The following is a 57,671-nucleotide window of genomic DNA, read 5'->3' as shown; positions in this document are numbered from 1 at the left end:
GTGATCCGTCCCCGCCGCGGCCGGGCTCTGGCCCGCTAGGGACGCGACACCCCTTCCCCGTTCACACGCGTCCCCGATGCGCGCCCAGGGCCTCCGAGACCTTCCTTCACCTCGGACCCGAAAGGGCGAAAGCTGTGGCGCACTCCTTCGCGCACGGAAACCATTCACACACCCAGAGAAAGGTCAGGAACGGCGGTGGCCGCGGTGACCGCGACCGGGCCAGGCGCACCCTCTCGCAGAACTTCCTCGTCGATCCGCACGCCGTCCGGCGGATGGCGGACGCGGCCGGATCGCACGAGCTGGTCCTGGAGCCGGGCGCGGGAGAGGGCGCTCTCACCCTCGCCCTCGCGAGAAGCTGCGCCAGGGTCGTGGCGTACGAGATCGACCCGCTGTACGCGGGCAGGCTCGCCGCCCGCACCCGCGACGACGAGCGGATCGAGGTGGTCAGGGGTGACTTCCTGACCGCGCGGGTCCCGCGCGAGCCGTTCGCGGTCGCCGGGAACATCCCGTACTCGATCACCTCCAGGATCGTCGACCGGTGCCTGCGCGCGCCCGCGCTCACCTCGGCGACCCTGCTCACCCAGCTGGAGTACGCCCGCAAGCGGTCCGGTGACTTCGGCCGCTGGAGCAAGCTGACCGTGCTGACGTGGCCCGGCCACTCCTGGGAGCTGGCCGGGCGCGTCGGGCGCGAGAGCTTCCGGCCGGTGCCCGCCGTCGACTCGGCGATCCTGCGGATCGCGTCACGCCCCGTCCCGCTGCTGCCCGGCGGCCGGGACGCGGCCTGGCGGGAGTTCGTCGAGTACGGCTTCACCGGGCTGGGCGGTTCGCTGCACGCCTCGCTGCGGATGCGGTACGCCCCCCACCGGGTCGACGCCGCGTTCGCGGAGGCGCGGGTGGACCGTGACGCCGTGGTGGCGTTCGTCCACCCCGGCCGGTGGCTCACGCTCTTCGAGCTGCTCCACTGACACCGCCCGGGTCCGGCCCGCCCCATCGGCCGGACCCGGGCTCCCGCCTCGACGACGAACGGGAACTACCCCTCGGTGACGTACGGGCGGTCGCGCCGGGCGTCGCGCAGGACCGAGCCCCACCACAGAAGCTGGTCGAGCAGCACCTTCGCGGCGCGGTCGGGGCCCTCGGGGTCCTTGAGGGTGCCGTCGGGACCGAACAGCTCGTAGTAGCGGGGGAAGCTGACGTAGTCGCGGACCGTGTGGGCCTGCAACTCGCCGAAGACCTGGCGCAGGTGCTCCACCGCCAGGATGCCCCCGCTCGCCCCGCTGTAGCCGACGAAGCCGATCGCCTTGGCCCGCCACTCGGTGTAGTGCCAGTCGATGGCGGCCTTCAGCGAGGCCGGGAAGCTCCGGTTGTAGTCCGGCGTCACCACGACGATCGCGTCGGCCGCCCCGATCCGCCGGGTGAGGCCGGCCATCTCCGCCGGCCGGGCCATGTCGGGTTCGAGCGCCGGCGGCAGGGGCGGCAGTTCGAGCGGCAGCGGCGTGTCCGCCAGATCGACGAGGTCCACCGCGAACCCGCCGTGCCGCTCGGCCCGCTCGGTGAACCAGTTCGCGACCACCGGGCCGAACCTGCCCTCCCTGACGCTGCCGATGATCACTGCGAGGTTGAGGGTCTCACTGGGCATTGCTGTGCTCCCTGGTGGAGAGGGGGGATCCTGGACGACCGTGAAGGTCGCGTTCCCCAACCTGCCGGGCGGGGCGGATACCAGGAAGACCGGGCCGAGACTGGTAGTGGCAGGGCCACGACCCCGGCGGACACGGCTGTTACGTTCGGAACGTGAGCGACAACGAGCTGGGCATGTTCCTGCGCATCCGCCGCGAAGCCGTCACCCCCGCCGAGGTGGGGCTGCCCACCGGCCCCCGCCGCCGCACACCGGGCCTGCGCAGGGCCGAGCTGGCCACGCTCGCCGGGGTCAGCGTCGAGTACCTCACCCGGCTCGAACAGGGACGCGACCGCCACCCGTCCGTGCCCGTGCTCTCGGCGCTGGCCACCGCGCTGCGGCTGACCACGAGCGAGCGCGTCCACCTGCACCGGCTCGCCAAGTCGGCCGACGGCGGCTTCACCTGCATGGGCGCCACGATGCCGGCCCGCGCGGTCCGTCCCACCGTGCGGGCGCTGCTCGACCGGCTGGAGCCCGCCCCCGCCCTGCTGCTCAACCGGCTGAGCGAGATCCTCGCCTGGACGGCGGGGTACGAACGGCTCGCCCGGCCGATCGGCCTGCTGGAGGGCAGCCCGCCGAACCTCGCCCGTTTCGTGTTCACCGACAGCCGGGCACGAACCGTCTATCCCGACTGGGACCATGTCGCCGACGAGCAGGTCGCCGCCCTCAAGCAGGGGCCGTTCCGGGCGGACTGGCACATCGCCACGATGGCCGACGAGCTGGCCGTCACGGCCGGGGCGGCCTTCACCGGGCGGGTGGACACCCTGCCCGGCCTCCCGAAGTCCAGCGGCGTCACTCGGCTGGTGCACCCCGACGCGGGTGAGCTGCGCCTGGCGTACGAGACCCTCGAACTGCCCGCCGACGACGACCAGCGTCTCATCGTCCACCTTCCCGCCGACAGCGCCACCTCGGCCGCGCTCGACCGCCTCGCCGGCCGCCACCCGGGCGCCCTGCGCGCGGTCTCCAGCTGACACGGAACACCCCGTACGCCGGCACGGGCCCGGCGGTTCGCCCTCCGGTGCGGGCCGGACGGCCTCTCCGGCCACGGCGCCGGGTCCGCGCGCGTATCAGCGTGGCTCCCTCCGTTGTGCGCCCCAACCGGCATAATCGAGACGATCAGCCTGGTCAGGCCGCACATGTGACGTCCTCATCCGGGACGTTCCCGGGCAGGTCCCCCTCCACCGACACCCACGTCACGCCATATGACGGCCCCACAGCGACCCGGGCGTCCGGCAGGAGGAACGTATGCGTCTCGCCATACGAATCGGAGTGGCCACCGCTCTCTTCGCGACGCCGGGCGGCCCGAGCGGCCCGGCCGGACCAGCAGGACCGGCCGGACCGGCCGCCCCACCCGCGTCCGCGCCCACGCCCTCACCCGCGCCGGCGCCCGCCCCCAAGCCCAGGCCCGCACTCGCCCCCACGCCCAAGCCCGCGCCCGCACTCGCGCGCTCCCCCAGGCCCGCGCCCGTCGCCGCGGCCACCCCCACTCCCACCCCCACGCCCGCCGCGGCCGGCGCCACCCCCACGCCCACTCCCACCCCGGTGGTCAGCGCCAGTTCCAGTGCCGCCGCGACCGCGACCGCGACCCTCACCACCAGGACCGACCACACGGTCTCGCTGCCCCCCTTCGGGGGCAGGAACACCATCCCCCCGTGGCTGAAAAAGGTCCCGTCGCTCCGCGTCCTCCCCCTGTGGCCCCGCCAGGCCAGCCACGTCCGGATATTCGTGCACTGCCCCCCGAAGTCGAACCACGCGCTCATCGGTTCCACCGCGTTCAACCTGAAGGGGTCGAGACGCATCTACCGGGAGGTGGGACTCGGGCTCTCCGACCGGGGGCTGGGACACCGCGCCGCGTCCATCTCCTACTTCGCCTTGCCGGGATTCCACGAGGCGTGCCTGAAGTGCGTGAAGGTCACGATGAACCAGCAGACCCGCATCAGGCGGATCCGGGTGCTCGGCCGGGACTCCACCCCCCTCTACGTGCGAAGGTTCAGCATCTGGCAGTTCTTCGACTAGCGCGTGCCCGGTTCGACGCATCAGGCGGCGGTGGGTCGCGCCGGGAGCCCGGTCCCGCCCGCGGGGGCCCGCCGGTAGGGTTCCGTGAGATGAGCGAGACCGGCTGGGAACCCGAGACCGACGCGCCGGGAGCGCGGCTTCTGGACGCCGCGAGGAAGGGTGACCCCGACGCCTTCGGGCACCTGGTCGATCCGTTCCGCGGTGAGCTGCACGCGCACTGCTACCGGATGCTCGGATCGGTTCACGACGCCGAGGACGCCCTGCAGGAGACGCTGGTGCGCGCCTGGCGGGGCCTGGGGCGGTTCGAGGACCGCGGCTCCTCGATCCGGCCGTGGCTGTACAGGATCGCGACCAACAGGTGCCTGACGCTGATCGAACGCCGGGGTCGCCGGGAGCTGCCCACCGACTTCGGCCCGGGGGCCGCGCCGCTCGCCGAGACCTCGTGGATCGAGCCGTACCCCGACGAGAGGCCGGGCCCCGAGGCCCGCTACGTGGCGCGCGAGGGGATGGAGCTGGCCTTCGTCGCCGCGCTCCAGCACCTGTCGGCCCGCCAGCGGGCCGTCCTGGTCCTGCGCGAGGTGCTCGGATTCTCGGCGCGAGAGGTCGCGGACCTGCTGGAGACCACGGTCGCCTCGGTCAACAGCGCGCTGCAGCGCGCCCGCGGGCCCCTCGGCGCCCGGCTTCCCCGCACCGGCCCGCCCTCCCCGGACGGCGAAGGGTTCCGGGAGCTTGCGGACCGGTACGCGACCGCGTGGGAGGCGGGGGACGTCGAGGCCATCGTGGCGATGCTGACCGACGACGCCAGGTACGCGATGCCGCCGCTGCCGGAACGGTACGAGGGTCGCGAGGCGATCAGGGCCTTCCTGGCCGAGGGGCCGCTGACCCGCCGGTGGCGCTTCCTGCCGGCGTACGCGAACGGGCAGCTCGCGTTCGGCACCTACATGTGGGACGAGGACAGGAGGGCCCACGTCGCGGCGGGGCTCGACCTGCTCACGTCGCGGGGCACGATGATCGCCGAGGTCGTCTCGTTCCTGACGCCGGAGATCTTCCCCAGGTTCGGCCTCCCCGCCGAGATCGCGGGCTGACCCGGCCGGTCCCGCCGTCGGACGATCTCGACGCCGCCCGATGAGTTCGGCGTCCTTCGCGGGTTGTACGGGGTGAACACCACCCGATCGGCACGCAGGAGGCAGGCATGTTGCTCAAGGGCAGGAACGCGATCGTCTACGGCGGGGGCGGCTCGGTCGGAGGCGCCGTGGCCCGCGCGTTCGGCCGCGAGGGGGCACGCGTCTTCCTCGCCGGGCGAACCCTCGCGACCCTGGAGAGGGTCGCGGGCCGGATCCGCGACGCGGGAGGCGCGGCCGAGATCGCCGAGGTCGACGCGCTGGACGAGAGGTCGGTCGACGAGCACGCGGCCGCCGTCGTGGCCGGGGCGGGAAGCATCGACGTGTCCCTCAACGTGATCTCGGACAGCGACGTGCAGGGGACGCCGATGATCGACATGACACCGGAGGACTACCTGAGCCCGGTCGTGACCGCCGTGCGCTCGAAGTTCCTCACGTCGCGCGCGGCGGCCCGGCACATGGTCGGGCGGCGGTCGGGCGTGATCATGGCCTTCGGCGGGTCGGGTGACCCGAACGCGGCCCGCCGCTACGAGCTGGGAGGCCTGCAGCCCGCGTTCGACGCGGTCGAGGCCATGCGCCGCCAGCTGGCCGCCGAGCTCGGACCGTACGGGATCCGCGTCGTCACCCTGCGGACCGGTGGCCTGCCCGAGACGCTCCCCGCCGGCCTCGACCAGCGCGAGGCCATCGAGCGGGACATCGTCGGGCAGACCCTGACCGGGCGGGCCGCGTCACTGGAGGACGTCGGCAACGTGGCCGTCTTCGCCGCCTCCGACCTGGCCCGCGCCATGACGAGCACGGCGATCAACATCACCTGCGGCGCGGTCCCGGACTGACGGGCCGGGTCGCGGTGGCCGGACGACGACCGACATCACCTGCGGCACGACCCCGGACCGACGGGCCGGATCACGGTGGCCGGACAACGACCGACATCACCTCCGGCACGACCCCGGACCGACGGGCCGGATCACGACCCGTCGGTCGGCCCGGGGTCCGGCCGCCAGACCCAGTTGCGCCGTTCGTAGAGCGGCCGCAGCCCGGCCGCGAGCATGTTGTTCAGCGACGGGTTGGCCGAGCCCTCCGCCGGCACCCCGGTCTCCGCGACCAGCCACCGGCAGCCCGCGTTCGCGGCCTCCTTGGCGCGGGCCGCCAGCAGGGCCGACTGCGCGCCCCGGTTGCGGTGGCCGGGCAGCGTCGCGGCGGCGTTCAGCGAGCCGACCTCCCGGTGGACGAAGAGGTTGGCGCCGGCCACCATGTCGTCGCCGTCCCAGACCGCGAACGGCCTGAAGCCCGGATGCCCGAGGCAGGCCGCCATCATCCCGGCGAGCCCCTCCTCGGGCATGCCGAACCCTCGCAGGATGACGGAGGCCCACTCCGAGACGGCGTCGGGACCGACGGGCCCGACGCGCATCCCGGTCCGGCCCGGCCTGAAGTCGTCGACCGGGCACGCCAGCTTCACCCAGGACGATCCCTGGGTGATGCCGTGCCCGGCGCGGATGTCGTCCCAGTCCGGCGGCAGCGCGGCCGGGGCGATCTGGATCACCGCGCCCCCGCCGCCCTCCGCGCGGTAGAAGTCCACCACGCGGTCGACGAGGTCGCGGGTGACCGGCTCCTCGAAGCCGAACCCGAGCGCCTTGCTCCAGTAGCCCGTCACGTCATGGCGCATCGACAGGGCGACACCGCCGCCGATGCGCGCGGTGGTGATCCCGAGCGCCGACGCGACGGACGGCGGTGCGAGCGACTCGTACTGGTACATGAACTCCGCCTCGGCGCCTTCGGCGAGAGCGGTCAACTCGTCCTGCGACATGCTTTCTCTCCTCGTTCGCTCCGGCACGCCCCGTGGTCGCGGTCCGCGTACCGGGCACCACGCCCGCCGGACGTGCCGGTCACGGCGGGGGTTCCGTCCGCCGCCGAGATCGCGGGAACCGGCGAAGCCGGCCGGTGCTGTGTTTCCCCGTTCCCCGTTCCCCGTTTCCCGTTTCCCGCTCCCCGTGCCCCGGTTCCCCTGTTTTCCGTACTTCGTGCCCCGGTTTCCGGTTTCCCGTACTTCGTGCCCCCAGAGACTACCGGCAGCCCGTTCACCCGCGGTGACGGGCGGCCGGTCGATCACGCGAGCCACTCGATCACCCGTTCCGGCCGGTGGGGAGGCCTCGGCGTACCCCCGCGTAACCAGGCCGGACGAAGGATTTCACCTGGCCGAAACCTACGGCGACATCACGCTGGGTAGATTTCCGCCATCCTCGACAACGTTGACCCCTTCATCGGCGTAGCGGCCACCGACCTGCCTCGGGCACACGGTCTGGCCGCCACCTGGTGGTGGCCGAAACCGCAGGTGGGCAACACCCACCCGGGCGCCACGTCGCCGCTGGGCATGGTGTCGGCCTGCGCCTACTCCGGTGCGTACCCAACCGGCTACGGAAGGTACACCAAGAACACCGAGGGCGTGCCCGAGGAGATGTTCGCGCGGTCGCAGGCGTCGGGGTTCAGCCATTTCCAGCAGTCCGGCACCGGCGCGATCCGCAAGTACTACAACTACGTCCGGGTCACCCCGATGGTGCAGCCGCTGGACGCGCTGGGAGAGGCCTGGCCGCTGCGCGACGAGGTGGCGGAGGCGGGATACTACGCGGCCACCCTGGGCACCGGGGTCCGCTGCGAGCTCACCGTGGGCACCAAGGTCGCCGTCCATCGCTACACCTTTCCCGAGCACGGCAGCGCCCGGGTGGTGGTCGACCTGTCCTGCGGCGGCCTGGCCATCGAGCACGGCCGCACGGTGCCGTTGCGGGCGCAGGTGGAGAGCATGGGCCACGGCCGGGCCCAGGGCACGGTGGTGATGGAGGGCGTCCCGCTGTCGGTGTACCTGGAGGTCGACAGCCCTGGCTGGCGGCAGATGCTCTGGTACGACCGGCGGCTCATCGACGGCGGCACCCGCCTGGACTTCGACAGCATCCGGCACACCACGCTGCGGCCCTTCGGCATGCTCTTCATGGGCCCGGCCGAGCCGGGACAGACGATCGAGGTGCGGCTGGGGTTCTCGCTGCGCGGCTGCGACCAGGCGCGGGAGAACCTGGAGCGCGAGTGCGGGCGGGCGCGGCCGGCGTTCGACACGGTGCGCTCCGGGACCCGGGCCCGCTGGGGCGACCACCTCGACCGCGTCCAGGTCGAGGGCGGCACGCCCGCCCGCCGGACCGTGTTCGCGACGGCGCTCTACCACTCGCTGGTCAAGCCGTGCTTCGCCGACGACGAGAGCCCGTTCTGGCCGACCTCCGGGCCGTTCGCGTTCGACGTGTGCACCATGTGGGACATCTACAAGACGCAGCTGCCGCTGCTCGCGGCCATCGTCCCGGAACGGACCGCGGACCTGCTGGAGTCGCTCATCCGGGTCTGCGAGGAGGAGGGCAACTTCCCCATCGGCTACCGGATGGCCCGCGGCGCCGACCGGTTCTACCGCCAGGCCAGCGCGCTCGCGCACACCGTGCTGGCGGACGCCCACGCCCTCGGCCGTACGCGCCTGGACTGGAACTGGGCGCTCGTGCACATGGTCGACGACCTGCGCCGCCTGTACGGTGAGGAGTTCTTCGAGCACGGGGTGGTGCACCCGATCACCCACACCCTCGACATCGCCTACGGCTACCACTGCACGGCACAGGTCGCGCGGGCGATGAACGACCGGCGCCTGGCCGACGACCTCGAGAACCGGGGCCGCCAGTGGACCAACGCCTTCGACCCGGGCACGGGGCTGCTGCGCGACTCGGAGTTCTACGAGGGCGGCAAGTGGAACTACTCGTTCCGGCTGCTGCACGACATGGCCGCGCGGATCGCCCTGGCCGGTGGCGACCACGCCTTCGTCGGCATGCTGGACAGGTTCTTCGGCTTCGGCGCCGCACCGGTGACGCAACCCGGCCTGCGCCCCCAGGCGGCGGAGATGGCGGCCGGGTACGCCCTCAACCGGTTCGAGGGGCTGAACAACGAGCCGGACATGGAGGCGCCGTGGGCGTACCACTACGCGGGACGGCCCGACCGCACCGCCGAGGTGGTCCAGGCGGCGCTGACCTGGCAGTTCGGCACCGGACCCGGCGGGCTGCCCGGCAACGACGACTCCGGCGGCCTGAGTTCCTGGTACGTCTGGGCGTCACTGGGGCTGTTCCCGATCGCCGGGCAGAACCTGTTCCTGGTCAACGCGCCCGCGTTCGCCAGGTCCGTGCTCAGGACCGGTGACAGCGAGTTCGTCATCGAGACCAGCGGGCACCGCGAGACGCCGATCGGTGTCGACGGCATCGATCGCGACCCGCCGGCCCAGTATGTCCAGTCGGCGACCCTCGACGGCGAGCCCCTGCACGCGACGCACCTGAGCGCCGCCACCGTGCACCGGGGCGGCGTGCTGCACCTGCGGCTGGGCCCGGAGCCGTCGGGGTGGGGGCGAAGTGCCCGCCCGCCGTCCCTTTCCGACCCACCCGCCAGACCGAAGGAAGCACGATGACCAATCCTCGCCGCCGTCTCGTCATCGTGGTCAGGGCCGACCCGGTCATATGCGGCCACTCCGGTGAGGCCCGCAACCTCGCCGAGGTCGCGCTGACCCGCGGGTTCGACGACGTACGGCTGCTGACCTGGCCCATTCCGACGCTGCAGGCGGCCGGGCTGCCGCTCAAGCCGCTCGACCGGCTGCTGCCGTACAGCCCCGGGATCACCGTGGAGCGCCCGGAGGCGGTCGGTGACTACCGGGTGCCGGACGGACGCCACCAGGCGGGTCTCACCGGCCGCCTCGTCGAGCTGCTCGCCGAGCCGGTGCCCACGACCTGCCTGTCCATGTACCTCGTCCCGCACACCTCGGTGGTCATGGACGCGGTCGGGGCGGCGCGCGCGGCCGGGTTCGCGCCCGACGTGCACACCGTCGCGAAGGCGGTCGGCTCCGACGTGACCAACGTGATCCGGTCGTGCCTGCGCGAGGGCCGGTTCGGCGCGGCGACCGTGCTGTTCACCACGTTCCTGGCCAACGACGAGGTCGTCGCGGTCTCCGAGTACACCCGCGAGGAGATCGTCGCCTCGGCCGAGCAGGTGGACGCCCACTGCGGCACCCGGTTCGCCGAACAGTGCCGGCGCCGCGTGACCGTCAGCTACCCGCCGATCGACTCCGGCGCCTTCCTCGACACGGATCCGGCACAGGTGGACGCCGCCCTCGCGAAACGCGGCCTGGAGCGTGACGGGTACATCCTGTTCCTGTCCCGGGTGACCCCGGCCAAGGGCATCGACGACCTGCTGGCCGCCTACGGCCGGATGCGCTGCCGGTCACGCGTGAAACTGGTCGTCGCCGGCACCGGGACCTCACTTGAGCAGGTACGGGCGCTGGCCGAGAAGGACGACCGGGTGGTCCTCCTCACCGACGTCGACGACAACGAGAAGCCGCTGCTCATGCGCGGCTGCGCGACCTACGTCCTGCCGACCAGGCCCGAGCCCGACTTCGTCGAGACGTTCGGCATCGCCCTGGCCGAGAAGATGCTGGCCGGCGGCGGGCCGATCATCACCACCAGGACGGGCGGGACCCTGGAGGCGGTCGGCGACACCGCCGTCATCGTCGAGCCCAGGGACATCGGCGGCCTGGCCGCGGCCGTGGACCGGGTGGTCCTGGAGATGCCCGCCGCCGAGCGCCGGCACCTGGAACTCCGCGCCCGCACCCGCGCGATGGCGTTCGACCGGGCCGCGGTGTTCGACGGCCTGTTCCCGCAGGAGGCACTCACCGCCGGGGTCCGCTGACCGCCGGGGTTCTCCAATCGCCGGGGGCCGCCGATCGTCGGGGTCCTTGGCCACCGGGGCCCGCTGACCGTCAGGGTTCCCGATCGCCGGGGCCCTGCCCGGGGCCCGGCCGGGGCCTGCCCGAGGTTCGCCGGGGCCCGCCGACCTCCACGGGCCCCGGTGACGCCCGCTACTCGCCGGGCAGCAGGTACCGCCAGGAGAGCACGAAGAGCTCCCCCGAGCCGGTCTTGAACAGAGCCCTGCTGTGCCCCTGCCAGGCGGGCACCGCCTTGGTGATCGCGCTCACCGCCGCCCCGTCGACGTCCTTCCGCCAGACCGGGTCCACCGTGCCGGAGGGCTCCGGGACCCCCGCGGGCCACGGCGACGGCTTGTCCGTCGCCGTGGCGGCCCCTTCGGCGACCATCCGGACGCGGGTGGCGACGTAGTCGGTGCCCGTGTCGGCGGCCCGGGTCGCCAGGCCGTCCATCAGCTTCTTCGCCTCCAGGAGCTCCTGCGGGTAGAAGTCCGCGACCTGGTCCAGGGCCGGGGCCCGGACCTCCAGCATCTTCCCGTCCTTGCCCCGTACGCCGAGGACGGTGGCCGGCACGTCCGTCACCATCGGCGCGCCCGGCCTGGGCGTCGCGGTCGGCGGCCGCCCGGTCAGATACGTCTCCATCGACGCGACCGTCTTGTCCCTCTCGGCGTCGGTGAGCTTCAGCTGCCTGCTCGCGTCGACGATCACCAGGCCGTCGCTGTACAGCACCACCCTCGGCGGGCGCAGCACGTTCGTGGTCGCGGTCACGAACCCGCCCTCGGCTCCCCACAGGGCGACCGGCTTCGCCGGCCCGTCGTCGACCGGGGTCGCAGATATATCCGATTCCGCTCCTCCGCAGGCCGCGGCCAGGGCCAGCAGCGCCACGAGCAGGGTCATTCGTAGTCTCATGCCCCAGAAACGTCCCTTTCCTCCTGTTGGTTCACCCGGCACGGCTCCCCGACATGAACTTCTGTGGCGGCCCCCATCCCCGAAGATTCATCTCCTATGGACGAATTACGCCACATAAGGGCGATTTACTCCCGGGTGATCGATTCATCGGACAACCGGAGGAAACCCTGTCCAGGAAGCACGCGACCCGGGGACACAGGACGGCGCTGGCGGCGCTCGTCCCCGCGTTGGTCCTCGGCCTCGCCGGAACAGCGAACGGGGCACCGGCGTCAACCGCCGACCCCGTCGCCGACACCGCGCTGCGGGCGTCTCTCGCCTCGTCCTACCCGCCGGCGTTCACCCCGCTGCTCGACGCCCCGAACACCCCGGCCGCCCGGTCGCAGGGGACGCCGGGCGGCCCCATCGAGACGTACAGCACCGGCCGCCCCGTGGCCCCCGGCGTGCGACTCGACTCGCTCGACACGCTGGACGCCCGCGGCTGGCAGCGTTCGGACGCGCTGTCCGTCGACCTCACCAAGGGCTCCACCGTCGGATACCTCGACAGCGGCGCGGTGGCAAAAACCGGCCTGATCTCGCGGCTGGCCGACGCCAAGGGCGCGGTCGCCGCCGTCAACGGCGACTTCTTCGACATCAACAACTCCGGCGCCCCCGTCGGCGTCGCCGTCGCCGACGGCAAGCTGGTCAAGTCGTCGTCGGGCCGTGACGTCGCCGCCGGGTTCGACACCTCGGGCGCCGGCCGCATCCTCGACATCCTCTTCGAGGGCAGTGTGCGCGTGCCGGGCGAGGAGCGGCCGGTACCGCTCGCCCGCCTCAACAGCCACGACCTGCCCGCGGACGGCATCGGCGCCTACACCTCCCTGTGGGGCACCTACACCCGTACCCGCGCCGTACAGGGCGTGAGCAAGGTCACCGAGGTGCTGGTCACCGACGGCAAGGTGCGGAGCGTCACCCAGGGCGCGGGCGAGGGACAGATCCCGGCCGGCGCGACCGTGCTGCTCGGCCGGGACGCCGGGGCGGACCGGCTGGCGAAGCTCGTCCCGGGAGACGCCGTCCAGGTCGACTACCGGCCCAGGACGTCCGACGGCTCCGAACTGGCCACCGCGATCGGCGGCGGCACCCCGCTGGTCAAGGACGGCGTCGCGCAGAACGTCGACGACTCCACCATGGCCGCGCGCATGGCGATCGGCTTCAGCGCCGACGGCCGCAAGATGTTCCTCGTCACCGTGGACAACCGGACGATCGACAGCCGGGGCGCCACGCTGAAGGAGATGGCCGGCCGGCTCGTCAAGATGGGCGCCCACGTCGGTCTGGAGATCGACGGCGGCGGCTCGGCGACGATGGTCACCCGCAAGCCCGGCGCCGACAAGGTGCGGATCGACAACGAGCCGAGCGACGGCGAGGAGCGGCTGGTCTCCAACGGCCTCGGCATCTACCGCGAGCAGGGCAGCGGCAAGGTTCACGGCGTCTGGGTCGAACCCGCCGTCGACCCGGCCGCCGCGGCCGGAACCGGCCCGGTGCCCGGCGGCCGTCCCGACCGCGTGTTCCTCGGCCTCACCCGGACGGTGACCGCCACCCCGCACGACGAGGTGTACGGCCCGGTGCGCGGCGAGCCCTCGGTGCGCTGGACCGCGACCCACGGCGACGCCAAGAACGGCGTCTTCCACGCCAAGCTGCCCGGCACGGCCACGGTCACCGCCTTCTCCGGCTCCAAGCACGGCAGCACGAAGATCGAGGTGCTCGGCCCCGCGGCCCGGATCGACGCCACCAACCCCTCGGTGAACGTCGCCGACGCGACGGCCACCGCGAACTTCGGCATCGTGGGCTACGACCAGCACGGCAACTCCGCGCCGATCGAGCCGTCCGACCTGCGCCTGGAGTACGACGACACGCTGCTGAAGGTGACCCCCGGCGCGGCCGGCGGCTTCACGGTCGCGGCCGTCAAGGAGTCCGGCGCGGGCCTGATCACGGTCCGGGCCGGCAGGCTCACCACCGTCGTGGCCGTCACGGTCGGCGTGGAGAAGAAGATCCTCGCCGACTTCGACGACGCCGCGAAGTGGACCGCGGGATCGGCGCGCGGCACCGCCAGGGTCACCCCCGTCGCGGAGGGCGTCAACGGGCAGGGCATGAGGCTGGAGTACGACTTCACCCAGTCCACCGCCACCCGCAACGCCTACGCCACCGCCCCGCAGCGCCTCGGCGTGAGCGGGCAGTCGCGGGCGTTCGGCGTCTCGGTGTACGGCCACGGCCAGGGCGAGTGGACGGCCTTCACGATGATCGACGGCCTCGGCAGGTCGACGTCGGTGTACGGCCCCTACGTCACCTGGGAGGGCTGGCGCGAGATCGAGATCCCCGTACCGGCCGGCCTGACCCAGCCGGTCAGCGTCAACCGCTTCTACACGATCGAGATCAAGGCCGACCGGAGCTACAGGTCCGAGGTCCTGCTCGACGACCTGTACGTCAAGGCCGCACCCTCGATCGAGGCACCGCCCGCACCGCGCGTCCAGGACCGGCTGGTCGTCACCGACGGCACCGTGGACGGCGAGCCCTGGCGGTTCGCGGTCATGTCGGACGCCCAGTTCGTGGGCCGCAGCCCGGACTCCCCGATCGTGGCCTCGGCGCGCCGGACCATGCGCGAGATCAAGGCGGCCAGGCCCGACTTCATGATCATCGCCGGTGACCTGGTCGACGAGGCCTCGGAGGCGGACTTCCAGCTCGCCAAGCGGATCCTGGACGAGGAGATCGGCGGCGACCTGCCGTACTACTACGTACCGGGCAACCACGAGGTCATGGGCGCGAGCATCGACAACTTCACGAAGTACTTCGGTGCGACGAACCAGACCTTCGACCACAGGGGCACCCGGTTCGTGACCCTCGACACCTCGCTGGGCACGATCAACGGGGGTGGGTTCGGCCAGCTCGAACGGCTTCGCCAGGCGCTGGACGACGCGGCGAGGAACGACCGGGTCAACTCCCTGGTCCTGGTGGAGCACCACCCGCCGCGCGACCCCACCCCCGCCAAGACCAGCCAACTGGGCGACCGCAAGGAGGCGGCGCTGGTCGAGAGGTGGCTGGCCGACTTCCAGCACGAGACAGGCAAGGGCGCGGCGTTCGTCGGTGGCCACGTGGGCACCTTCAGCGCCTCGCGGGTGGACGGCGTGCCGTACCTGGTCAACGGCAACTCCGGCAAGGCCCCGTCCACCGCACCGGCCGACGGCGGCTTCACCGGCTGGTCCATGCTCGGCGTCGACCCGGTCTCCCGCGCGGAACAGCTCCTGGCCCGGCTGCTGCCGTTCGGCGGCGGCCCGACCTGGCTCGCCGCCCAGATCCGCCCGCACGTGGACGCCCTGGCCGTCACCGCGCCGGCGCGACTCGCGCCGGGCTCCTCGGCGAAGGTCACCGCGACCGTCACCCAGGGCGACCGCCAGGTCCCGGTGGCCTACCCGGTGAGCGCCGACTGGAGCGCAGGCCCGAACGTCCACGTCGGCGACCCCGGCAAGGCCCGCTCCTCCCACATCGCGACCTTCGACCCCACCACGGGAACGCTGACCGCCCGCCGCCCGGGCCAGGTCGTCCTGTCCGTGGCGGTCAACGGCACCAGGCAGGAGGCGACGATCCGCATCGCTCCCTGACCGGCCCGGCGGGCGATACGTGGAACGGGTGGAGGCCGCGCGCCTCCATCCGTTCCATCCTTTCCGGGCACTGAGCCCCGCTTCCAAGGGGTGGACGCGGTTTCCCGGGCCCGGAGGTCCCCGGCGAGCCTCCGGCGACGGGATACCCACCTCGGCGATAGTTGTGTGCCGCCCCCCGCCCCGTATCGTCCCCACCAGTGATCCCGACCGTGCGAGGAAGGATCGGCATGACCGACGACGTGGTGCGGCGTGTCTTCCACATAGTCGACTCGTTCGACCCCGACGAGTTCGTGCGGTTGTTCGCCGAGGACGGCACGCTGGTGTTCGGCAACGCCGAGCCGACGGCGGGCCGCGAGGCCATCGCCGCCGGGCTGCGGGCGTTCTTCTCCACCATCGCCGGCCTGCGGCACCGGATCGTCAGGAACTGGCAGGTGGACGCCGACATCATCGCCGAGACCGAGGTGACCTACCGGCGGCTCGACGGCAGGGAGGCGAGCGTCGTGGCCGTGTCGATCTGGCACACCCGCGACGACGGCCTGATCACGGACTACCGCATATTCGTCGACCTCGCCCCCGTCTACGCGCCCTGAGGCCCCGCCTAGACCGCGCACCCCGGACGCGTCCGTCACCGGCCGGGCGGGCGCGGCTCCCGGCCTCTCACCGGGACACCCGGGGTACCCGGGACAGGGCTCCTCAGCCGGCGACGGACGGATACCGGGACGCCGCGAGGTCCTCGGCGAGATCCTTCAACGTGAGGTCGGCGTTCAGCGCGGTGACCACCGCCTGCGTCAGCGGACGCAGGGCATGGACGTGCCGCACCGCGTCAAGGTTCACGGGAACCCCGTAGTAGTCCTCGGCGAACCGCCGGAACGCCTCCGCGGACGGCTCGACGAGCAGCCCGAACAGGTGCGCCGTTCCGTCGGGATCGTTCTCACCGTCCGGATACTCGATCTCACCCACCCGCCAGCGGTCGTCGCCGGCCTCGCGCCACAGGCAGGCGGTCGCGACCGGCGTGCCGTCCTCGTCGCAGAACGCGGGCTCTTCGACGCAGTGGCGGAAGACGTCGGGGACCGAGTCGAGCACCCCCGAGTCCCAGGCACATCACGATCTCCATCGAAGCCGGGGCGGCCCAGCTGCGGAAACCGGTTCCCAGAGAGTTCTCAGGCGAAGTTTGTAGCACTTTCAACTTAAATTTACGACTATGGGACGATGGAGCGCGTGCCGCAGGAGGCCGACGCGGTCGAGGCTCAGGGAGCCGCGGCCGGGAAGGTCCGGCGGTTCGCCGCCGGGGGTGGCGCGCTCGTCGTCGTGGCGCTGCTCGCGTACTGGCTGGGAGGCGGCGGGGACGGCGAGGAGGCCGCGCCCAGACCGAGCGTGACGCCGACGCCCAGCGCGACGCTCACGGTGCCCGACGTCTTCAGGAGGGTCGGGCCGTCGGTGGTGGTCGTCCAGGCCGGGAAGTCGCTCGGAACCGGGGTGATCGCGGCCGAGGACGGGACGATCCTGACGGCGTACCACGTCGTCGAGGACACCTCGGACAAGGGCGGTTCGAAGAAGGGCGCCGGGGACGTCACCGTGACGTTCGCCGACGGCACCAAGACGAAGGCCGTCGTCGCGTCGTCGAACCCCAAGCTCGACGTCGCGACCCTCACGCCCGCGAAACTGCCGGAGATCGTCGTCCCGGCGACGCTCGGCGGCGGCGCCATCGTGGGCGCGCCCGTCGTGGCGATCGGCAATCCGCTGGGCCTGACCTACAGCGTCTCCACCGGCGTCGTGTCGGGCCTGAACCGGACCGCCAAGGAGGGCGACCTGAACGGGCTCATCCAGTTCGACGCCTCCGCGAACCCGGGCAGCTCCGGCGGTCCCCTCCTGGACGCCCGCGGCCTGGTCATCGGGATCGTCGTCTCGATCGCCGACCCGGGAGGCGACGAGGCGTTCGCCGGCATCGCGTTCGCGGTGCCGATCGGCGTGGCCCTGGGCGGGGGTGAAGGCGACGGGCCGCCGGGCGGGCCTCAGATCTGACCGAAGCGTCACGAGAAGGAACACATATGACCTCGACCAATTCCTCCGAGTCGGCCCATCCGCTCGAACATGTGTTGTTCGAGGTCAAACGTACGATCGTCGGGCAGGACGTCCTGCTGGAGCGCATGGCCGTCGCGTTGATCGCCGACGGCCACCTGCTCGTCGAGGGCGTGCCGGGCCTGGCCAAGACGCTCGCGGTGAGGTCGCTGGCCGCCGCGATCGCCGGGAGTTTCCAGCGCGTCCAGTTCACCCCGGACCTGGTACCGGCCGACCTCGTGGGCACGCGGGTCTACCACCAGCACTCCGGGGAGTTCAGAACCGAGCTCGGCCCGGTCTTCGCGAACCTGCTGCTGGCCGACGAGATCAACCGCGCCCCCGCCAAGGTGCAGAGCGCCCTGCTGGAAGTGATGCAGGAGCACCAGGTGACGATCGGCCGTGAGACGTTCCGGGTGCCCGAGCCGTTCCTGGTCATGGCGACGGAGAACCCGATCGAGTCCGAGGGCACCTACCCGCTGCCCGAGGCGCAGGTCGACCGCTTCATGATGAAGGTGATCGTCGACTATCCGACGCAGGCCGAGGAACAGGCGATCGTCGTACGGGCGCTGCGTCCGCCCGAGCCGCCGCGGCCGATGGTGACGGCCGAGGACCTGATCGCGATGCGGGCCCGCGCCCAGCAGGTGTACGTCGACCCGGCCATCGTCGACTACGCGGTACGGCTGGTCTCCGTGACGCGCTCCCCCGCGATGGCCGGGCTCGGCGAGCTGGAACGGTACGTCACCTACGGGGCGAGCCCGCGGGCGTCCATCGCGCTCGTCACGGGCGCGCGGGCGCTGGCGTTCCTGCGCGGCCGTACCTACGTCCTGCCGCACGACCTGTCCGAGCTCGCGCTCGACGTGCTGCGCCACCGCGTCGTGCTGTCCTACGAGGCACTCGCGGACGACGTCGACGCCGACACGATCATCACCAGGGTGCTCGGGGCCGTCCGGGTGCCCGACGTCGTCCTGCAGAACCGCTGAGCCGTCATGGCCACCGCCCCCGAGAGGCTCCTGCTCCGCCTGGAGTGGAAGGTCGTCCGCAGGCTCGACGGCCGGCTCCAGGGCGCCCACCGCACCGCGCACCGCGGCTCCGGGATCGACTTCACCGGGTTGCGCCCCTACGGCGACGGCGACGACGCCCGGCACATCGACTGGAACGTGACCGCCCGGCTGGACGAGCCGCACCTGCGGGTGTTCACCGAGGACCGCGAGCTGACGGTGTGGCTCGTCCTCGACCGGTCGGCCTCGATGGCGGCCGGCCGGCCGGGACGCGGCAAGCACGACGTACTCGCCGAGCTCACGCTCGTCCTCGCCCGGCTGTTCGGCAGGGGCGGCAACCGCGTCGGCGCCCTGCTGTTCGACACCGGGACACCGCGCGTCGTGCCGCCCGGCACCTCCCGGCGGCACGCGCTGCGGATCGGCGCCGAGCTGGAACGCACCTCCGAGGCACGTGACGGCACCTCCAGGTCGCGCGGCGGCATCTTCAAGAGGCGCGGCGGCACCTCCGAGACGCGCGGCGGCACCACCGACCTGGCGGAGATGCTCGACGCGGCCGGACGGCTCGCGCGCCGCCGCGCGCTCATCGTCGTGCTGTCGGACTTCATCGGCGACGGCGACTGGGAGCGCTCGCTCCAGCGCCTGGCCCGGCGGCACGAGGTGGTCGCCCTGCGGATCGTGGACACCGCCGACGACGTGCTGCCCGAGGCCGGGCTGATCGTGGTCGAGGACGCCGAGACCGGCGAGCAGCTCGTCGTCGACTCCGCCGACCCGCTTTTACGGGTCCGCCTCCGCGCCGCCGTCGACGCCCGCGACGCCCGGCTCCAGGCGGGCATGCGCAGGGCCGGGGTGCCCGTCCACCGCATCGACACCGACCGCGACCTGGCCGAGGCGCTCGTCGAGGTCGTCGCCCGGACCGGGGACCGATCGCCATGACCGAACCCGCCGAGGTCGTCGACGGACTCACGAGGCCGGCCGTCGCCAACAGGTACACAAGACCCGAGGTCGCCAACCGGCACGCGAGACCGGCGACCGCCAACAGGCACACAAAGCCCGAGATCGCCAACCAGCACGCGAGACCGACGGTCGCCAACCGACGCACAAAGCCCGAGGTCTCCAACCGGCACACACGACCCGAGGTCGCCAACCGGCACATGAGGCCCGCGAAGGAGGCCTCATGACCCTGTCCTCCTCGCTGCTGCTGGTCGTCGGGCTGCTCGTCACGGCGGCGCTCGCCTGGGCGGCCGTCGTCTCGGCGCGCCGCCGTACGGCCGCCCTCACCGCGGCCGGGGTCGCCGTGCCGGGCGGGCGCCGGGCGTACCTCGGCACCGGCCTGACGATCGCCGGCGTCGGGGTGCTCGCGGTCGCCGCCGCCGGGCCGACGGCCATGGTGCCGGTCCCGCGGACCGCGGGCACCGTCATCCTCGCCATCGACGTCTCCAACAGCATGGGGGCCGACGACGTCACGCCCACCCGGCTGGCGGCCGCGCAGCGGGCGGCCCGCGCGTTCGTGACGGCGCAGCCCGACAGCGTCGACATCGGGGTCGTCGCGTTCGAGCGGGGCGCGCTCACCACCGCCCGGCCCGACGCCGACCACTCCGTCGCGCTCAAGGCCATCGACCGGCTGAAGATCACCGGCGGCACCTCGCTGGGGGCGGCCATCACGGCCTCCCTGTCGGCGATCACCGGCAAGCAGGTGGTCCTCGGCCGCGACGGCGCCGCGCCCGAGATCGGCTACTGGCCGTCGGCGACGATCGTGATGTTCTCCGACGGCCAGAACCAGGGCGCGGACGTCGAGCGGGCCGCCACCCTGGCCCAGGGCGCGGGCGTCCACATCCACACCGTCGGGGTCGGCACCACGGCCGGGGCGACGGTGAAGGTCGACGGCTACCACCTGCAGACCTCGCTCGAGGAGGACACCCTCACCTCGATCGCGCAGACCTCCGGCGGCGCCTACCACCCCGCCTCCGACACCGCGCGGCTCGACGGGATCGCCGACACGATCGACCTGCGGCTCACCGTCTCCGACGAGCCGCTGCCCCTCGCCGGCGGGCTGATCGGGCTCGCCCTCGCGCTGCTCACCGCGGGCGCCGCGCTCACCGTGCTCCGGTCTGGACGGGTGATCTGAATGTCCTTCTCATGGCCCTGGGCACTGCTGTCCATCCTGGTCATCCCGCTGATCCTCGCCGTCCGCGAGTGGGCGCGGCGCCGCCGCCGGCGGGCCGTCGTGCGCGTCACCTCGATCGCGCTCGTACGCGGCGCCCTGCCCGGCCGTACGCGCTGGACGCGGAAGATCCCAGCGGTGCTGTTCGTGACCGGGCTCGCGCTGCTCGCGGTCGGGGCCGCGCGACCGCAGGCGTCGGTCCCGGTGCCGCAGACGGCGGTGACGATCCTGCTCGCGCTCGACACCTCCGGCTCCATGTGCTCCACGGACGTCGACCCCAACCGCCTCACCGCCGCGAGGAAGGCCGCCGCCGAGTTCATCGAGTCGCAGCGGGACGGGCCACGCATCGGCCTGGTCACCTTCGCGGGCAGCGCGGGCCTGCTCGTCCCGCCCACCGACGACACCGACTCGCTGATCGAGGCGCTGGACGGCCTCACCGTGTCCCGCGGCACCGCGATCGGGCAGGCCGTGCTCACCTCGATCGACGCGATCGCGGAGGTCGACCCGTCGGTCGCCTCCACCGGCGCGGACCCCGGCAACGGCGGATCGGGCCACGCCGGTGCCGCGATCGTCGTGCTCACCGACGGCGCCAACACCCAGGGCGTCGACCCGCAGCTCGCCGCCCAGGAGGCGGCCCTGCGCCGCCTCCGCGTCTTCACCATCGGCTTCGGCACCACGAACCCGGCCCCGATGGTCTGCGACAACTCACAGTTCGACGGCCGCGGATTCGGCCGCTGGGGCGGCGGCTCCGGCGGCTCCGGCGGCCGGGGCGGATTCGACAGGGGCCGCAGCCCCCGCGTCATCGACGAGCCCGCGCTCAAGCGGATAGCCCAGACCACCGGCGGCTCCTACCACCGCGCCGAGAACGCCGACCAGCTCCAGAGCGCCCTCGACACCCTCCCCGGAAGCTTCACCGTCATCCACCAACGGGTCGACACGGCCGCCGCCTTCGCCGCCACCGGCGCCGTCCTCATCACCGCGGCCCTGTCCCTCTCCCTCTGGTGGAACCGCCCCCGGCCCCCGACCCGCTGACGCACCCCCTCGCCGCTCCCTCCACCGAACCCCCGGCCACGAGGGTAACGGCCTCGAAAAGCCCCTCCGACCACCGATGATCTTTCGGTCTTGTCCCCCGTGCGAGCTACCCGCGAGTGTCCACCGCGCGGTGACGATTCCGGGCCGCCGGATCCATAGCGTTCTCGACGTGGCCGCGGCGTCCAGACCGCGGAACCTCGCGAGGGAGTCGTCATGCGATTGTCGAAGCAGCTCTTGGCCGTCGCGGCGGTGGCCTTCGTCTGCAGCACGGGCGTGCGTGCGGTACAGGGGAACACGCTTCTCACCCTGGTTCTCGGTGTCGCGACAGCCGTCCTTCTGGTGTTCGTGTACGCCTGGGTGGTGCGGTGGTCCGAGCGCCGGTCGCCGGTCGAGGTGGCCGTGAAAGGTGCCGCCGCCGCCATCGGCCGGGGCGTGCTGATCGGTGTCGGGATGTTCGCGGCGGTCATCGCGAACATCGCCTTCCTGGGCGGCTACCGGATCGAGGGCCAGGGCTCGCTGACGGGCGCGGTCGCGCTGTTCGGCTTCATGGCGGCCGCCGTCGTGACAGAGGAGCTGATCTTTCGTGGCATCCTGTTCCGGATCATCGAGGAACGCACCGGCACCTGGATCGCGCTGGCGCTGACCGGCCTGCTGTTCGGCCTGTCGCACCTGTTCAACGAGCACGCCAGCCTGTGGGGCGCCATCGCCATCGCGATCGAGGCCGGCGGCATGCTCGCCGCCGCCTACGCCGCCACCCGCACCCTGTGGGTGCCGATCGGCCTGCACTTCGGCTGGAACTTCGCGGCGGCCGGCATCTTCAGCACCGAGGTCTCCGGAACCGGCGCGACGCAGGGGCTGCTGCACGGCGTGACGTCGGGCCCGGCCCTGCTCACCGGCGGCGAGTTCGGGCCGGAGGCGAGCCCGTACGCGGTTCTGTTCGGCGTGCTGCTGACGATCGCCTTCATGTGGTTGGCCCGCCGGCGCGGCAACCTGGTCCCCCGTCGGCGCGGCGCCCGGGGTGGCGCGACCGCTACGCTCCCCCGGTGACCGATCTCCGGCGGTTCCCGGATCCGTGGCGCCTCCCGGATCCGTGGCGTCGATTCGACGTCACGGTCCGGGATCTTCCGTTCGCGCTGCTGCTGGCCCTCGCATCGTTCCTGCCGGCGCTTCACGAGAGGGGGACGCAACTCGGCGACCTGCCGTCCCGCCCCTTCGACGTGACGGCCCTCGCGGTGCTCGCCCTGGAGTGTCTCCCGCTCGCCGTGCGCCGGCGGTGGCCGGTCGTCTGTCTCGTCCTGGTGTCGCTCGGCTTCGCCCTCGACCAGCTCCTCGCCTACCACATGGTGGCGGGCACCGCCCTGCCCGTCGCGCTCATCAGCGCGGGCGCCTACCTGGAACACCACCGGCGCGTCACCGCGGTCCTTCTCTCCGCGGCCTACCTGCCGCTCGTGCTCGCGCTCGACCGGTCCGGCTCCAACGAGGGGCCGGAGGGATACGTGACGTTCTACCTGGCGCTGGTTCTCGCGTGGGGCATCGGGGCCTGGCTGCGCTCCACCCGGGCCGCCGAGGCCGAACGCCGCCGCCACATCGCCGAGACCACCCGCGCCGCCGAACGCACCCGCATCGCCCGCGAGCTCCACGACGTCGTGACCCACCACGTGACGGCGATGGTCGTGCAGGCCGAGGCGGCACGCTACCTGACCGCCGTACCCGATCGCCTCGACGCGACCCTGAGCGCCGTCACCGACACCGGCCGGCGGGCCATCGCCGACCTGCGGCACCTGCTCGATCTGCTCAACCCCGACCATGACGAGGACGTCAGGATGCCGTCCGCCGACGAACTTCACGCGCTCGTGGAGCGGACGCGCCGGGCAGGGCAGCCGGTGGAGTTCGCCGAGGAGGGGAGACCGGCGCGATCGGCCGGCAGCGCCGAGTTCGTGGCCTATAGGGTCGTGCAGGAGTCCCTGACGAACGCCCTCAAACACGCCCGCGGCAGCCGCACCGTGGTCCACGTGCGCTTCGGCGAGAAGGAGATCAGCGTGGAGGTCAGCACCGACGGTCCCGGCTCACGGACCGGCTCACGGACCGGCTCACGGACCGGCTCGCCCGGCGGGAGCGGGCGGGGCCTCGCCGGGCTCCGCGAGCGGGTCGACGCCCTGAGCGGCGAGTTCAGCGCCGATCGGCAGGCGGGCGGCGGCTTCGTCGTGCGAGCGCGCATCCCCCTGGCGAACCTGTCGTGAACGCCCCGATCCGGGTCCTGGTCTGCGACGACCAGGCGCTCATCCGTACCGGGTTCGCGACGATCCTCGACGCGCAGGCCGACCTCGAGGTGGTGGGCGAGTGCGGGGACGGCCGCGCCGCGGTCGACCTCGCCCACCGGCTGAACCCGGACGTCGTGGTGATGGACGTACGAATGCCGGTGCTCGACGGCATCGAGGCGACCCGCCTGCTGGCCGGTGCCGGGGTGGCGCATCCCGTCAAGGTGCTCGTGGTGACGACGTTCAACCTGGACGAGTACGTGTACGAGGCGCTGCGCGCGGGGGCGAGCGGTTTCCTGCTCAAGGACGCCCCGCCGGCGCAGTTGCTGCACGGCATCCGCACCGTCGCGGCGGGTGCCGCGCTATTGGCACCCGAGGTGACGCGGCAGCTCGTCGGCAGGTATGCCGCGCGGATCCGTCCCACGAAAGGCATGCCGGGCGACATCGCGCTGACCCCGCGCGAGCTGGAGGTACTGCGCCACATCGCCGACGGCCTGTCCAACAGCGAGATCGCCGCGACGCTGGTGCTCAGCCAGGAGACCGTCAAGACGTACGTGTCGCGCATCCTCACCAAGCTCGACCTGCGTGACCGCGTGCAGGCGGTGGTCTACGCCTACCGCAGGGGCCTGGTGACCTGAACTCCACCGTCCCCGGCTTCGTGCCGGCACGGCGTGCCGCTCTTGATCAGACAGTGCCAGGCGGGCCGGGAGAAGGGCCGCATGCCCCATGCGTGCGCCGGGCAAGCCGTTTCGGCAGTCACACGAGCGCGTCAAAGGGCGAGCTGGATCACCGCCGAGCCGACCACCGACCCGATGGAGATCAGAAGCAGCCAGAAGCCCCACCGGATGAGCAGATACTTTCTGGCGACGATCACGCTGACCGCCCAGATCTGTTCGGCCAGGGCGGTCAGATCGTCGTCATCATGTCTGCGCAGCGCGTTGGCGATCTCCACCGCGGAGCCGTACCGGCTGACGTCACCGAAGTAGGTGAAACCCAGCGCGCGCTTCGTGATGCGCGGGTAGACCGCGCTCGCCAGACAGACCAGGGCGGCGAGCGCGCACACCGCCCCCACCCACCACAGCCATTGCAGACCCACGTGCAACTTCAGCGGCGACCAGCTTCCCGCGAGCAGGCCACCGGCGACCGCACCGATGCCCAGCCCCGCCACACCGAGAAGCACCTGTGCCTTCGTGTCCGCTCGGTTGAGTTCCTCACGGGCTTCGGTGAACAGCCGGACACCGTGAACACGCGCCCGCGCGTCACCGTCTCGCGGCGGCGGTACGGACACGACCGTCCTGGTCATCCACCGGAACACCTGTGCCCCCTGGGTGATCGAACCTTGAATTCTCCGGCTGCGCGGATGGCGAAGGACATCGAGGGCCGATTCATGATCAACGCTTTCGACAACCTTTGAACGGCACTCTATGTGATCAACGGTCGATGCCGAATACGCTTGTCGCCGCTCTCGTACGCGCCGCTTCCGGAACACAAGGCGGGCACGACGGCACCGCTGGAGCGGCTCCCGGCCCGCCGCCTCGCCCTGCCGATCGTCCTGGCCGGTCCACGACGCTCCCACCCACCACCCGACGCGACACCTCTGCGAAGGGCTCGCATGCGTGCTGTCACCTGCCGTGGCGCTCGGCGTCGCCTAGATCCGAGCCGCCGTACCTGGCCGCACGCCCTACCGGGATCCCGGGACACCGGCGCCGTTCATCGTCGTGGGAGCCGACTGACATCCCCGCGGGATCACCGTATCTTTACATCGGACCGTCCTCTCCTCAGCACGGGAACAACGTGGACAAGCGTCACACCCCTGGCAGGGTCCCGCGCGACCGTACGCTGATCAGCCGTGCGCTGGACGAGCAACTCCCCTATCCACAGCGCATGTTCGGCAACAAGGACAACCTGGTCGACGTCGTGATGCGCCTGCTTGACGAGCACGAGGACTTCATCCGCCTGGCTCCCTGCCGTCTTTCCGGCTCCACACCCGGATCGGCCGTCATAGCGCTGAGCGATCGGCGCACCCATCTGGCCGACCTCGACATGAGTTACCGGCATTCAGATACGGTCACCATCGACCACGGTGACCTGAGAGCCGTCGTCGTCCACAACGACCGCAGGCTCGGTGTCCTCAACACGGCCGACATCGGGCTCGTGACCGCCTCAGGCGAGATCCTCGTCCGAGGCCTGCTCCGCTGGCAGGCGGAGGCCGTCAAGTCCGAGCTGGAGCTCCTGAGCGGATGCCACGGACGAGCCTCCCGGCCGGAAGCGCACGCTCATGGGGATCTCGGGCGTGAGCTGGTCCGGATGGGCTTCGCCGTGGACATCGTCGACTACAGCGGCCGGTCCGCGCCCCAGAAGAGGGAACTACAGGAGCGGCTGACGGCGATCTTCACCCGGACGATGGACGAGATGGGCCTCGACATCCCCGCGACCGACCGGCAGGGCACCGGTGACGGCATGAACGTCTTCCTGCCGCAGGCCCTGGAACTGCACACCGCGCTGCCCGGCCTGTTGCGCGCCTGGCGCGACCACCTGGCACAGGACAACCGGCACCACGCCGACCGCATGAGGCTGCGCATGGCCGTGGTCCTCGGCCCCGTGGGAATCGCGGTGCTCGGCTACTCCGGTTCCAGCATCATCGAGGTCAGCCGCATGCTCGACAGCGAGTCCCTGCGCCAGGTCATGCGCGACCACCACCAGACCGATCTCGCGGTCCTGGTCTCGGACCTGCTCCACAGGTACACGGTGCGTGAAGGCCACCCTGAACTCGACCCGTTCGACTTCACTCCCTGCGACGTGAGCAACAAGGGCTTCACGACCAGCGCATGGCTGTGGATCGCACGCTGACGGATATCCCTTCCCGAAGCCAGGAAATACTCGGGGGCCGACGACCTGAACGGTCATCGCCCGCCGATCCCGGACCGCGCCCATCATGCCGCGTCACACGGTTCGCTGCGGCTCCTGTCCTTGCTGATCTGTGAAGCCTGCGCACCTTGACCGGTTGCGTCATCCTGCAACAAGATCACCGCAGGTCAGAGGTCTGGCGGCTCAGAACATCGAGATGTGGACGTGGTCGATGTGGTTGGCGGTGTTGCCGCCTCGGTTGGACATCATCTTCCATCCGGCGCCGGTGCGGACGTCGTAGTACTTCTGCTGCCAGATGATGTACATGACCCCGAGGCGGTCGCCGTTCTCGATGGCCCACTGGGCGAGGCGGTTGCCGCGGTCCAGGGCGTCCGACGCGGGGACGCTGCCGCCGGAGCTCATCATGAAGTCGCAGGCCCGGCCGCTGCCGTGTTCGCCCGGGTCGCCGGGGCGCAGGCAGCCGTAGCCGTACGGCATGGGGAAGTTCTGCAGCACGAGGTTGCGCATGGTGACCGTGCGGGGGGTGAGGCCGCCGTTGCCCGAGGGGGTCTGGAAGCCGTACTTGGCCAGGAGTCTCTCGATCCTGACCCGCTGCCGCTTGAGGTCGGCGATGTCCTTCTTGAGCTTGACGATCTTCGTGTCGGCGGACTTCTCCGCGGCCTTGGCCCTCTTGATGAGGTCCTTGACCCGGTTGAGCTGGGTGGCGCGGCGGCTGGCCAGGTAGGACATGGTGGCGGCCTGGCCGAGGGCCAGGTTGGCGTCGCCCTGGAAGCTCAGCAGGTTGCCGTCGTCGAGGGCACCGCCCATGTAGGCCGTCTGGGCGAAGCGCACGACGTCGGTCTCGGCGTTGGCCAGGGCGCGCCTGAGGCTCTTGGCGTTGGTCGTGGCCTTGCCGGCCTGGACCCGGGTCTCCTCCAGGCTCTGCACCTGGCCGCGGTAGCTCTTGTTGATCGCGGCGGCCTCTTGGGTCAGCTTCTTCAGCTCAGCCTCGGGGTTGGGCCTGGCGGTCTGCAACGGGGTGGCGCCGGCGACGGCGGGCGACAGGAGCAGGACGGTGAGTACGGCAGCCAATGCGGCTGCGCGAGTCGGCCTCACGCTTCGCTCACCTCCGGAGCCCCCTCATGGACGGAGCGAAACTATAGAAGACGATCTTGAAGCTCGCCACCGGAACGAAGGAACTCGCGCACCATTGGTGAACTATCTACCCTTTTAGGGTGATTTAAACAGGTACTGCGGGACATGTCACTCCTGTCACTCTGGGGAATCCTCGCACAGAACGCACCACTCCACTTGCGGAGGAAGACGCCTCAGACCAAGGACCCCAGGAGCGTCTCGGCCCAGACCCCGGAAGCCTCCCGGCACGGACCCCGGGAGCGTCTCGGCCCAGACCCCGGAAGCCTCCCGGCACGGACCCCGGGAGCGTCTCGGCCCAGCCCCTGGGAGCCTCCCAGCACAGGACGCGAGAGCGTCCCGGCACAGGACATACGGACGCCTCACTTCAAGGCACAGGGGTGTTTCCGCCCACGGCGCGGGGACATTCCGGCCCGGGACACGAAGACGCCGGCGACCCTTGTCATCTGCGACAGAACATGATTCGGTCTCAAGCAGCGGTGGGGCGCGTGGCGCCCCGCCCAGCGGATGAAACCGTCCGAGAATCGCGACTCCGGCCCGCCCACCAGGAGGCAATACATGCGCCAGCACGACACGCTCTTCATCGGAGGCGACTGGGTGGCCCCCGCCGGGACCGGCGTCATCGACGTCGTCTCCCCCCATACGGAGGAGGTCGTCGGCCGGGTTCCCGACGGCACCCCCGCCGACATGGACCGGGCGGTGGCCGCCGCCCGCCAGGCGTTCGACCACGGCCCGTGGCCCCGGATGACGATGGCCGAGCGCGCGGCCGTCGTCGGCAGGCTCGCCGAGATCTACGCGGCCCGCCAGGGCGAGATGGCCGAGCTCATCACCCTGGAGATGGGCTCCCCCATCACCTTCTCCCAGCTGGCGCAGGCCCCGCAGCCGCTCGGCATGCTCCAGTACTACTCCGAGCTGGGCAAGACCTTCCCCGTCGAGGAGGAGCGCCCCGGCACCTTCGGCACCGTGACCGTCCGCCGCGAGCCGGTGGGCGTGGTCGCCGCCGTGGTCCCGTGGAACGTCCCGCAGTTCGTCATCATGATCAAGCTGGCCCCCGCCCTCGTCGCGGGGTGCACGGTCGTGGTCAAGCCCGCGCCCGAGACCCCGCTCGACTCCTACCTGCTGGCCGAGATGGTCAAGGAGGCCGGCATCCCCGACGGCGTCGTCAACATCGTCGCCGCCGGGCGCGAGACGAGTGAGCACCTGATCTCCCACCCGGACGTGGACAAGGTCGCCTTCACCGGTTCCACCGCCGCCGGGCGGCGCATCGCGGCGATCTGCGGCGAGCAGCTCAAGCGGTGCACCCTGGAGCTGGGCGGCAAGTCCGCGGCGATCATCCTCGACGACTGCGACCTGCCCTCCGCGATGGGCTTCCTGTCGATCGCCTCGCTGATGAACAACGGCCAGGCCTGCGTCGCCCAGACCCGCATCCTCGCCTCGCGCAACCGCTACGACGAGGTCGTGGACGCGGTCTCGGCGATGGTACGGGGCATGCCGGTCGGCGACCCGTCCGACCCGGCGACCGGCATCGGCCCGATGGTCGCCAAGCGGCAGCAGGAGCGGGTCGAGGGCTACATCAAGATCGGCATCGACGAGGGCGCCAAGCCGGTCGTCGGCGGCCTGGAGCGCCCCCACGACCGCGGCTGGTACGTGGCCCCGACCGTGTTCGCGGGCGCCACCAACGAGATGCGCATCGCCCGCGAGGAGATCTTCGGCCCGGTCCTGGCGGTGATCCCGTACGAGGACGAGAAGGACGCCATCCGGATCGCCAACGACAGCGACTACGGCCTGGCCGGGACGGTGTGGACCGCGGACACCGAGCACGGCATGGACGTCGCCCGCCAGGTGCGCGCCGGCACCTACGGCGTCAACCTCTTCATGATCGAGAACAGCTCGCCCTTCGGCGGCTTCAAGGGCAGCGGCCTCGGCCGCGAGCTGGGCCCCGAGGGGCTGTCGTCCTACCTGGAGTACAAGTCGATCGCCCGCCTGGGCTGAGACCGGCCTCGCGGGACCTCAGGTGTGGCTCGTACGGCTCACGACGAGCCGTACGAGCCACACCGCCGGACGGACCGCCCAGCGCACCCCCGCGACGCTGGGCGACCGTCCGACCACAAGAAGTATGTCCCACGACGACCGCCGAGCGATGATTCGGGTCCCGAGGACTTCTCCCGGCGGATCGCATTCATCCGCTGTCGTGGTAGACGTCTTTCATCCGCGATCGGTTCGGGAAACGACGGAAAGAGTTTGGCGGGCGATCTCGAACTCCTCGTCCGTGGGGATCACCGCGACCTTCACGGCCCCGCCGTCGGCGGAGACGAGCGTGTCGCCGCGCGCGTTGCGCACCGGGTCCACGGTGATGCCGAGCGCCCCGAGACCGGTCAGCGCCCTCTCCCTGATCAGGGCGGAGTTCTCCCCGACCCCGCCGGTGAAGGCGATGACGTCGACCGTGCCGAGGACGGCGTAGTAGGCGCCGACGTACTTGCGGAGCCGGTGGCAGTAGACCGACACGGCCAGCTCGGCCTCCGGGTCGCCCTCGGCCAGCCGTTCCGTCACCGCGCGCATGTCGTTGTCGCCGCTGAGACCGAGCATGCCGCTGCGGCGGTTGAGCAGCGTGTCGACCTCGTCGAGGGACATGCCTCCCGTGCGCGCCAGGTAGATGACCACCGCCGGGTCCAGGTCGCCGCTGCGGGTCCCCATGACGAGGCCTTCGAGCGGGGTCATGCCCATGGACGTGTCGACGCACCGCCCGGCGGACACCGCCGAGGCGCTGGCGCCGTTGCCGAGGTGCAGGACGATCACGTTGGCCTCCGGCCCGCCCGCGAGGAGGGCGGCCTCGCGGGAGACGTACGCGTGTGAGGTGCCGTGGAAGCCGTAGCGCCGCACCCCCAGCCGCGCGGCCACCTCGCGGTCGATCGCGTACGTCGAGGCGGCCGGGGGGATCGTGGCGTGGAAGGCGGTGTCGAAGACGGCGACCTGCGGCAGGTCGGGGCGGAGCCTGCGGGCGACCTCGATGCCCGCCAGGTTGGCGGGGTTGTGCAGGGGCGCGAGCGGGACGAGCTCCTCGATCCCCCTGACCACCTCGTCGGTGATCAGTGTGGGCCGGGTGAAGGCCGTGCCCCCGTGCACCACCCGGTGCCCGATCGCGGTGAGCTCGGGGGAGTCGAGCCCCAGGCCGTCGGCGGCCAGCCGGGCGGCGACGGCCTCCAGCGCCGCCCGGTGGCCGGTCACCGGGGAGCCGGGCTCGCCGATGCGCTCCACCGTTCCCGAGGCGAGCCGCTCGGCGCCGGACAGGAGCCGGTACTTCAGCGAGGAGGACCCGGAGTTGAGGACCAGCACCCGGCCGGGAAGGCTCCCGCGCCCCGGATTCCCACCAGGCTGCCCCGCCCGCCCCGAACCGCTCCCCTCGGAGGTCCCTGCCGCTCCGGAGGTCCCGGCCGTCCGCGCGCCTCGCTCGTCGCTCAAGGGGTGACCTCCTGTGCCTGTACGGCGGTGATGGCGACGGTGCTCACGATGTCGGTGACCAGGGCCCCGCGCGACAGGTCGTTGACCGGCCTGCGCAGCCCCTGAAGGACCGGCCCGACCGCGACGGCGCCGGCCGAGCGCTGCACGGCCTTGTAGGTGTTGTTGCCGGTGTTCAGGTCCGGGAAGATCAGCACGGTCGCGCGCCCCGCGACCTGCGATCCGGGCAGCTTGGCGGCGGCGACCCTGGCGTCCACCGCCGCGTCGTACTGGACGGGCCCCTCGACCAGCAGGTCCGGCGCCCGCTCGGCGACCAGGGCGGTGGCGGCGCGGACCTTGTCGACGTCGGCGCCGCTGCCCGACTCGCCGGTGGAGTAGGACAGCATCGCGATCCTCGGCTCGACGCCGAACCGCCTCGCCGTACGGGCCGAGGAGATCGCGATGTCGGCGAGCGTCTCGGCGCCGGGGTCGGGGTTGATCGCGCAGTCTCCGTAGACGAGCACCCGGTCGGCCAGGCACATGAAGAACACCGAGGAGACGACCGAGGTGTCGGGAACCGTCTTGATGATCTGGAAGGCAGGCAGGATCGTGGCGGCCGTGGTGTGCGCGGCCCCGGAGACCATGCCGTGCACCAGGCCCCGGTGCAACATCATCGTGCCGAAGAAGTTGACGTCGGCGACCACGTCCATGGCCAGCTCGGAGGTCATCCCCTTGTGCGCCCTCAGCGCGGCGTACTCCTCGGCGAACGACTCCCGCAGCGGCGAGGTGAGCGGGTCGGCGACGGTCGCGCCCGACAGGTCGAGGCCGAGGTCGCCGATCCGCCGCCGCACCGCGTCCTCCCTGCCGAGGAGGGTGATGTCGACGATGCCGCGCCGCAGCAGGATGTCGGCCGCCCGCAGGATGCGGTCGTCCTCGCCCTCCGGCAGCACGATGTGCCGCCGGTCGGCCCGCGCCCGCTCCAGCAGGGTGTGCTCGAACATCATCGGGGTGACCCGCTCGGAGCGGGTCAGTTCGATCCTGTCGGCCAGGCCGGCCGCGTCCACGTGCGCCTCGAAGTGGCCGAGGGCCGTCTCGATCTTTCGCGGGTTGTCGGCGGTGAGCCGCCCCTCCAGCCCGGCCAGGGTGGTCGCCACGGTGAAGCTGTCCTCCTCGGCCGCCAGCACCGGCACACCGGGCGCCAGACGGGCTGTGAGCTCCCGTACGGCCTCGCTGGGCCTCTCCCCCACCGTGAGGACGACCCCGGCCGGTCTGGCCGTACCGGCCGCCTCGACGGCCAGCGAGACCAGCAGCAGGTCCGCGCGGTCACCCGGCGTGATCACGAGCGCGCCGTCGACGAGGTGCTCCAGGAACACCGGGAGCGTGGCCCCGCCGAACACGAAGCCGAGCACGTCGCGCGGCAGGCCGTCCTCGCCCTGGATCAGCTCGGCGTCCACGGCCCGCATGACCTGCGCGACGGTCGGTGCCGACAGCGACGGGTGCTCGGGCACGGCGTAGTGGGGCACCGGCAGGTCGCACTCGATGACCGTGCCCTCGGGCACCCGGTTGGCGATCACCGCGAGCACCGTGCAGCCCAGGTCGGAGAAGACCTGGTAGCCGGTACGCATCTCCGTCGCGATCTCCTCGGCGTCGTCGCCGTGCGCGCCCACCACCACGATCACCGGGGCGCCGAACTCGGCGGCCAGGCGGGCGTTGAAGGCCAGCTCGCGCGGCAGGTCGTCGGTGTCGAAGGAGCTGCCGAGCACCAGCAGGGCGTCACACTCGCGCTCCAGGGTGTGGAAGCGGGCGACCAGGCGGCCGATGAGCTCCTCGGCGCCCCGCTCGGCGTAGATCTCCGCGGCGTCCTCGGCGGTCACCCCGGTCGCCGAGGCGGCGGGGCGGTATCTGGCCTTGAGCAGCTCCAGGGTGCGGTCCTCGCCGCCCCTCGTGATCGGCCGGAAGACCCCCGTGCGGTCGGCCCGCCCGGTCAGCAGCTCCATCAGGCCGAGCTCGACGATCTGCCTGCCGTCTCCCCGCCCGAGACCCGCAACGTAGATGCTCCGCATGCGTCCCTTTCCTCGCCTCTGCCCGCCGCCGTCACGTCGCGCCCCTGCCCGCCGCCGTCACGTCGCCATCCGGTCAATCTTCACCAGGCATGCGGTCAATCTTCATGAGGATAGACATCTTCCGGGGGGCCGGAACGGGCCGCGGCCCATCTCCCGATGCGACGGACCAGATCCGGGGTGGCCGCCGACTCCGCGTGGCCGAAGCCGGGCTCGATCCACAGCTCCCTCGGCTCGTTCGCGGCCTCGTAGATCTGGTAGGCGTGGTCGAGGGGGAAGAACCGGTCCGCGTCGCCGTGCACGACCAGGAGCGGCGCCGGCGAGATCTTCGCGGCCGCCTCGTACGGCGCCAGCGGCAGCGGGTTCCACACGCCCTTCATGATCCGGGTGCGCTTGCCCAGCCGCGCGGCCAGCCGTCCCATCGGCCTCTCGATCGCCCAGTGCACCTGGCGCATCGGCCTGGTCCCCCGGTAGTACCAGCGCGCGGGCGCGCTCACCGACACCACCGCGTCCACGCCGCCCAGCAACCCCGCGTGCCGTACGGCCACCGCCCCGCCCATGGAGAACCCGACGGTCACGACCCTGCGGTAGCCGACCGCCCGCGCGTGCCGTACCGCCGCCTCCACGTCGAGGATCTCCAGGTCCCCCACGGTCGACCTGCCTCCCGAGCGGCCGTGTCCCCTGAAGTCGAACGCCACCACCCCGCCGAACCCGCTGAGCACGTGGGCGATGCGACGCGTCGGGCGTTCCCTGAGCGATCCGGTGAAGCCGTGGGCCAGGACGATCCCGAGGTCGCCGGCGCCGCGCGAGGGGGTGTGGGCGGCGTCTATCCGCAGGTTGTCGCGGGTTTTGAGCATTACGGGAAACGATGGTGCGAGAGGCATGGATCCGAGCTTAGGGAGTGGCGGAGGCCCGGCCGCGACCCGCCCCGCAGCCCGGCGCGCCCTGCTCCGCACGCCTTTCACGCCCTGCCCGCACCCCCGGTGCGGCCCGGTCCGCCGTACCGGTCACAGGCCGCCCCCGGGAGGGCCCGGGAGGTGTCCGGAGGGTGAATTGGCGCACTTCATCTGCCGGAGGCGTGAGAGCGATTGTCCGGATCAACTAAAATGGGAAGGCCGCACAGTCCGCGGCCAGCCTCCACGATCACAGAGTGAGACTCCATCATGCCTTTGAACAGCCGCGACGACCTGCGGAACATCGCGATCATCGCGCACGTCGACCACGGCAAGACCACTCTCGTGGATGCCATGCTCTGGCAGTCGGGCGCCTTCCGCGTCAACCAGGACGTGGACGACCGCGTCATGGACTCCAACGACCTCGAACGCGAGAAGGGGATCACCATTCTCGCGAAGAACACCGCCGTCAAGCACGGCGGCATGACGCTCAACATCATCGACACCCCCGGCCACGCCGACTTCGGCGGTGAGGTCGAGCGGGGCCTGTCCATGGTCGACGGCGTCGTGCTGCTGGTCGACGCCTCCGAGGGGCCGCTGCCGCAGACCCGGTTCGTGCTGCGCAAGGCGTTCGCCGCCAAGATGCCGGTCATCCTGTGCATCAACAAGGTCGACCGCCCCGACGCCCGGATCAAGGAGGTCGTGGACGAGGTCTACGAGCTCTTCATCGACCTGGACGCCACCGAGGACCAGATCGACTTCCCGATCGTCTACGCCTCGGCCAAGGCCGGGCGCGCCTCGCTCAACCGTCCCGAGGACGCCGGGATGCCGGACTCCGAGGACCTGGAGCCGCTGTTCGAGGTCATCAAGAACACGATCCCGGCCCCGGTGTACGACCCGGAGGCCCCGCTGCAGGCGCACGTCACCAACCTGGACGCCTCGTCCTACCTGGGCCGGATCGCGCTCTGCCGCGTCCACCAGGGCACCATCAAGAAGGGCCAGCAGGTCGCCTGGTGCCGCACCGACGGCAGCATCCAGCGGGTGAAGATCACCGAGCTGCTGATGACCGACGCGCTGGAGCGCAAGCCCGCCGAGGAGGCGGGTCCCGGCGACATCATCGCGATCGCCGGCATCCCGGACATCATGATCGGCGAGACCCTCGCCGACCCCGAGGACCCGCGCCCGCTGCCCCTGATCACGGTCGACGAGCCCGCGATCTCCATGACCGTCGGCACCAACACCTCGCCGCTGGTCGGCAGGGTGAAGGGCTCCAAGGTCACCGCCCGCATGGTCAAGGACCGCCTCGACAAGGAGCTCGTCGGCAACGTGTCGCTGCGCGTCCTGCCGACCGACCGCCCCGACGCCTGGGAGGTCCAGGGCCGTGGCGAGCTGGCGCTGGCCATCCTGGTCGAGCAGATGCGCCGCGAGGGCTACGAGCTCACCGTCGGCAAGCCGCAGGTGGTCACCAAGGTCATCGACGGCAAGGTGCACGAGCCGGTCGAGCGGGTGACCATCGACTGCCCGGAGGAGTACCTCGGGGCGATCACCCAGCTGCTCGCCGTCCGCAAGGGCCGCATGGAGCACATGACCAACCACGGCACCGGCTGGATCCGCATGGAGTTCGTGGTCCCGGCCCGCGGCCTGATCGGCTTCCGCACCGAGTTCCTCACCGAGACCCGCGGCACCGGCATCGTGAACCACGTGTTCGAGGACTACGAGCCGTGGTTCGGCGAGCTGCGCACCCGCAACAACGGCTCGCTGGTCGCCGACCGGCCCGGCCCGGTGACCCCGTTCGCCATGCTGAACCTGCAGGAGCGCGGCGTCCTGTTCGTCCAGCCGACCACCGAGGTCTACGAGGGCATGATCGTCGGTGAGAACTCACGCTCCGACGACATGGACGTGAACATCACCAAGGAGAAGAAGCTCACCAACATGCGCTCCTCGACGAGCGACACGACGGAGACGCTGATCCCGCCGCGCCAGCTCTCGCTGGAGCAGGCGCTGGAGTTCATCCGCGAGGACGAGTGCGTGGAGATCACGCCGGAGAACGTGCGCATCCGCAAGGTCGTCCTCGACGCCTCGACCCGCGCCCGGACCACCGCCCGCGCCAAGCGGACCAACTGATCACTCCACCCGGCGCCGAGCGGATAGACTGACCGCGCCGCGCCACCGTGTCACCGTGTCACCGCTCCACCCCGTCCCGCCGGGCCCACCCGGCGGGACGGTTTCGTCCTCGCCCGGTCCGGCCCCGCGCGAGACACCACGCACACCGCGCCTCCCGCCGGTTCGGTCTCATGTGAAACAAGCCCCGCAGACCGCGCCTCCCGCCGGTCCTGCCTCGTGCCGAACGCCCCTCCCGGCACGACTTCACGTGGTGAGACGGCGTGGTGCCCCAGGTTCCCTCCCCCTTCTGGGGTAGGAACCCTGTGCTGGACGCTCCCTGTCACGACAGGGGAGCCCAGGACTCGTACGGGGGATATCTCATGCTTCACAGGACCTTTCTCGCCCTGACCGTCGCGCTCGGCACGGTGACGGCCGGAGCGGGCACCGTGCCGGCCGCCCAGGCGGACCCGCGGACGCCGCAGATCTCACAGGGCTCGGAGTCGGCACCGTCGGCCAGGGCCGTCATCAAGAACACGGCCGGGAAGAGCATCGGCCTTCTGCGCATCGACCAGCAGCCGGGCGACAAGTCCAGGCTGACCGTAACCGTCACCGGCCTGCGCCCCGGCTATCACGGTTTCCACGTCCACGCGAAGGGCGTCTGCGATCCCAAGGCGATCGACCCGGTCACCCGCAGCCCCTTCGCCAGCGCGGGCGCGCACTTCACCATCCCGCCGGTCGCGCACAGCGGGCACTCCGGTGACCTGCCCAACCTTCTCGTCGCCGCCGACGGCACCGGCGAGGCGACCGTCGTGACCGACCGCTTCCGGGTGGGACAGCTGTTCGACAGTGACGGCAGCTCCATCGTCATCCACGCCCTGCCGGACAACCACTCCAACATTCCCGACCGCTACAGCCACCAGGGGCCCCCGAGCGGCGTCGGCCCCGACGCGGAGACCCTCAAGGCGGGAGACTCCGGCGGGCGCGTCGCCTGCGGTGTGATCAACAGGAACCAGTGATTCCCGACCGTTCCGGGGGCGGCCCGGGACCCCGTCCGACGGCAGCTCACCCGACGGCACCTCGTCCGTCGGCACCCTGCCCGCCGGCCCCGTGCCGCCCTGATCACCGTCTCGCCTCGATCACCGTCTCGCCCCGATCACCGCCCCACCCTGATCACCGTTCCACCCTGATCACCGTTTCGCCCCGATCACCGTTTCGCCCCGATCACCGTCCCGCTTCGCGGCGGCCCTCAGCCGCCGAGCTCGCGCTTGCGCCGCAGCAGGGCGGCGCGTTCGGCGCGGGCCCTGAGCAGGACGGCCACCGCGAGCACGACCAGCGTCGCGGCCACGGCGACCCCCGCCGTACCCGCCCAGGTGCCCCTCGTGGCCGCGACCACGGCCGTTCCGGCCGTCAGCAGACCCGTCGCGGCCACCGCCAGCCAGGCGGCGATCACCCGGTCGAGGGCGAACAGCGGCGTCCTGCGGGTCAGCGCCCAGGCCCCGTAACCGGCCCAGGCCAGGCCGATCGCGACCAGCGCGCCGAAGGCCAGGTGCGTACGGCCCGGCAGGGAGGGCTCCGTGGCCCACAGCAGGCCGACGAACAGTGCCCCGCCCAGGCCGCCGAGCAGCGCCACGACGTTGCCGATCCGGCGGCGCAGCGACAGCGGCCCCGACAGCCTGCCGATCATGTCATCGGGGTTCATCCTCGGTATCCCTTCTCCGTGAGCCGATCGCGCAGCATGCGCCGCGCGCGGGACAGGCGTGACTTGACCGTGCCGACGGGGACGGCGCAGACCTGCGCGCAGTCCTCCAGGGAGAGATCTCGCAAGTAGAACAGCACCAGGACCTCCCGTTCCCTGACCGGCAGCTCCGACAGGCCCGCGAGCAGGCCGGCGCGGTCCACGAGGGCGTCGGCGGGATCGCCGGACGCCCGCTCCTCCTCCATCGGTATCTCCGGCCTGGCGTACTCCTCGCGGAGCCGGTCGGCCACCGCGCGCCTGGCGATCGTGAACAGCCAGGGCGCGAACCTGCCCGGCTCCTTCAGGCGCGGCAGCCCGCGCACCACGGCCACCCAGACCTCCTGGGCCACGTCGTCGGCCCGCGAGGGCCCCAGCATGCGCCGCACGTAGTCTCGTACCGGATCGTGCCAGGCCCTCACCAGCTCGGCGAACGCCTCGCGCTCGCCGAGCCGGCACCGGACCACCAGCAGTTCGTCAGTCACCCTGCCTCCTCACCCGGGACAGTCGGGAAACGGGTGCGGCGGGTTCACGCTTTTTTCCGCCGTCAGGGGCCGCCGTCAGGGACCGCCGTAGTATCTCCTGCCCGGCGCGGGACGCCCGCCGTACAGCTCGGACAGCGTCACGAACCGGTAGCCCCTGCCCGCGAACTCGTCCAGCAGCCTGGGGACGGCCTGGACCGTGGAACGGTGGATGTCGTGCATCAGCACGATGGAACCCGGCCCGGCCTCGGCCGCGCGCCGGGCGACGACCGAGGGGTCCTGGTCGCGCCAGTCGAGCGTGTCGACGTCCCACAGGATCTGGGCGAGCCCCAGCTGGCGGCTCTCCGCGGCGACCCTGGAGTCGGTCAACCCGTACGGCGGGCGCATGAGGATCATCGTCACCCCGGTCGCCCGCTTGACGAGCCACTGGGTACGGCCCAGTTCCTCCCTGATGGCGGCCTGTGACAGCAGGGGCAGCTGCGGGTGGTCCCAGGTGTGGTTGCCCAGCTCGTGCCCCTCGGCCACCATCCTGCGAAGCGTGCTCTCGCCGCCCCCGAAGGCCATGCGCCCGACGACGAAGAAGGTCGCCCTGGCCCGGTGCCCGGCGAGGATGTCGAGCAGCGGCTCGGTGTAGATCCCCGGTCCGTCGTCGAAGGTCAGCGCCACGCACCTGATCCGCTCGCAGTCGATCCGGCGCGCCCGGGGGGAGACGGGAAGATCGTCCCGCGCCCAGTGCGACCGCACCGCACCGGGCCCGAACCCGGGAGCGGGGACGGGCCCCGCAGGGACGGACGGCGAGGGTCCAGCGACGACGGGAGGCGCCAGGGTCGCCGGTTCCACCGATCCGACCAGGGCGATCGGGGAGGTGCAGCCCCAGATCGCGAACAGCAACGCCACCGGCACGACCCACACCCGCCACACCCGCATGCTTCCCCCCGAAAGCGCCGCGGGGAGGGCGAGCGGCCCGGCCGGGTCCCCCCGCAAGATCATGACCAGGTATTCCACCAGGATGGGACATCAACGGCCGATTGCCCGTACCGACGCGCCACTTCACGCCACATCCGGCGAGATGCGCACCCGGGTGGTCATGTCTCATCCGATGCGGCCAGTTAGAACCCCAAAACCCTCGGGGGCCGGGGCGGATCAGGAACGGTCGGGCGTCTCCCGGGGCTCGGTCACGACCATCATGAACCGCAGCGGCGTGTCCCCCTCGTTGGCGTACTTGTGCGGCCGGTCGGCGCTGAACACGACCGCGTCGCCCGTCTCCACGACATGGCTCTTGCCGTACACCGAGAGGGTGAGCCGCCCCTCGATGACGGTCAGCATCTCGCGCGTGCCCGGGGGGTGGGCGTCGCCGTCGTGGTGGTCGCCGGGGGCGAGCCGCCAGTCCCACAGCTCCAGGATGGCGGGCGCGTCGGTGCCGACCAGCAGCCGCGCGGTGCTGGACTTCCCGTGCGGGAAGGTGACGACGTCGGCGCCGCTGACCACCCGCACCACGGGCGTGTCGGCGACCTCCACCATCCGCGCGACGGTCACCCCGAGCGCGTCGGCGATGCGGGTGAGCGTGCTGATGCTCGGGTTCGTCCTGCCCTGCTCGACCTGGACGAGCATGCCCCGGCTCACTCCCGAGCGCGCGGCGAGCTCGTCGAGGGTCATCTGCCGGTGCGCCCGCTGCGCCCGCACGTTGTTGGCGACCGCGGCAGTGATCGTCTCTGGATCCATAAGTCCAGTCTAGTGAACTCTCTTGGCACTCCATTGCACTTCATATATTGTCCTTTCAGTACATTCTATTGAACTGAGGTGAAACGTGACGGCTGTGGTGCTGGCGACGGCCTGCGCGCTGGTGTACGGCACCGCGGACTTCCTCGGCGGCCTGGCCACCCGCCGGTCGCGGGTGCTCGCGGTGGTGGTCCTCTCCCAGGCCGCCGGGCTGGTCGTGATCGCCGCGCTGCTGCCCTTCCTGCCGGCGACCCCCACGCCCGCGGCCCTCGCCTGGGGCGCGGCCTCCGGCCTCTGCGGCACCGCGGGGATCGTGCTGTTCTACCGGGCGCTGGCCACCGGTGTGATGTCGGTGGTCGCGCCGATCACCGCGACCGTCTCGGCGGCGCTGCCCGTGCTGTTCGGGCTGGCCGTCGGGGAGCGCCCCGAGCCGGTCGCGCTGGGCGGGGTGGTCCTCGCGCTGCTGGCGGTCCTGCTGGTGAGCCGCGGCTCCCCCGGCAGAAAGGCCACCCGGGGGTACGGGCCGGTCCTGGCCTCGCTCGCCGCGGGCGCGGGCTTCGGCGGCTTCTTCGTCATCATCGCCCAGGCCCCGGCGGACGGTGGCATGTGGCCGCTGCTCGGAGCGCGCCTGGTCTCGGTCACCTCCATCGCCCTGCTGGCCCTGGCCACCGGCCGCGCCCTGCGCCCCGGGCCCGGCACGCTGCGCGTCATCTTCGCGGCCGGGTCGCTCGACATGGCCGCCAACGTGCTCTTCGTGCTCGCCCAGCAGCGCGGGATGCTCAGCCTCGTCGCCGTCCTGGTCTCGCTCTACCCGGCGAGCACCCTGCTGCTCGCCCGCCACTTCCTGGGAGAGCGGCTCAACACGGTGCAGGTGGTGGGAATCGGCTTCACCCTCGCCGCGGTCGCGCTGATCGCCTCCGGTTGACACGATGTCGCCGGCTGACTCTGTTGTGTTGAGGCCGGACGCTTGTTACGGTCATCCCCGTGCAGCCCGAGCGGGCGTTCCTCGACTCCGGCGGGCCGTTCGCGCACACGGCTGTCGCGTACGGCTCCGATTCCGGTTTCCTGCGACTCGTCCAGCCCCTGATCGCCGGCGCCCTCCGCGAGAGCCGGCGGATCCTCGTCGTCACGAGCGAGCGCGGGCTCGACCTGATCGGTGACGCCTTCGGCACGGACTCCCGCCTCATCGACCGCCGCCTCGCCGAGAAGTGGTACGCCCACCCCACGCGGACCCTCGCCGCCTTCCACGACTACGTCCGGCAGCGGGAGCGGCCGCTGGTCCTCGGGGAGCCGGTGTGGTCGGGCTGGACCGAGCGGCAGGCCCGCGAGTGGATCCGCTACGAGTCGGTGCTCAACGCCGCCTTCGCCGGGCTCCCGGTCAGCCTGTGGTGCCTGTACGACGAGACCCTGGCGCTCGACCACGTCCCGCACACCCATCCCACGGAGCTGACCGGCGCCGGTCTGCGGCGAAGTGACAGCTACGTCTCCCCGGAGCGGTTCGAGCTTCCGGGAGACGACCTCCCCCTCCCCGACCCGCCCCCGGCCGCGGTGGTCACCGACTTCACCCTGGAGGAGCTGGGACGGCTGCGCGCGCTCGTCACCGACCACGCGCGCCGGGTGGGCATGAGGCGCGACCTGATCGCCTCGCTCGTGCTGAGCGTCTCGGAGATGGCGGCCAACAGCGTGGAGCACGGGGCGGGACACGGCCGGGCGACCATCTGGACGGCCGGCGGCGAGATCGTGTGCGAGATCGCCGACTCCGGCGGCGGCGACCTCGACGTCCCGCTGCCCGGCTACCTCCCGCCCGAGCCCGGGTCGCCGCGCGGCTACGGGCTCTGGATCAGCCGTCAGCTCTGCGACCTGGTGCAGGTGCGCGGCGTGGACGGCGAGCTGAGGGTCAGGCTCCACATGGCGCTGGACTGACCTTCCCTACCGGTACGCGAAAAGCGCGTACGGCCCGCGTCCGGAGCGGACACGGGCCGTACACGAAGCCGGAAAAGGGGAAAGGGAGAGGCCTCAGGCGGCCTGGACCTCCTCGGACACGCGGAGGCCGCCCTCCTCGCGGGCGTAGTCCTCGAGCATGGTGCGGAGCTGGCGCCGGCCCCGGTGGAGGCGGGACATGACCGTGCCGATGGGGGTGCCCATCCGCTCGGCGATCTCCTTGTAGGCGAAACCCTCGACGTCGGCCAGGTAGACGGCCACCCGGAAGTCCTCGGGCAGGGCGCGCAGGGCGTTCATGACCGCGCTGTCGGGCAGCTGCTCCAGCGCCTCGGTCTCGGCGGACTTGAGACCGCTGGACATGTGGGACTCGGCGGCGGCGAGCTGCCAGTCCTCGATCTCCTCGGTCGCCGAGAGCTTGGGCGAGCGCTGCTTCTTGCGGTAGTCGTTGATGAAGTTGTTGGTCAGGATGCGGTGCAGCCACGCCTTGAGGTTGGTGCCCTCGCGGAACTGGTGGTACGAGGTGAAGGCCTTGGTGACGGTCTCCTGGACCAGGTCCTCGGCGTCGGCGGTGTTGCGGGTCAGACGCATCGCGGACGCGTAAAGCTGGCTGGTGACCGGCACGACATCACGCTCGAACCAGTCCTGGCGCTGCTCTTCCGTCATCGTGATCATTGGACCCCCCTCGTGCTCTTCCCCCCACTACCGTCCGGCAAAGGTACGACGCACCCTTTCTGACGGCGTACTTGATGCTCGCAGGCACCTTGTAAGGGGGCCGTTAAAAGCTCTACGTGGTCAGGGGACTGATCTATGGCTGTGCCAACAGCGGGTGCGACACGCTCTACAGCCGGACAAGTCTCAGTATCGTAACATCGTTCCCCAGATTCGGTAGAGGGTGTGTCTATCATCACATATCCCCAGGTAGGGGTCGCTTTGGGGTCGTGAAAAACGTCGATCACCAAGCCTCCGAAACCCGCTGCCTGACGGCCGGGACCGGCTGCCGGACCGGGGCCCGCACCCTGAGAAACTCCGGCACCCATCTCCACGTCTCCCCGCTTCCCGAGTGTTGGGGACTTAATCTCCTCCTCAAGAGACGGCCCGGCACCCCCCTGCGGTTCACCCGGACACCATCACCCGGCCCCTTGCGCATACGGCCCGGTAGACGGCGGGAACGGTCCGCCGGTAACGATCGCGAAGATTTTCCGGCGCTCCGGTGGCGACGAGCGATGCCCGCCGCCGATCACACCTCGGGCGATCACGGGTGACACCGCTCTCGAAGGCCGGGGCGCGCGACACCCCGGCACGCCCCCGCTCCGACGGCCGGGGCGCGACGGCCCTCGCCCCGGCACCCTGCCCCCGCGCCCCTCACTCAGAAGCGCCCCCGCGCGCCCGTGCGCCCGCCCGGGCCGACGGCAGGGGACCGAACGGACCCGGCCCCCGAGCCGGCAGCGGGACGAGACGAGACGGGCTCAGTCTCCGAGGAGCGCATCCACGAAGACCTCGGGGTCGAACGGCGCCAGGTCGTCGGGCCCCTCGCCGAGACCCACCAGCTTGACCGGGACACCCAGCTCGCGCTGGACGGAGATGATGATGCCGCCCTTGGCGGTGCCGTCGAGCTTGGTCAGGGCGATACCGGTGATGTTGACGACCTCGGCGAACACCTGGGCCTGGCGCATGCCGTTCTGGCCCGTGGTGGCGTCGAGGACGAGCAGGACCTCGTCGACCGTGGCCTTCTTCTCGATGACACGCTTGACCTTGCCGAGCTCGTCCATCAGGCCGGTCTTGGTGTGCAGCCGTCCCGCGGTGTCGACGATCACCACGTCGGCCTTCTCGCTGATGCCCTCGGCGACGGCGTCGAAGGCCACCGAGGCGGGGTCGCCGCCCTCGGGCCCGCGTACGACAGCCGCCCCGACACGGTCTCCCCACGTCTGCAGCTGGTCGGCGGCGGCGGCGCGGAAGGTGTCGGCGGCGCCCAGCACGACCTTGCCGCCGTCGCCGATGAGGACGCGCGCCAGCTTGCCGGTGGTGGTGGTCTTGCCGGTGCCGTTGACGCCGACCACGAGGACCACCGCGGGGCGCTCGCCGTGCGGCGTGACGTGCAGCGTGCGGTCCATGTCGACGCCGATCTGGGCGAGCAGCTGCTCCCTGAGCAGGGCGCGCGCCTCCTCGGGCGTACGGCTGCCCAGCACCTTCACCCGGGTGCGCAGCTCCTCGACCATCGCCCGGGTCGGCGTCACGCCGACGTCGGCGGTGATCAGGGTCTCCTCGATCTCGTCCCAGGCGTCGTCGTCCAGACGGTCGCGGGAGAGCAGCTCCAGGAGGCCCTTGCCCAGCGTGCTCTGCGACCGGGCCAGCCGGGCGCGGAGCCGCACCATGCGCCCGGCGGACGGCGGAGGAACCTCGATCACCGGGGCGACGACGGTGACCTCCGCGGGCTCCACCGGCCTGGCCGGCGGCGGCACGGTGGTCGTCGTCGCGTCGTCGTCCACGACCGAGCCCCGGCCCGGGGCCTTCGTCTCCTCGGGGATCGGCGGCGCCTGGGGCGGCTCGACCCGCGGCGGCGCGGTCCTGCCCCCCGACCTGAACAGCAGGAGCATGCCGCCCGCCGCCAACAGGGCGATGACGACGATGATCGCGATTATGCCGAGATAGGCTTCCACAAGAGCACAGTTTTCCAGACGCCCCGGGATGCTCCGACACCCCGGTGCTCCGGACCGGCTCGCGACTCCTCACCGACGGTCACCGTCCGACCCCGCGCCCCCGGAGCAGCCGCTTCCCGGGGAACCGGCCCCTCGGCGGCTCAGACCGGCTCGTGTTCTCTCAGGCGCTGGCTGATGACCTGGGTGACGCCGTCCCCGCGCATCGACACGCCGTACAGCGCGTCGGCGATCTCCATGGTGCGCTTCTGGTGGGTGATGATGATGATCTGCGAGGTCTGCCGGAGCTCCTCGAAGAGGGTCAGCAGGCGCTGGGTGTTGGTGTCGTCCAGCGCGGCCTCGACCTCGTCCATCACGTAGAACGGCGAGGGGCGCGCCTTGAAGATCGACACGAGGAACGCCACCGCGGTCAGCGACCGCTCGCCGCCCGACAGCAGCGACAGGCGCTTGACCTTCTTGCCCGGCGGCCGGGCCTCGACCTCGATCCCGGTGGTCAGCATGTTCTCAGGGTCGGTGAGCAGCAGCCTGCCCTCGCCTCCGGGGAACACCCGCGTGAAGATCGTCTCGAACTCGCGGGCCACGTCCGCGAAGGCGGCGCCGAAGACCTGCTCGACCCGGTCGTCGACCTCCTTGACCACCAGCAGCAGGTCGCGGCGGGTCTTCTTGAGGTCCTCCAGCTGCGAGGTGAGGAACGAGTGCCGCTCCTCCAGCGCCGCGAACTCCTCCAGCGCGAGCGGGTTGACCTTGCCGAGCTGGGCCATCTGGCGGTCGGCCGCCCTGGCCCGCTTGAGCTGCTCGTCGCGGTCGTAGGGGACGGGATCGCCGTCGGCCGTCGGGATCGGCTCGCCGGGGCCGTACTCGGCGATGAGGGTGTCGGCCTCGACGCCGTACTCCTCCACCGCCCGGCTCTCCAGCTGCTCCAGGCGCAGCCGCTGCTCGGTGCGGGCCACCTCGCTGCCGTGCGCCCGGTTGACCAGCTTGTCCAGCTCGCCGGTGAGCTCCCGGACGCGGATCCTGACGGCCTTGAGAGAGGCGTCGATCTGCCCGCGCGCCAGGTCGGCCTCGTCGCGCTCGCCCGCGGCGGCCTCCAGGGAGGTCTCCAGCGTGCGCAGCGCCCGCTCGGCGCCCCGGACGACCGCCTGGGCCGTACGGGCCTGCCTGCGCCGCCACTCGCGCCGCTCGGCCGCCCTGGAACGCTCCTCACGCTCGCGCTCGGCCGCGCGCGCCAGCTCGTCGGCCCGCCCCTCGATGCCCCTGACCCGCTCCTCCGCCGTCCGTACGGCGAGGCGGACCTCCATCTCGTCCTGCCTGGCCGTCGCGCAGATCTCGGCGAGCTCGTCGCGGAGGTCGGTGGTGGGCTCGGTCTCCAGCTCCTCGGCGCCGACGGCCGCGGCGAGCCGCTCCTCCAGCTCCGCGAGACCGGCCGCGTCACGGTCGCGCGCCTCCTCGGCGGCCCGTACGCCCCCGGCCAGGCGCTCGCACTCGTCGCGGGCCGCCTTGGCCGCGGCACCCAGCTGGGCGAGCCGCTTGGCCACCGCGGCGACCCGCTGGTCGGCGTCGCGCTGCCTGGCCCTGACCCGGTCGAGGGCGGCCTGCGCCGCGTTGACCCCGGCCTGCGCGTTCTGCACGCCCGTCTGCGCCTCGGCGACGCGCGCCTGGGCGGTCTCGACCGCGAGCTGCGCCTCCGCCTCGGCCTCGGCGCTCTCCTCCAGCTCCGTCGCGGCCAGCTCGGCGGCGACCCTGGCCTCGGCCAGGTCCGCGGCGGCCTCGTCGAGGGCGGCCCGCATCTGGAGCGCGGAGGTGCCGCCCGCCGAACCCCCCTCTGCGGTGTGGGCGCCCAGGAGGTCACCGGACCGGGTGACGGCCCGCAGCTCGGGGCGCTGCTCGACCGCCTTCCTCGCGGTCGCGAGATCGTCCACGACCAGCACGTCCGCGAGCAGGTGGGTGGCGGCGGCCCGCAGCTCGGCGGAGACCGTGACCAGGTCGGCCGCCCACTCGGCCCCGGCCAGCGGCACCGGCCCCTGCGAACCCGGTGAGCCCGGTGAGCCCGCTCCCGCCCCGCCCGAGGCGATGACGAGGGTGGCGTGGCCGCCGTCGTGACCCCTGAGGAACTCGATCGCGTCGGCGGCGCTCTGCAGCGACTCCACGGCGACGGCCTCCGCGGCGGCCCCGAGCACGGCCGCGACGGCCACCTCGGCACCGGGCCGCACGGACAGCATGGTCGCCACCGGGCCGAGCACCCCGGCCAGGTCGGCGGCGAGCAGCGCGGCGCCGCCGTCGGCGCCACCGGCCAGGCCCAGCTCCAGCGCCTCGAACCTGGCCTCCAGCGCGGCCACCTGGCGCTGCGCCTGCTGGTCGGTCTTGCGGGCGGCGGCGAGGGCGGCCCTGGCGGCGCCGAGCGCGGAGTTGGGGGCCGCGACGGCCGCCTTGGCCTCCTCGACCCCGGCCCTGGCCGACTCTACGGACTCCCTGGCCTGCTCGACCGTCTCCAGGGCGATCTCCAGCTCCTCGGCGAGGGCGGGGTCGGCGGACGGCTCGGCACGCTCCTGGCCGTCGTGCTCGGCCCGGGCCTCCTCGGCGCGCTGCTCGGCCTCCTCCAGCGAGCGCCGCAGCCTGCCGATCTCCTCCTCCGCGGCTCCCGCCCGGCTGCGCGCGGCCCCGGCCTGGCCCCTCAGCCTGGCCAGGCCCTCGCGCCGGTCCGCGGCGGCCCTGGCCTCCGCGGCCAGCCTCCGCTCCTCGGCGGCGAGCGCGGCCTCGGTCTCGGCGCGCCGGGCCACCGCTCCGGCGAGCGACTCCCGCTCCCCTTCGAGCAGCTCGGCCAGGACCCGCTCCTGCTCGCGTACCTCCTCGGCCTCGCGCTCGAAGTCCTCGGGGTCGCGCCCGCGGCGCTCCACGGCGGTGTCGGTGGCGTGCCGGTGCCGCTCGGCGGCGAGCCCGGCCAGGCCCCTGAGGCGCTCGCGGAGGGAGGAGAGGCGGAAGAACGTCTCCTGCGCGGCGGCCAGGCGCGGCTGGGCCTCGGCCTCGGCGGCCTCCAGCTCGGACTCGGCGACCTGGCCCTGCTCCAGCTCGACCTCCACCGCGGCCCTGCGGGTCAGTACGGCCGCCTCGTCGGCCATCTCCCGTTCCAGGGTGGTCCTCAGGGTGAGCACGTCGTCGGCGAGCAGCCGGAGCCTGGCGTCACGCAGGTCGGCCTGGATGACGGCGGCTTTGCGGGCGATCTCGGCCTGACGGCCCAGCGGTTTGAGCTGGCGGCGCAGCTCGGTGGTGAGGTCCTGGACCCGGGTCATGTTGGCCTGCATGGCGTCGAGCTTCCGCAGCGCCTTCTCCTTGCGCTTGCGGTGCTTCAGGACGCCCGCGGCCTCCTCGATGAACGCCCTGCGCTCCTCGGGGCCCGCGTGCAGCACCTGGTCGAGCTGGCCCTGCCCGACGATGACGTGCATCTCGCGGCCGATGCCGGAGTCGGACAGCAGCTCCTGGATGTCGAGCAGGCGGCAGGTGTCGCCGTTGATGGCGTACTCGCTCTGGCCGGCCCGGAACATCAGGCGGCTGATCGTCACCTCGGTGTAGTCGATCGGGAGCATGCCGTCGGTGTTGTCGATGGTCAGCGTGACCTCGGCGCGTCCCAGCGGGGCCCGCGAGGAGGTGCCGGCGAAGATGACGTCCTCCATCTTGCCGCCGCGCAGCGACTTGGCGCTGTGCTCGCCCATCACCCAGGCCAGGGCGTCGACCACGTTGGACTTGCCGGACCCGTTGGGGCCGACGACGGCGGTGATGCCGGGCTCGAACCGGAGCGTGGTGGCGGAGGCGAAGGACTTGAACCCGCGCAGGGTAAGGGTCTTGAGATACAACGGAACCCCCCATCCACGGCGCCGCCGCGCCGACCGGCGTCTCACGCGCCGTGTCCCGGGCGCCGGTGAACGCGTCTTGCCTCGTCAGCCCACAGGTCAGCCCACGGTCAGCCCACGGCTTCGGTCACGCGGGAAGACTACCGTTCTTCACCCGCGCCCGCCCGCGCACCGCCTATGGTGCCCTGCATGGACGCGGAACGCGGTGGGGGCGAGGCTCCATCACACCCATCGGGCGGCAGGGGTCTCCTCAGGCGGCGCGCCTTCCTCGTGGGCGGCGGGCTGGCCGTGCTCGGCCTCGGCGGCGCCGCCCTGGCGGCCGGGCCCGAGGGATTCAGGGACGCGTACGCCCAGATCGTCTGCGGCGCGATCCCCGAGCCTCCGGTGACCTCGACCGGAACGCTCCAGCGCAGCCGGGTCGACCGGCGGCGGGTGATCGTCGGGCTGCCTCCGGGGGCCGGGGACGGGCTCCCCGTGGTGATCATGCTTCACGGCGCCGCGGGTGACGCGCGCACGCCGTTCGACGTCTACGCGATCGACCGCTACCTGGCCGCGGGCGGCGGGCGCTTCGCGGTGGCCTCCATCGACGACTGGCCCTCCGCCGACATCCCGGGCGCGCTGCTGCCGTACCTGAACATGAACGGCATGGACACCGCGAAGATCGGGCTGATGGGCTGGTCCTCCGGCGGCGCCGGGGCGCTGAGGCTGGCCGCGGAGCTGGGCCCCGAGCAGGTGGGGGCGGTGGTCGCGGCGTCGCCCACGGTGAGCGCGGCTCAGGCGCCGCTGCGCGAGCTCGTGGACATCCCGGTGTGGCTGGGGTGCGGAGACCGCGACGCGTGGGCCCGGCAGACCCAGACCATGCTGAAGGGTCTGAAAGCGCTGGGCGCCACGGCCGAAGGAGGCATCACAGAAGGGTGCCAGGACACGGCCTACCGCCGCAGGGTGTTACCCGAGCAGCTGGCCTTCCTGGCACGGCATATAGGACACACGTGACGGCTGTGACGTGCGTATCGATATGACAAGGGACGCCCCGATGAGGCGTCCCTGGACAGTGTTCCGCCCCGGCCCTCGTTAGGTGAGAGCCGGCTCACGATCCTGCAGACGGTTGAACTCCTCGTCGCGGGTGCCTGCCGCGAGTTCGTCGTTCTGGGCCTGGAGCCGGGTGAGCTCTCCCTCGAGATCACGGATGCGCTGCTGAAGACGACGCATTTCCGAGACCATACGAGGGTCGGGACCGCCGACGTGGCCGAGTAGAGCCTTCGCCATAGTAAAGGGTCCTCCACGCTGAGTGACCAGACTGGTTCGCGCACTTCTTTGCCGCGGGAGGGGTGCGCGTGGTTCTTTATCAAGAGTCGCACCGGTGAGGGAGACGGTCAAGTTGAACGCTCCGGATGGATGCACCAGTAGGCACTCTCGACGGTCAACTATACCTTATTTTGGGCGGTTTGGGGAAGTGGTCAGCGCTCGACAAAACCCCGGAGGCCGTCTTTGGTCTCGCTCCAGCGCTCGACGACCCCGTCGACCCGTCCGGGCGTGTTCCCGCCCCTGAGCAGACCGAGCAGCTCGGCGCACGACGTCTCCGGGCCCTGCGCGACCACCTCCACGCGGCCGTCGTCCGTGTTGCGCGCCCAGCCGGTCAGGCCGAGTTCGAGGGCCCTGGCACGCGTCCACCAGCGGAAACCCACGCCCTGCACGCGGCCCCTGACCCAGGCCGTCAGCCGCACGTCCGTCACGCCGGGACTCCTCTCGGCCTGGGCTGGCAGCGGGGGCAACTGTAGGAGGAACGGTTCATGAACGACTCGCGAACGATCGGGGTACCGCACCGGGAGCAGGGCTCGTCGCGCCGACCGTAAACCGCGAGGGAACGGTCGAAGTAGCCGCTCTCCCCATTGACATTCACGTAAAGACTGTCGAAGGATGTGCCGCCCTCGGACAGGGCGGCGGACATCACCTCCCGGGCCGCGGCCAGCAGCTCGGCCACCTTGGGCCGGGTCAGCGTCGCGGTGGGGCGGGCGCCGTGCAGCCTGGCCCGCCAGAGCGCCTCGTCGGCGTAGATGTTGCCGACCCCGCTGATCAGCGACTGGTCCAGGAGCGCCCGCTTGACCTCGGTCTGGCGGGCACGCAGCCGGTGGGCGAAGCCGTCGTCGTCGAAGTTCTCCTCGAACGGGTCGGCCGCGATGTGCGCGATCGGCTCGGGCACCGCGCGGCCACCGGCCTGCGTCATGCCGGTCACCAGCACGTGGCCGAAGGTCCGCTGGTCGACGAAGCGCAGCTCGGGGCCGCCGTCGGTGAAGCCGATCCGGACGCGAAGGTGTTTCTCCGGCGCCGTGTCCGGCTCCACGACCAGCAGCTGGCCGCTCATCCCGAGGTGGGCCAGGATCGCGTCGGAGCCCCCCAGGGGCAGCCAGAGGTACTTGCCCCTGCGCTCGGCGGGGCCGACCGTGCGGCCCTCCATCCGGGCGGAGAACTCCACGGCGCCGGGGACGTGCCGCCTGATCGCCCTCGGGTGGAGCACCTCGGCGCGGGCGACGACCCGGCCGGAGACCCATCGCTCCAGGCCACGGCGTACCACCTCGACCTCGGGCAGCTCGGGCATGCGTCCCTCCTGGGGCGACGTGGGCAGACATGGGCAGGCATGGGTAGACGCTTGCAGACACGAACAGACTCGGACGAACCTGGCGGCTCGGCCGGATTCACCGTGGTCCCGTGCCGGCGATGTATCCGGCCGGTCAGCAGGTTAGCTGGCCACGCGCCCGTCACGGCCCCGTTCGGGCCCGCTCGACCTCGCTTCCTCGGGCAGCGGGCCGGCCGGTCAGCTGGCCTCGCGCCTCTCGCGGTCCTCCCGGATGCGGTTCCAGGCGGCCTCGGCGGCCTGCTGCTCGGCCTCCTTCTTCGAGCGGCCGGACCCCGAGCCGTACGCCTCGCCGCCGACGCGGACGACCGCGGTGAAGGACTTGGCGTGGTCGGGGCCGCTCTCCTCGACATGGTATTCGGGCACGCCGAGCGACTCGGACGCGGTGAGCTCCTGCAGGGAGGTCTTCCAGTCGAGCCCGGCGCCGAGCGAGGCGGAGCGGGTGATGAGCGGGTCGAAGAGCAGGTGGACGACGCGGAACGCCTCGTCCAGCCCCCTGTTCACGTAGACCGCGCCGATGAGCGCCTCAAGGGTGTCGGCGAGGATCGAGGACTTGTCGCGTCCCCCCGTGCCCTCCTCGCCCCGGCCGAGCCGCAGGAAGCGGCCCAGGCCCAGCGAGCGGGCCACGTCGGCCAGGGCGCGCATGTTGACCACCGCGGCCCTGAGCTTGGCCAGCTGCCCCTCGGGCAGGTCCGGGTGGTTGCGGTAGAGGGTGTCGGTGACGACCAGGCCCAGCACCGAGTCGCCGAGGAACTCCAGGCGCTCGTTGGTCGGCAGGCCGCCGTTCTCGTACGCGTAGGAGCGGTGCGTCAGCGCCCGCTCCAGGATGGCGACGTCGAGGCGCACCAGGAGGAGGCGCTCCAGCTCTTCCTTGACGAACTCGACGGCGACCGGCTTGACGCTCGTACCCACGGCTTCTCCTCGCACGTTCTCTCAGCGAATGCGCGATGGCGAAGGAAGGAACGAGAGGTGCCCGAAGATGTGGTGGGCGCCGGGAGGGCACGCGTTGTACCGCGAACCCCGGCGTCCACCACAGCCGCGGGCGGACCGCCATCGCAGGGGGTGCAGACCGTGACGCCGGCCGGGGCCCGTGGAGGACCCGGCCGGCATCCGTCGGTCAGAATGCGATCAGGCGGAGGGCTCGATCACCTGACGGCGGTTGTAAGTGCCGCAGGTCGGACACGCCACGTGCGGACGCTTCGGCGAGCGGCACTGGGGGCAGCTCACGAGCGAAACCGCGGCGGCCTTCCACTGCGACCTGCGGGAGCGAGTATTGCTCCGCGACATCTTGCGCTTGGGGACAGCCACGTCAGCTCTCCTGATCGTTGTTATGTTCCGGAATCAGACCTTGCAGCTTCGCCCAGCGGGCGTCGATCACCTCGTGGCCGTGGTCAGGCCCGGCATCGGCCAGCCTGACGCCGCACTCCACGCAGAGCCCGGCGCAGTCTTCACCGCAGACCGGGCTCAACGGCAGTGTGAGCACGACCGCGTCGCGAAACGCGGGTTCGAGATCGAGCAGCTCTCCGTCGAGAAGCGAGTCACCCTCGGCAGCATCCTCTGCCGAGTAGAAGAACAGCTCCTGGAAGTCCACCTCGGTTCGCGAGATGACGGGTTCCAGGCAGCGTGCGCACTCCCCCCGCAGCGGGGCTTGCGCAGTGCCCGTGACGAGCACACCCTCCATGACCGCCTCAAGCCGGATGTCCAGCTCGACGTCGGCGTCCTTGGGGACGCCGATCATGTCGACGCCGATGTCCGCCGGTGCCGGGAGAGCGAGATTCATCCGGCGCATCGACCCCGGTCGCCGCCCCAGATCGTGGGTGGAGATCACCCATGGGGCGCGGGGGTCAAGGTGCTGAGTCATTTCGCTCTCGTTAGGCATGGCGCATCATCGCCGTCGTGCAAGGCCGAAATAAGAGAATAGCAGGGCCTAGCCCCTGAGCCGTTCGACCAGGAGTTCCTGCACAAGATCAGGCACCAGCCCGGCCACGTTCCCGCCGTACTTGACGATCTCCTTGATGCGGCTGGAGGACAGGAAGGAGACCTCGGGGCCGGTGGCCATGAACAGGGTCTCCACCCCGGACATCCGGTAGTTGAGCTGCGCCATCTGGAGCTCGTAGTCGAAGTCGCTGACGGCGCGCAGGCCCTTCACGATGGCGGGGATCTCCTGCTGCCTGCAGTAGTCGACCAGGAGGCCGTGGAACTTGTCCACGCGGACGTTCCCGTACTCCTTGGTGACCGTCTGGAGCGTCTGGATCCGCTCCTCCACGGTGAACAGGCTCTTCTTCTCGATATTGATCAGTACGGCCACGACGACCTCGTCGTACTGCCGGGAAGCCCGGCCGATGATGTCCAGATGACCGTTCGTGACGGGATCGAACGATCCCGGACAGACAACGCGACGCAAGGCGGACCCCCTGCTCTAAGGATTCCCGGCGGCGCGACCGTACCAAACGGACGCTTCGCCGTAACGACGGACCCTCTCCTCTTCATACCCCGGGGGCCAGACCAGATCCTTGCCCCTGCTCTCCCGCTCCACGGCGACCAGCGCGTCCTCGGCCAGCCAGCCCCGGTCGCGCAGCAGCCCGAGCACCGCGTCCACCTCCTCGGCGCCCAGCGCGTACGGAGGGTCGGCGAGGACGAGGTCGTACGGTCTCCCGGCGGTGTCGGCGTCTCCGGCGTCTCCGGCGTCTCCGGGGCCGCCGGGGCCTCTGGCCAGCAGCCGCTCCACCCGGTCGGCGGCGACCTCGGCCCCCGGAAGGCCCAGTGAGGCGATGTTCTGCCTGATCGTCCGGATCGCCCTGGCGTCCGACTCCACGAGGAGCGCGTGATCGGCCCCCCGGGAGAGCGCCTCGAGCCCGAGCGCCCCGGAGCCCGCGTAGAGGTCGAGCACCCGGCACCCCTCCAGCGGGCCGATCAGCGACCCCACGGTGGAGAAGATCGCCTCCCTGGCCCTGTCGCTCGTGGGGCGTGTCCCCCGTCCCGGCGGCACTGCCAGCCGCCGTCCCCCTGCGCTTCCCGCGATGACTCGGCTCACCCGGCCATCCTCTCAGTGCCTCCCGGTGCCGCTCCCGCCGCCGTTCGCGCTCCCGCCCCCGGGCGCGCCGCACGCAGCACCGGCGTGTCGCGACGCATCACATAACCGCAGGTCAAAAGGGTCCTGGTAGGTGATCTAGGTCAAGAGTGGGCAAGGAGTGGCGACGAAAGCGTAAGGGTCGTTCCGTCCGGTGCCGGTCCCTTGCATGATGATTCCTGCGGCCTCCAAGTGACCCAGGGGGAGGCCGACCGGCGTGATCGTGAGCCCTTCCGCACGCCGGTGCTCTCGGCACCTGACCCGGGAGTGGGCCCAAGCGGGGACGGCATTCGGGGGGAGGCCGTCCCCGCAGTTGGGCCCCGGGCACGACGCGGTCGGGCCCAGGGCACGACGCCCTCGCTCCGTCAGATCCTCCGCAGGTGTCGAAGGACGACGCCCCCGCTCCGTCAGGTCTTCTCCAGGTATTCGGCGCGCTCGTCCGCGAGAAGCCTGTCGATCTCCGCGCGGAGCACGGGATGGTCCGCCAGCTCGGGATCGGCCTCCAGCATCGCCTCGGCGTCCAGGCGCGCGGCGTGGATGACGTCCTCGTCGCGAAGGAGCCTGAGCATCTTCAGCGACGATCTGCGCCCCGACTGGGCCACACCGAGCACATCACCCTCCCTGCGCTGCTCCAGGTCGACACGGGACAGCTCGAAGCCGTCCAGGGTGGCCGCCACCGCGTCGAGCCGCGCCCTGGCGGGCGTGCCGCCCGGGGAGTCGCTCACCAGCAGGCACAGGCCCGGCAGCCCGCCGCGCCCGACCCGGCCGCGGAGCTGGTGCAGCTGGGAGACGCCGAACCGGTCGGCGTCCATGATGACCATGACCGAGGAGTTGGGGACGTCGACGCCGACCTCGATGACCGTGGTCGCCACCAGCACGTCGATCTCCCCCCGGGTGAAGGCCTTCATCACCGCCTCCTTCTCCTCGGGCGGGAGCTTGCCGTGCAGCACCTCCGTACGCAGGCCGTGCAGCGGCCCCTGCGCGAGCGTCTCGGCCACGTCGAGCACCGCCAGCGGCGGCCTGCGCTCGTCGTCGGCCTTCGACATGTCGCCCTCGTCGCCCTCCAGGTCGCCGATGCGCGGGCACACGACGTAGGCCTGGCGGCCCAGCTCGATCTCCTCGCGCAGCCGCGTCCAGGCCCGGTCGAGGAAGTGCGGCTTCTCCGCGGCCGGGACCACGTGCGTCGTGATCGGGGCCCGGCCCGAGGGCAGCTGGGACAGCGTGGAGACCGTGAGGTCGCCGAAGACCGTCATCGCGACGGTGCGGGGGATTGGGGTGGCGGTCATGACGAGCACGTGCGGGCGGCCGCCGCCTGCCTTCTCGCGGAGCGCGTCGCGCTGCTCGACGCCGAACCGGTGCTGCTCGTCGACCACGACCAGGCCGAGGTCGGCGAACTGGACGCGCTCCTGCAGGACCGCGTGGGTGCCGACGACGATGCCCGCCGCGCCCGAGGCCGCGTCGAGCATGGCCGAGCGGCGGGCCGCGGCGCCCAGCGAGCCGGTCAGCAGGGCGACCGCGGTGCCGCCGAACATCCCGCCGGTGGCCAGGTCGCCGAGCATGGCCGAGATCGACCGGTGGTGCTGCTGGGCGAGCACCTCGGTGGGGGCCAGCAGCACCGCCTGCCCTCCGGCGTCGACCACCTGGAGCATCGCCCGCAGCGCGACGATCGTCTTGCCCGCGCCGACCTCGCCCTGCAGCAGCCGGTGCATGGGGTGGGGCAGCGCCAGGTCCGCCGCGATCTCCTCGCCCACGTCGCGCTGCCCCTCGGTGAGCTCGAACGGCAGCCGCCCGTCGAAGTCGGCGAGCAGCCCGCCGGAGATCGCGGGCCGGGGCGTGGCGGGCCAGGAGGCCGCGGCCATCCGGCGCTGCAGCAGCACCGCCTGGAGCAGGAACGCCTCGTCGAACCTGAGCCGCTTGCGCGCCCTGGCCACGTCGGCGTGGTCGCGGGGGCGGTGGATCGCCAGCAGCGCCTCCGACAGGCCGGGGAGCCGGTGGCGGGCGCGCAGCTCCGCGGGGAGCGGGTCGTCGAGCTCGCCCATCGTGTCGAGGACGACGCCCAGTGCCCTGCGGATCGCCCAGGGCGTCACGTCCTTGCCCGCCGGGTAGATCGGCACGAGCGCGGCGGCGAACTCCTCGGCGCCCGTCTCGCTCTCCTCGATCATCTCGAACTCGGGGTGGGAGAGCTGCCACTTGCGCTTCTCGCCCTGGCCGAAGGCGCCGACCTTCCCGGCGAACATGCCGCGCCTGCCCGGCTTCAGCCGCGTCTCGGCGATGTGGGACGTCTTCCCGAAGAACGACAGGTAGATCTTGCTGCCCCGGCCGTCGACGATCTCGACCTCCAGCCAGGTGCCGCCCTTGTTGCGCATCGGCCTGCGCATCGCCCTGGTGACCTCGCCCACCACGGTGACGTGGTCGTCGACCCGCAGGTCGTCGAGGTCGGTCAGCTCGCCCCGCTCGGCGTAGCGCCGCGGGTAGTGCCGCAGCAGGTCGCCGACGGTGCGCAGGTCGAGAACGCTCTCCAGCAGCTTGGCCGTCTTGGGGTCAAGCGCCTTCGCCAGCGGCTCGTCGAAGCTCGTCACCCCCGTTTTCTACCGTGCCCGGGCGACAGATTTCACCAGCCACGGCGTTCCCGGCCGTCCGGCGCCGGCTCACTCCACGCCGATCAGCAGCGGGTAGCCGCCCTGCCCGCCCTCGTACGTGACCACCTCGACGTCCGGCCTGGTCCCGGCCAGGTGGTCCTGTACGGCGCGGGCGAGCCCCTCGGGGGCGTCGGCGCCCTCCAGGAGGGTCACCAGCTCGCTGCTGGAGGAGACCATGCGGCGTACGACCTCCAGCGCGGTCGCCTCCAGGTCCGTGCCGATCAGCGCGGCGTCGCCGTCGACCACGCCCAGGACGTCGCCGGGGGCGGTCAGGCCCGCGCTCGTCATGACCTCGCGGTCGGCCACCCACACGTGCCCGTGGCGGGTGTGCGCGGCGGCCTCGGTCATGGCCACCACGTCGTCGTCGAAACGCCGCAGCGGGTCATGGACGGCCAGCGCCGACAGGCCCTGCACCGAGGCCCTGGTCGGAAGGACCCCGACCACCAGCCCCTGCTCCCTCGCGATCTCCGCGGCGGCGGCCGCGACCTCGCGCGTGTCGCTGTCGTTGGGCAGGACCACGACCTCGGACCCGGCCTCGCGGATGGCGGCGAGCACCGCCGCCAGCGGGGGGCTGGAGCCGGGCTCGCGCCGGACGACCACGGCTCCCGCCTCCTCGAACACCGCCGCCAGCGCGGGCCCCGCGGCCACCGCCACCACCCCTCTCCCCCGCGCGACCGGGTGGGTCCTGCCGGAGCCGACCAGGTACGTCACCCTGATCCGGTGGGGGCGGCCCAGCCTCATGGCCGCCTCGATCGCCGCGCCCGCGTCGTCCACGTGGACGTGGACGTTCCACAGGCCGTCCCCGCCCACGATCACCAGCGAGTCGCCGAGCGCGTCGAGCTCCTCGCGCAGCGC

At 71.9% G+C, this 57,671-nt stretch carries 50 protein-coding genes (1 of these 50 running past the window's edge); 24 read left to right on the top strand and 26 right to left on the bottom strand.

Annotated features, from left to right (window positions below; genetic code table 11):
* Positions 1 to 134 precede the first annotated feature (134 nt).
* Positions 135 to 965 (top strand): ErmE/ErmH/ErmO/ErmR family 23S rRNA (adenine(2058)-N(6))-methyltransferase, encoded by an 831-nt coding sequence (erm, locus tag AC5L38_RS18185; RefSeq protein WP_495243975.1) that lies wholly within the window; start codon positions 135 to 137, stop codon positions 963 to 965.
* Between the two features lie 65 nt (positions 966 to 1,030).
* On the opposite strand, the gene AC5L38_RS18180 is transcribed toward erm, so the two are convergent.
* Positions 1,031 to 1,636 (bottom strand): NADPH-dependent FMN reductase, encoded by a 606-nt coding sequence (locus AC5L38_RS18180; protein WP_495243974.1) that lies wholly within the window; start codon positions 1,634 to 1,636, stop codon positions 1,031 to 1,033.
* A 152-nt stretch (positions 1,637 to 1,788) separates the two neighbouring features.
* On the opposite strand from AC5L38_RS18180, the gene AC5L38_RS18175 reads away from it, so the two are divergent.
* The 4 genes from AC5L38_RS18175 (at position 1,789) to AC5L38_RS18160 (ending at position 5,642) form a co-directional block, all read left to right on the top strand.
* Complete coding sequence (locus tag AC5L38_RS18175; RefSeq protein WP_495243973.1) at positions 1,789 to 2,643, top strand: helix-turn-helix domain-containing protein; 855 nt, start codon at positions 1,789 to 1,791, stop codon at positions 2,641 to 2,643.
* A gap of 274 nt (positions 2,644 to 2,917) precedes the next feature.
* The gene (locus AC5L38_RS18170; RefSeq protein ID WP_495243972.1) at positions 2,918 to 3,688 is read left to right on the top strand and encodes a hypothetical protein; all 771 of its coding nucleotides are present in this window, start codon (positions 2,918 to 2,920) and stop codon (positions 3,686 to 3,688) included.
* A gap of 89 nt (positions 3,689 to 3,777) precedes the next feature.
* A complete protein-coding gene (locus AC5L38_RS18165; protein WP_495243971.1) occupies positions 3,778 to 4,773 on the top strand; it encodes a sigma-70 family RNA polymerase sigma factor in 996 nt (331 codons plus the stop codon).
* A gap of 107 nt (positions 4,774 to 4,880) precedes the next feature.
* Entirely contained in the window at positions 4,881 to 5,642 is a 762-nt protein-coding gene (locus AC5L38_RS18160) for an SDR family NAD(P)-dependent oxidoreductase (protein ID WP_495243970.1), read from the top strand.
* Positions 5,643 to 5,773: 131 nt separating this feature from the next.
* Here AC5L38_RS18160 and AC5L38_RS18155 read toward each other — a convergent pair whose 3' ends face one another.
* Positions 5,774 to 6,613: a GNAT family N-acetyltransferase gene (locus tag AC5L38_RS18155; protein WP_495243969.1), complete on the bottom strand. Its 840-nt coding sequence runs from the start codon at positions 6,611 to 6,613 to the stop codon at positions 5,774 to 5,776.
* A 420-nt stretch (positions 6,614 to 7,033) separates the two neighbouring features.
* Here AC5L38_RS18155 and AC5L38_RS18150 point away from each other — a divergent pair, with 420 nt between their 5' ends.
* Positions 7,034 to 9,283, top strand: a complete 2,250-nt coding sequence (locus AC5L38_RS18150) for a GH92 family glycosyl hydrolase (protein WP_495244036.1) — start codon at positions 7,034 to 7,036, stop codon at positions 9,281 to 9,283.
* A complete protein-coding gene (locus tag AC5L38_RS18145; protein WP_495243968.1) occupies positions 9,280 to 10,554 on the top strand; it encodes a glycosyltransferase in 1,275 nt (424 codons plus the stop codon). The genes AC5L38_RS18150 and AC5L38_RS18145 overlap by 4 nt, the downstream gene beginning before the upstream one ends.
* 169 nt (positions 10,555 to 10,723) lie before the next feature.
* On the opposite strand, the gene AC5L38_RS18140 is transcribed toward AC5L38_RS18145, so the two are convergent.
* Positions 10,724 to 11,476, bottom strand: a complete 753-nt coding sequence (locus AC5L38_RS18140; protein WP_495243967.1) for a hypothetical protein — start codon at positions 11,474 to 11,476, stop codon at positions 10,724 to 10,726.
* 227 nt (positions 11,477 to 11,703) lie between these two features.
* Between AC5L38_RS18140 and AC5L38_RS18135 the strand changes: the two genes are divergently transcribed.
* Both AC5L38_RS18135 and AC5L38_RS18130 read left to right on the top strand, forming a co-directional pair.
* On the top strand, positions 11,704 to 15,105 hold the full coding sequence (locus AC5L38_RS18135) for a phosphodiester glycosidase family protein (protein ID WP_495243966.1): 3,402 nt from the start codon (positions 11,704 to 11,706) through the stop codon (positions 15,103 to 15,105).
* A 227-nt stretch (positions 15,106 to 15,332) separates the two neighbouring features.
* Complete coding sequence (locus AC5L38_RS18130; protein WP_495243965.1) at positions 15,333 to 15,695, top strand: nuclear transport factor 2 family protein; 363 nt, start codon at positions 15,333 to 15,335, stop codon at positions 15,693 to 15,695.
* A 103-nt stretch (positions 15,696 to 15,798) separates the two neighbouring features.
* Here AC5L38_RS18130 and AC5L38_RS18125 read toward each other — a convergent pair whose 3' ends face one another.
* Positions 15,799 to 16,188: a hypothetical protein gene (locus AC5L38_RS18125; RefSeq protein ID WP_495243964.1), complete on the bottom strand. Its 390-nt coding sequence runs from the start codon at positions 16,186 to 16,188 to the stop codon at positions 15,799 to 15,801.
* A gap of 126 nt (positions 16,189 to 16,314) precedes the next feature.
* On the opposite strand from AC5L38_RS18125, the gene AC5L38_RS18120 reads away from it, so the two are divergent.
* The 8 genes from AC5L38_RS18120 (at position 16,315) to AC5L38_RS18085 (ending at position 24,250) form a co-directional block, all read left to right on the top strand.
* Entirely contained in the window at positions 16,315 to 17,127 is an 813-nt protein-coding gene (locus tag AC5L38_RS18120) for a S1C family serine protease (protein ID WP_495243963.1), read from the top strand.
* Between the two features lie 26 nt (positions 17,128 to 17,153).
* Entirely contained in the window at positions 17,154 to 18,143 is a 990-nt protein-coding gene (locus tag AC5L38_RS18115; protein ID WP_495243962.1) for an AAA family ATPase, read from the top strand.
* Positions 18,144 to 18,149: 6 nt separating this feature from the next.
* Complete coding sequence (locus tag AC5L38_RS18110) at positions 18,150 to 19,094, top strand: DUF58 domain-containing protein (protein ID WP_495243961.1); 945 nt, start codon at positions 18,150 to 18,152, stop codon at positions 19,092 to 19,094.
* 241 nt (positions 19,095 to 19,335) lie between these two features.
* Positions 19,336 to 20,286 (top strand): VWA domain-containing protein, encoded by a 951-nt coding sequence (locus AC5L38_RS18105; RefSeq protein ID WP_495243960.1) that lies wholly within the window; start codon positions 19,336 to 19,338, stop codon positions 20,284 to 20,286.
* Entirely contained in the window at positions 20,287 to 21,354 is a 1,068-nt protein-coding gene (locus tag AC5L38_RS18100) for a VWA domain-containing protein (protein WP_495243959.1), read from the top strand.
* Between the two features lie 213 nt (positions 21,355 to 21,567).
* The gene (locus tag AC5L38_RS18095; RefSeq protein WP_495243958.1) at positions 21,568 to 22,401 is read left to right on the top strand and encodes a CPBP family intramembrane glutamic endopeptidase; all 834 of its coding nucleotides are present in this window, start codon (positions 21,568 to 21,570) and stop codon (positions 22,399 to 22,401) included.
* Positions 22,398 to 23,594, top strand: coding sequence for a sensor histidine kinase (locus AC5L38_RS18090; RefSeq protein ID WP_495243957.1), 1,197 nt, complete (start codon positions 22,398 to 22,400; stop codon positions 23,592 to 23,594). Before AC5L38_RS18095 ends, AC5L38_RS18090 begins: the two co-directional genes overlap by 4 nt.
* Positions 23,591 to 24,250, top strand: coding sequence for a response regulator (locus tag AC5L38_RS18085; RefSeq protein WP_495243956.1), 660 nt, complete (start codon positions 23,591 to 23,593; stop codon positions 24,248 to 24,250). The genes AC5L38_RS18090 and AC5L38_RS18085 overlap by 4 nt, the downstream gene beginning before the upstream one ends.
* Positions 24,251 to 24,381: 131 nt before the next feature.
* On the opposite strand, the gene AC5L38_RS18080 is transcribed toward AC5L38_RS18085, so the two are convergent.
* The gene (locus AC5L38_RS18080; protein WP_495243955.1) at positions 24,382 to 24,915 is read right to left on the bottom strand and encodes a Pycsar system effector family protein; all 534 of its coding nucleotides are present in this window, start codon (positions 24,913 to 24,915) and stop codon (positions 24,382 to 24,384) included.
* Between the two features lie 491 nt (positions 24,916 to 25,406).
* Between AC5L38_RS18080 and AC5L38_RS18075 the strand changes: the two genes are divergently transcribed.
* Positions 25,407 to 26,462 (top strand): hypothetical protein, encoded by a 1,056-nt coding sequence (locus tag AC5L38_RS18075; RefSeq protein WP_495243954.1) that lies wholly within the window; start codon positions 25,407 to 25,409, stop codon positions 26,460 to 26,462.
* A 201-nt stretch (positions 26,463 to 26,663) separates the two neighbouring features.
* On the opposite strand, the gene AC5L38_RS18070 is transcribed toward AC5L38_RS18075, so the two are convergent.
* Positions 26,664 to 27,551, bottom strand: a complete 888-nt coding sequence (locus tag AC5L38_RS18070) for a coiled-coil domain-containing protein (protein ID WP_495243953.1) — start codon at positions 27,549 to 27,551, stop codon at positions 26,664 to 26,666.
* A 618-nt stretch (positions 27,552 to 28,169) separates the two neighbouring features.
* On the opposite strand from AC5L38_RS18070, the gene AC5L38_RS18065 reads away from it, so the two are divergent.
* Positions 28,170 to 29,603 carry an aldehyde dehydrogenase gene (locus AC5L38_RS18065; RefSeq protein ID WP_495243952.1) on the top strand — a complete coding sequence of 478 codons (1,434 nt, stop codon included), beginning with the start codon at positions 28,170 to 28,172 and terminating at the stop codon, positions 29,601 to 29,603.
* A gap of 213 nt (positions 29,604 to 29,816) precedes the next feature.
* On the opposite strand, the gene AC5L38_RS18060 is transcribed toward AC5L38_RS18065, so the two are convergent.
* From AC5L38_RS18060 to AC5L38_RS18050, 3 genes are all read right to left on the bottom strand, one after another.
* Positions 29,817 to 31,070 carry an acetate/propionate family kinase gene (locus tag AC5L38_RS18060; protein ID WP_495243951.1) on the bottom strand — a complete coding sequence of 418 codons (1,254 nt, stop codon included), beginning with the start codon at positions 31,068 to 31,070 and terminating at the stop codon, positions 29,817 to 29,819.
* Positions 31,067 to 33,109 carry a phosphate acetyltransferase gene (gene pta, locus AC5L38_RS18055; protein ID WP_495243950.1) on the bottom strand — a complete coding sequence of 681 codons (2,043 nt, stop codon included), beginning with the start codon at positions 33,107 to 33,109 and terminating at the stop codon, positions 31,067 to 31,069. Before pta ends, AC5L38_RS18060 begins: the two co-directional genes overlap by 4 nt.
* Positions 33,110 to 33,204: 95 nt before the next feature.
* The gene (locus AC5L38_RS18050; protein ID WP_495243949.1) at positions 33,205 to 33,963 is read right to left on the bottom strand and encodes an alpha/beta hydrolase; all 759 of its coding nucleotides are present in this window, start codon (positions 33,961 to 33,963) and stop codon (positions 33,205 to 33,207) included.
* Positions 33,964 to 34,269: 306 nt separating this feature from the next.
* Between AC5L38_RS18050 and typA the strand changes: the two genes are divergently transcribed.
* Together typA and AC5L38_RS18040 are read left to right on the top strand one after the other, a co-directional pair.
* Positions 34,270 to 36,123, top strand: coding sequence for a translational GTPase TypA (typA, locus tag AC5L38_RS18045; protein WP_495243948.1), 1,854 nt, complete (start codon positions 34,270 to 34,272; stop codon positions 36,121 to 36,123).
* A 359-nt stretch (positions 36,124 to 36,482) separates the two neighbouring features.
* A complete protein-coding gene (locus AC5L38_RS18040) occupies positions 36,483 to 37,118 on the top strand; it encodes a superoxide dismutase family protein (RefSeq protein ID WP_495243947.1) in 636 nt (211 codons plus the stop codon).
* Between the two features lie 230 nt (positions 37,119 to 37,348).
* Here AC5L38_RS18040 and AC5L38_RS18035 read toward each other — a convergent pair whose 3' ends face one another.
* The 4 genes from AC5L38_RS18035 to AC5L38_RS18020 all read right to left on the bottom strand — a co-directional run bounded on the left by AC5L38_RS18035 (position 37,349) and on the right by AC5L38_RS18020 (position 40,038).
* Positions 37,349 to 37,801, bottom strand: coding sequence for a hypothetical protein (locus AC5L38_RS18035; protein WP_495243946.1), 453 nt, complete (start codon positions 37,799 to 37,801; stop codon positions 37,349 to 37,351).
* Complete coding sequence (locus AC5L38_RS18030; RefSeq protein ID WP_495243945.1) at positions 37,798 to 38,319, bottom strand: RNA polymerase sigma factor; 522 nt, start codon at positions 38,317 to 38,319, stop codon at positions 37,798 to 37,800. The genes AC5L38_RS18035 and AC5L38_RS18030 overlap by 4 nt, the downstream gene beginning before the upstream one ends.
* Before the next feature lie 75 nt (positions 38,320 to 38,394).
* Positions 38,395 to 39,306 (bottom strand): polysaccharide deacetylase family protein, encoded by a 912-nt coding sequence (locus tag AC5L38_RS18025; RefSeq protein ID WP_495243944.1) that lies wholly within the window; start codon positions 39,304 to 39,306, stop codon positions 38,395 to 38,397.
* A gap of 153 nt (positions 39,307 to 39,459) precedes the next feature.
* Entirely contained in the window at positions 39,460 to 40,038 is a 579-nt protein-coding gene (locus tag AC5L38_RS18020; protein ID WP_495243943.1) for a helix-turn-helix domain-containing protein, read from the bottom strand.
* 85 nt (positions 40,039 to 40,123) lie between these two features.
* On the opposite strand from AC5L38_RS18020, the gene AC5L38_RS18015 reads away from it, so the two are divergent.
* The gene (locus tag AC5L38_RS18015; protein ID WP_495243942.1) at positions 40,124 to 40,960 is read left to right on the top strand and encodes an EamA family transporter; all 837 of its coding nucleotides are present in this window, start codon (positions 40,124 to 40,126) and stop codon (positions 40,958 to 40,960) included.
* A 59-nt stretch (positions 40,961 to 41,019) separates the two neighbouring features.
* Positions 41,020 to 41,958, top strand: a complete 939-nt coding sequence (locus AC5L38_RS18010; RefSeq protein WP_495243941.1) for an anti-sigma factor RsbA family regulatory protein — start codon at positions 41,020 to 41,022, stop codon at positions 41,956 to 41,958.
* A gap of 93 nt (positions 41,959 to 42,051) precedes the next feature.
* Here the strand turns inward: AC5L38_RS18010 and AC5L38_RS18005 are convergent, their stop codons facing one another.
* The 3 genes from AC5L38_RS18005 to smc all read right to left on the bottom strand — a co-directional run bounded on the left by AC5L38_RS18005 (position 42,052) and on the right by smc (position 48,478).
* The gene (locus AC5L38_RS18005) at positions 42,052 to 42,648 is read right to left on the bottom strand and encodes a sigma-70 family RNA polymerase sigma factor (protein ID WP_362693591.1); all 597 of its coding nucleotides are present in this window, start codon (positions 42,646 to 42,648) and stop codon (positions 42,052 to 42,054) included.
* A gap of 794 nt (positions 42,649 to 43,442) precedes the next feature.
* Entirely contained in the window at positions 43,443 to 44,633 is a 1,191-nt protein-coding gene (gene ftsY / locus AC5L38_RS18000) for a signal recognition particle-docking protein FtsY (protein ID WP_495243940.1), read from the bottom strand.
* A 140-nt stretch (positions 44,634 to 44,773) separates the two neighbouring features.
* Positions 44,774 to 48,478, bottom strand: coding sequence for a chromosome segregation protein SMC (smc, locus tag AC5L38_RS17995; RefSeq protein WP_495243939.1), 3,705 nt, complete (start codon positions 48,476 to 48,478; stop codon positions 44,774 to 44,776).
* Positions 48,479 to 48,664: 186 nt separating this feature from the next.
* Between smc and AC5L38_RS17990 the strand changes: the two genes are divergently transcribed.
* Positions 48,665 to 49,468, top strand: coding sequence for an alpha/beta hydrolase-fold protein (locus AC5L38_RS17990; RefSeq protein WP_495243938.1), 804 nt, complete (start codon positions 48,665 to 48,667; stop codon positions 49,466 to 49,468).
* A gap of 78 nt (positions 49,469 to 49,546) precedes the next feature.
* On the opposite strand, the gene AC5L38_RS17985 is transcribed toward AC5L38_RS17990, so the two are convergent.
* The 10 genes from AC5L38_RS17985 to AC5L38_RS17940 form a co-directional block, all read right to left on the bottom strand.
* Positions 49,547 to 49,741, bottom strand: coding sequence for a hypothetical protein (locus AC5L38_RS17985; protein ID WP_344748163.1), 195 nt, complete (start codon positions 49,739 to 49,741; stop codon positions 49,547 to 49,549).
* A 191-nt stretch (positions 49,742 to 49,932) separates the two neighbouring features.
* Positions 49,933 to 50,208: an acylphosphatase gene (locus AC5L38_RS17980; protein ID WP_495243937.1), complete on the bottom strand. Its 276-nt coding sequence runs from the start codon at positions 50,206 to 50,208 to the stop codon at positions 49,933 to 49,935.
* Positions 50,205 to 51,071, bottom strand: a complete 867-nt coding sequence (mutM, locus tag AC5L38_RS17975) for a bifunctional DNA-formamidopyrimidine glycosylase/DNA-(apurinic or apyrimidinic site) lyase (RefSeq protein WP_495243936.1) — start codon at positions 51,069 to 51,071, stop codon at positions 50,205 to 50,207. The genes AC5L38_RS17980 and mutM overlap by 4 nt, the downstream gene beginning before the upstream one ends.
* A gap of 216 nt (positions 51,072 to 51,287) precedes the next feature.
* Positions 51,288 to 51,971: a ribonuclease III gene (rnc, locus tag AC5L38_RS17970; protein WP_329094214.1), complete on the bottom strand. Its 684-nt coding sequence runs from the start codon at positions 51,969 to 51,971 to the stop codon at positions 51,288 to 51,290.
* 264 nt (positions 51,972 to 52,235) lie between these two features.
* Entirely contained in the window at positions 52,236 to 52,415 is a 180-nt protein-coding gene (gene rpmF, locus AC5L38_RS17965; RefSeq protein WP_012894381.1) for a 50S ribosomal protein L32, read from the bottom strand.
* A 1-nt stretch (position 52,416) separates the two neighbouring features.
* A complete protein-coding gene (locus AC5L38_RS17960) occupies positions 52,417 to 52,986 on the bottom strand; it encodes a YceD family protein (protein ID WP_495243935.1) in 570 nt (189 codons plus the stop codon).
* 48 nt (positions 52,987 to 53,034) lie between these two features.
* A complete protein-coding gene (coaD, locus tag AC5L38_RS17955) occupies positions 53,035 to 53,511 on the bottom strand; it encodes a pantetheine-phosphate adenylyltransferase (RefSeq protein ID WP_329085210.1) in 477 nt (158 codons plus the stop codon).
* A 15-nt stretch (positions 53,512 to 53,526) separates the two neighbouring features.
* Positions 53,527 to 54,141, bottom strand: coding sequence for a 16S rRNA (guanine(966)-N(2))-methyltransferase RsmD (rsmD, locus tag AC5L38_RS17950; protein WP_495243934.1), 615 nt, complete (start codon positions 54,139 to 54,141; stop codon positions 53,527 to 53,529).
* Between the two features lie 443 nt (positions 54,142 to 54,584).
* Positions 54,585 to 56,756 (bottom strand): ATP-dependent DNA helicase RecG, encoded by a 2,172-nt coding sequence (gene recG, locus AC5L38_RS17945; protein WP_495243933.1) that lies wholly within the window; start codon positions 56,754 to 56,756, stop codon positions 54,585 to 54,587.
* 69 nt (positions 56,757 to 56,825) lie between these two features.
* Positions 56,826 to 57,671, bottom strand: the 3' portion of a protein-coding gene (locus AC5L38_RS17940; RefSeq protein ID WP_495243932.1) for a DAK2 domain-containing protein. It continues 747 nt past the right edge of the window; only the last 846 of its 1,593 coding nucleotides appear in the window; the start codon falls outside the window, past its right edge; it ends in the stop codon at positions 56,826 to 56,828.

It is taken from the genome of Streptosporangium nanhuense, from assembly GCF_059358815.1.
The sequence above is the reverse complement of the archived record's forward strand: the minus strand, read 5'-3'. Positions and strand labels throughout refer to the sequence as shown.

Bases quoted from the DNA above. Each gene is read 5' to 3' on its own strand.
- AC5L38_RS18005 (WP_362693591.1), bottom strand. From the start codon at position 42,648: ATGATCACGATGACGGAAGAGCAGCGCCAGGACTGGTTCGAGCGTGAT.
- AC5L38_RS18180 (WP_495243974.1), bottom strand. From the start codon at position 1,636: ATGCCCAGTGAGACCCTCAACCTCGCAGTGATCATCGGCAGCGTCAGG.
- AC5L38_RS18140 (WP_495243967.1), bottom strand. From the start codon at position 11,476: ATGAGACTACGAATGACCCTGCTCGTGGCGCTGCTGGCCCTGGCCGCG.
- AC5L38_RS18170 (WP_495243972.1), top strand. From the start codon at position 2,918: ATGCGTCTCGCCATACGAATCGGAGTGGCCACCGCTCTCTTCGCGACG.
- mutM (WP_495243936.1), bottom strand. From the start codon at position 51,071: ATGCCCGAGCTGCCCGAGGTCGAGGTGGTACGCCGTGGCCTGGAGCGA.
- AC5L38_RS18130 (WP_495243965.1), top strand. From the start codon at position 15,333: ATGACCGACGACGTGGTGCGGCGTGTCTTCCACATAGTCGACTCGTTC.
- AC5L38_RS18050 (WP_495243949.1), bottom strand. From the start codon at position 33,963: ATGCTCAAAACCCGCGACAACCTGCGGATAGACGCCGCCCACACCCCC.
- AC5L38_RS18100 (WP_495243959.1), top strand. From the start codon at position 20,287: ATGTCCTTCTCATGGCCCTGGGCACTGCTGTCCATCCTGGTCATCCCG.
- AC5L38_RS18155 (WP_495243969.1), bottom strand. From the start codon at position 6,613: ATGTCGCAGGACGAGTTGACCGCTCTCGCCGAAGGCGCCGAGGCGGAG.
- AC5L38_RS17960 (WP_495243935.1), bottom strand. From the start codon at position 52,986: ATGCCTAACGAGAGCGAAATGACTCAGCACCTTGACCCCCGCGCCCCA.
- AC5L38_RS18095 (WP_495243958.1), top strand. From the start codon at position 21,568: ATGCGATTGTCGAAGCAGCTCTTGGCCGTCGCGGCGGTGGCCTTCGTC.
- AC5L38_RS18145 (WP_495243968.1), top strand. From the start codon at position 9,280: ATGACCAATCCTCGCCGCCGTCTCGTCATCGTGGTCAGGGCCGACCCG.
- AC5L38_RS18080 (WP_495243955.1), bottom strand. From the start codon at position 24,915: ATGACCAGGACGGTCGTGTCCGTACCGCCGCCGCGAGACGGTGACGCG.
- AC5L38_RS18120 (WP_495243963.1), top strand. From the start codon at position 16,315: ATGGAGCGCGTGCCGCAGGAGGCCGACGCGGTCGAGGCTCAGGGAGCC.
- AC5L38_RS18040 (WP_495243947.1), top strand. From the start codon at position 36,483: ATGCTTCACAGGACCTTTCTCGCCCTGACCGTCGCGCTCGGCACGGTG.
- pta (WP_495243950.1), bottom strand. From the start codon at position 33,109: ATGCGGAGCATCTACGTTGCGGGTCTCGGGCGGGGAGACGGCAGGCAG.
- AC5L38_RS18020 (WP_495243943.1), bottom strand. From the start codon at position 40,038: ATGGATCCAGAGACGATCACTGCCGCGGTCGCCAACAACGTGCGGGCG.
- AC5L38_RS17985 (WP_344748163.1), bottom strand. From the start codon at position 49,741: ATGGCGAAGGCTCTACTCGGCCACGTCGGCGGTCCCGACCCTCGTATG.
- AC5L38_RS18035 (WP_495243946.1), bottom strand. From the start codon at position 37,801: ATGAACCCCGATGACATGATCGGCAGGCTGTCGGGGCCGCTGTCGCTG.
- AC5L38_RS18105 (WP_495243960.1), top strand. From the start codon at position 19,336: ATGACCCTGTCCTCCTCGCTGCTGCTGGTCGTCGGGCTGCTCGTCACG.
- AC5L38_RS18110 (WP_495243961.1), top strand. From the start codon at position 18,150: ATGGCCACCGCCCCCGAGAGGCTCCTGCTCCGCCTGGAGTGGAAGGTC.
- AC5L38_RS18025 (WP_495243944.1), bottom strand. From the start codon at position 39,306: ATGATCTTGCGGGGGGACCCGGCCGGGCCGCTCGCCCTCCCCGCGGCG.
- AC5L38_RS18165 (WP_495243971.1), top strand. From the start codon at position 3,778: ATGAGCGAGACCGGCTGGGAACCCGAGACCGACGCGCCGGGAGCGCGG.
- AC5L38_RS18065 (WP_495243952.1), top strand. From the start codon at position 28,170: ATGCGCCAGCACGACACGCTCTTCATCGGAGGCGACTGGGTGGCCCCC.
- AC5L38_RS18160 (WP_495243970.1), top strand. From the start codon at position 4,881: ATGTTGCTCAAGGGCAGGAACGCGATCGTCTACGGCGGGGGCGGCTCG.
- typA (WP_495243948.1), top strand. From the start codon at position 34,270: ATGCCTTTGAACAGCCGCGACGACCTGCGGAACATCGCGATCATCGCG.
- AC5L38_RS18115 (WP_495243962.1), top strand. From the start codon at position 17,154: ATGACCTCGACCAATTCCTCCGAGTCGGCCCATCCGCTCGAACATGTG.
- AC5L38_RS17990 (WP_495243938.1), top strand. From the start codon at position 48,665: ATGGACGCGGAACGCGGTGGGGGCGAGGCTCCATCACACCCATCGGGC.